At 36.1% G+C, this 57,671-nt stretch carries 59 protein-coding genes, 2 tRNA genes, 1 rRNA gene, 1 pseudogene, 1 riboswitch and 1 other annotated feature (1 of these 65 only partly in view); of the genes and pseudogenes, 39 read left to right on the top strand and 24 right to left on the bottom strand.

Translation table 11 applies throughout. The annotated features are described in order from the left end of the window. Both efeB and BQ6100_RS16965 read left to right on the top strand, forming a co-directional pair. On the top strand, positions 1-39 hold the 3' end of the coding sequence (efeB, locus tag BQ6100_RS16970; protein WP_075982733.1) for an iron uptake transporter deferrochelatase/peroxidase subunit. Its footprint begins 1,254 nt before the window's first position; 39 of the gene's 1,293 nt are visible here — the last part of the coding sequence; its start codon lies beyond the left edge, outside the window; the stop codon is at positions 37-39. Between the two features lie 29 nt (positions 40-68). After that, positions 69-1,820 (top strand): FTR1 family iron permease, encoded by a 1,752-nt coding sequence (locus BQ6100_RS16965; RefSeq protein WP_084780446.1) that lies wholly within the window; start codon positions 69-71, stop codon positions 1,818-1,820. Between the two features lie 76 nt (positions 1,821-1,896). Here BQ6100_RS16965 and BQ6100_RS16960 read toward each other — a convergent pair whose 3' ends face one another. Next, positions 1,897-2,427 (bottom strand): YceI family protein, encoded by a 531-nt coding sequence (locus BQ6100_RS16960; RefSeq protein WP_075982732.1) that lies wholly within the window; start codon positions 2,425-2,427, stop codon positions 1,897-1,899. Between the two features lie 230 nt (positions 2,428-2,657). Here BQ6100_RS16960 and BQ6100_RS16955 point away from each other — a divergent pair, with 230 nt between their 5' ends. Together BQ6100_RS16955 and BQ6100_RS16950 are read left to right on the top strand one after the other, a co-directional pair. Continuing rightward, the gene (locus BQ6100_RS16955) at positions 2,658-3,539 is read left to right on the top strand and encodes an NAD-dependent epimerase/dehydratase family protein (protein WP_075982731.1); all 882 of its coding nucleotides are present in this window, start codon (positions 2,658-2,660) and stop codon (positions 3,537-3,539) included. Between the two features lie 152 nt (positions 3,540-3,691). Next, positions 3,692-4,453 carry an SGNH/GDSL hydrolase family protein gene (locus BQ6100_RS16950; protein ID WP_159433168.1) on the top strand — a complete coding sequence of 254 codons (762 nt, stop codon included), beginning with the start codon at positions 3,692-3,694 and terminating at the stop codon, positions 4,451-4,453. A gap of 64 nt (positions 4,454-4,517) precedes the next feature. Here BQ6100_RS16950 and BQ6100_RS16945 read toward each other — a convergent pair whose 3' ends face one another. Further along, a complete protein-coding gene (locus BQ6100_RS16945; protein ID WP_235816542.1) occupies positions 4,518-4,913 on the bottom strand; it encodes a hypothetical protein in 396 nt (131 codons plus the stop codon). A 108-nt stretch (positions 4,914-5,021) separates the two neighbouring features. Continuing rightward, positions 5,022-5,168, bottom strand: a complete 147-nt coding sequence (locus BQ6100_RS21060; RefSeq protein ID WP_099421393.1) for a hypothetical protein — start codon at positions 5,166-5,168, stop codon at positions 5,022-5,024. 134 nt (positions 5,169-5,302) lie between these two features. Further along, a riboswitch (cyclic di-AMP (ydaO/yuaA leader) is annotated at positions 5,303-5,445 on the top strand. 159 nt (positions 5,446-5,604) lie between these two features. Here BQ6100_RS21060 and BQ6100_RS16940 point away from each other — a divergent pair. Continuing rightward, positions 5,605-7,431: an APC family permease gene (locus tag BQ6100_RS16940; RefSeq protein ID WP_075982729.1), complete on the top strand. Its 1,827-nt coding sequence runs from the start codon at positions 5,605-5,607 to the stop codon at positions 7,429-7,431. Positions 7,432-7,543: 112 nt separating this feature from the next. On the opposite strand, the gene BQ6100_RS16935 is transcribed toward BQ6100_RS16940, so the two are convergent. Beyond that, positions 7,544-8,953: an extracellular solute-binding protein gene (locus tag BQ6100_RS16935; protein WP_235816541.1), complete on the bottom strand. Its 1,410-nt coding sequence runs from the start codon at positions 8,951-8,953 to the stop codon at positions 7,544-7,546. Between the two features lie 315 nt (positions 8,954-9,268). On the opposite strand from BQ6100_RS16935, the gene BQ6100_RS16930 reads away from it, so the two are divergent. Further along, positions 9,269-10,840 carry a sensor domain-containing diguanylate cyclase gene (locus tag BQ6100_RS16930; protein WP_075982728.1) on the top strand — a complete coding sequence of 524 codons (1,572 nt, stop codon included), beginning with the start codon at positions 9,269-9,271 and terminating at the stop codon, positions 10,838-10,840. Between the two features lie 177 nt (positions 10,841-11,017). On the opposite strand, the gene BQ6100_RS16925 is transcribed toward BQ6100_RS16930, so the two are convergent. Beyond that, a complete protein-coding gene (locus BQ6100_RS16925; protein WP_075982727.1) occupies positions 11,018-12,670 on the bottom strand; it encodes an FAD-binding dehydrogenase in 1,653 nt (550 codons plus the stop codon). A gap of 354 nt (positions 12,671-13,024) precedes the next feature. Between BQ6100_RS16925 and BQ6100_RS21500 the strand changes: the two genes are divergently transcribed. Continuing rightward, positions 13,025-13,201 (top strand): hypothetical protein, encoded by a 177-nt coding sequence (locus BQ6100_RS21500; RefSeq protein WP_173719862.1) that lies wholly within the window; start codon positions 13,025-13,027, stop codon positions 13,199-13,201. A 104-nt stretch (positions 13,202-13,305) separates the two neighbouring features. On the opposite strand, the gene BQ6100_RS16920 is transcribed toward BQ6100_RS21500, so the two are convergent. Continuing rightward, on the bottom strand, positions 13,306-13,695 hold the full coding sequence (locus BQ6100_RS16920) for a spore coat protein (protein WP_075982726.1): 390 nt from the start codon (positions 13,693-13,695) through the stop codon (positions 13,306-13,308). Positions 13,696-14,288: 593 nt separating this feature from the next. Between BQ6100_RS16920 and BQ6100_RS16915 the strand changes: the two genes are divergently transcribed. The 3 genes from BQ6100_RS16915 (at position 14,289) to nagE (ending at position 17,387) form a co-directional block, all read left to right on the top strand. Continuing rightward, positions 14,289-14,777: a PTS sugar transporter subunit IIA gene (locus BQ6100_RS16915; protein WP_097677926.1), complete on the top strand. Its 489-nt coding sequence runs from the start codon at positions 14,289-14,291 to the stop codon at positions 14,775-14,777. A gap of 33 nt (positions 14,778-14,810) precedes the next feature. After that, positions 14,811-15,629, top strand: a complete 819-nt coding sequence (locus tag BQ6100_RS16910) for a PRD domain-containing protein (RefSeq protein ID WP_075982724.1) — start codon at positions 14,811-14,813, stop codon at positions 15,627-15,629. A gap of 309 nt (positions 15,630-15,938) precedes the next feature. After that, positions 15,939-17,387, top strand: a complete 1,449-nt coding sequence (nagE, locus tag BQ6100_RS16905) for an N-acetylglucosamine-specific PTS transporter subunit IIBC (protein ID WP_075982723.1) — start codon at positions 15,939-15,941, stop codon at positions 17,385-17,387. 89 nt (positions 17,388-17,476) lie between these two features. Here nagE and BQ6100_RS16900 read toward each other — a convergent pair whose 3' ends face one another. Continuing rightward, entirely contained in the window at positions 17,477-18,355 is an 879-nt protein-coding gene (locus BQ6100_RS16900; protein ID WP_075982722.1) for a sulfite exporter TauE/SafE family protein, read from the bottom strand. Between the two features lie 206 nt (positions 18,356-18,561). Between BQ6100_RS16900 and BQ6100_RS16895 the strand changes: the two genes are divergently transcribed. Next, positions 18,562-18,981 (top strand): RrF2 family transcriptional regulator, encoded by a 420-nt coding sequence (locus BQ6100_RS16895; protein ID WP_075982721.1) that lies wholly within the window; start codon positions 18,562-18,564, stop codon positions 18,979-18,981. Between the two features lie 292 nt (positions 18,982-19,273). On the opposite strand, the gene BQ6100_RS16890 is transcribed toward BQ6100_RS16895, so the two are convergent. Together BQ6100_RS16890 and BQ6100_RS16885 are read right to left on the bottom strand one after the other, a co-directional pair. Further along, positions 19,274-20,644 carry an aldehyde dehydrogenase gene (locus tag BQ6100_RS16890; protein WP_075982720.1) on the bottom strand — a complete coding sequence of 457 codons (1,371 nt, stop codon included), beginning with the start codon at positions 20,642-20,644 and terminating at the stop codon, positions 19,274-19,276. A 61-nt stretch (positions 20,645-20,705) separates the two neighbouring features. Next, positions 20,706-21,803: an SDR family oxidoreductase gene (locus BQ6100_RS16885; RefSeq protein ID WP_075982719.1), complete on the bottom strand. Its 1,098-nt coding sequence runs from the start codon at positions 21,801-21,803 to the stop codon at positions 20,706-20,708. Positions 21,804-21,989: 186 nt separating this feature from the next. On the opposite strand from BQ6100_RS16885, the pseudogene BQ6100_RS16880 reads away from it, so the two are divergent. Together BQ6100_RS16880 and BQ6100_RS16875 are read left to right on the top strand one after the other, a co-directional pair. Then, positions 21,990-22,197 (top strand): annotated as a pseudogene (locus BQ6100_RS16880) (zinc ribbon domain-containing protein). A 635-nt stretch (positions 22,198-22,832) separates the two neighbouring features. Continuing rightward, a complete protein-coding gene (locus BQ6100_RS16875) occupies positions 22,833-24,800 on the top strand; it encodes a methyl-accepting chemotaxis protein (protein WP_075983609.1) in 1,968 nt (655 codons plus the stop codon). 392 nt (positions 24,801-25,192) lie between these two features. Here BQ6100_RS16875 and BQ6100_RS16870 read toward each other — a convergent pair whose 3' ends face one another. Together BQ6100_RS16870 and BQ6100_RS16865 are read right to left on the bottom strand one after the other, a co-directional pair. Further along, a complete protein-coding gene (locus tag BQ6100_RS16870) occupies positions 25,193-25,747 on the bottom strand; it encodes a DUF2812 domain-containing protein (RefSeq protein ID WP_075982718.1) in 555 nt (184 codons plus the stop codon). Further along, entirely contained in the window at positions 25,744-26,073 is a 330-nt protein-coding gene (locus BQ6100_RS16865; protein WP_075982717.1) for a PadR family transcriptional regulator, read from the bottom strand. Before BQ6100_RS16865 ends, BQ6100_RS16870 begins: the two co-directional genes overlap by 4 nt. A 218-nt stretch (positions 26,074-26,291) precedes the next feature. Between BQ6100_RS16865 and BQ6100_RS16860 the strand changes: the two genes are divergently transcribed. Together BQ6100_RS16860 and BQ6100_RS16855 are read left to right on the top strand one after the other, a co-directional pair. Then, complete coding sequence (locus tag BQ6100_RS16860) at positions 26,292-27,011, top strand: M15 family metallopeptidase (protein ID WP_084780442.1); 720 nt, start codon at positions 26,292-26,294, stop codon at positions 27,009-27,011. A 167-nt stretch (positions 27,012-27,178) separates the two neighbouring features. Continuing rightward, positions 27,179-27,940, top strand: a complete 762-nt coding sequence (locus BQ6100_RS16855) for a SagB/ThcOx family dehydrogenase (protein WP_075982716.1) — start codon at positions 27,179-27,181, stop codon at positions 27,938-27,940. A gap of 108 nt (positions 27,941-28,048) precedes the next feature. Here BQ6100_RS16855 and BQ6100_RS16850 read toward each other — a convergent pair whose 3' ends face one another. After that, positions 28,049-28,294 carry a hypothetical protein gene (locus BQ6100_RS16850; RefSeq protein ID WP_141770160.1) on the bottom strand — a complete coding sequence of 82 codons (246 nt, stop codon included), beginning with the start codon at positions 28,292-28,294 and terminating at the stop codon, positions 28,049-28,051. 339 nt (positions 28,295-28,633) lie between these two features. Here BQ6100_RS16850 and BQ6100_RS21315 point away from each other — a divergent pair, with 339 nt between their 5' ends. Next, positions 28,634-28,783, top strand: coding sequence for a hypothetical protein (locus BQ6100_RS21315; protein ID WP_159433167.1), 150 nt, complete (start codon positions 28,634-28,636; stop codon positions 28,781-28,783). A gap of 133 nt (positions 28,784-28,916) precedes the next feature. Here the strand turns inward: BQ6100_RS21315 and BQ6100_RS16845 are convergent, their stop codons facing one another. Continuing rightward, positions 28,917-29,459, bottom strand: a complete 543-nt coding sequence (locus BQ6100_RS16845) for an IseA DL-endopeptidase inhibitor family protein (protein ID WP_075982714.1) — start codon at positions 29,457-29,459, stop codon at positions 28,917-28,919. Positions 29,460-30,352: 893 nt separating this feature from the next. On the opposite strand from BQ6100_RS16845, the gene BQ6100_RS16835 reads away from it, so the two are divergent. From BQ6100_RS16835 to BQ6100_RS16810, 7 genes are all read left to right on the top strand, one after another. Further along, a complete protein-coding gene (locus BQ6100_RS16835) occupies positions 30,353-30,670 on the top strand; it encodes a DUF4406 domain-containing protein (RefSeq protein WP_075982712.1) in 318 nt (105 codons plus the stop codon). Between the two features lie 287 nt (positions 30,671-30,957). Beyond that, on the top strand, positions 30,958-31,584 hold the full coding sequence (locus BQ6100_RS16830; protein ID WP_218921361.1) for a YczE/YyaS/YitT family protein: 627 nt from the start codon (positions 30,958-30,960) through the stop codon (positions 31,582-31,584). Between the two features lie 310 nt (positions 31,585-31,894). Beyond that, positions 31,895-32,455 (top strand): histidine phosphatase family protein, encoded by a 561-nt coding sequence (locus BQ6100_RS16825; RefSeq protein WP_075982711.1) that lies wholly within the window; start codon positions 31,895-31,897, stop codon positions 32,453-32,455. A gap of 263 nt (positions 32,456-32,718) precedes the next feature. Continuing rightward, the gene (locus BQ6100_RS20870; RefSeq protein WP_175578196.1) at positions 32,719-32,874 is read left to right on the top strand and encodes a hypothetical protein; all 156 of its coding nucleotides are present in this window, start codon (positions 32,719-32,721) and stop codon (positions 32,872-32,874) included. A 212-nt stretch (positions 32,875-33,086) separates the two neighbouring features. After that, positions 33,087-33,380, top strand: coding sequence for a DoxX family protein (locus BQ6100_RS16820; RefSeq protein WP_075982710.1), 294 nt, complete (start codon positions 33,087-33,089; stop codon positions 33,378-33,380). A 93-nt stretch (positions 33,381-33,473) separates the two neighbouring features. Beyond that, entirely contained in the window at positions 33,474-34,070 is a 597-nt protein-coding gene (locus BQ6100_RS16815; RefSeq protein ID WP_075982709.1) for an NADPH-dependent FMN reductase, read from the top strand. 247 nt (positions 34,071-34,317) lie between these two features. Beyond that, complete coding sequence (locus BQ6100_RS16810; RefSeq protein WP_075982708.1) at positions 34,318-34,860, top strand: DUF1697 domain-containing protein; 543 nt, start codon at positions 34,318-34,320, stop codon at positions 34,858-34,860. A gap of 14 nt (positions 34,861-34,874) precedes the next feature. On the opposite strand, the gene BQ6100_RS16805 is transcribed toward BQ6100_RS16810, so the two are convergent. The 5 genes from BQ6100_RS16805 to BQ6100_RS16785 all read right to left on the bottom strand — a co-directional run bounded on the left by BQ6100_RS16805 (position 34,875) and on the right by BQ6100_RS16785 (position 38,017). Next, entirely contained in the window at positions 34,875-35,324 is a 450-nt protein-coding gene (locus BQ6100_RS16805) for a CBO0543 family protein (RefSeq protein ID WP_075982707.1), read from the bottom strand. A gap of 163 nt (positions 35,325-35,487) precedes the next feature. After that, positions 35,488-36,237 (bottom strand): ABC transporter permease, encoded by a 750-nt coding sequence (locus tag BQ6100_RS16800; protein WP_075982706.1) that lies wholly within the window; start codon positions 36,235-36,237, stop codon positions 35,488-35,490. Then, positions 36,227-37,000, bottom strand: coding sequence for an ABC transporter ATP-binding protein (locus tag BQ6100_RS16795; RefSeq protein WP_075982705.1), 774 nt, complete (start codon positions 36,998-37,000; stop codon positions 36,227-36,229). Before BQ6100_RS16795 ends, BQ6100_RS16800 begins: the two co-directional genes overlap by 11 nt. Positions 37,001-37,335: 335 nt before the next feature. Continuing rightward, complete coding sequence (locus BQ6100_RS16790; RefSeq protein WP_075982704.1) at positions 37,336-37,677, bottom strand: DUF1048 domain-containing protein; 342 nt, start codon at positions 37,675-37,677, stop codon at positions 37,336-37,338. Further along, positions 37,664-38,017, bottom strand: coding sequence for a PadR family transcriptional regulator (locus BQ6100_RS16785; protein WP_075982703.1), 354 nt, complete (start codon positions 38,015-38,017; stop codon positions 37,664-37,666). The genes BQ6100_RS16790 and BQ6100_RS16785 overlap by 14 nt, the downstream gene beginning before the upstream one ends. Before the next feature lie 399 nt (positions 38,018-38,416). Between BQ6100_RS16785 and BQ6100_RS21730 the strand changes: the two genes are divergently transcribed. Further along, the gene (locus BQ6100_RS21730) at positions 38,417-38,578 is read left to right on the top strand and encodes an EAL domain-containing protein (RefSeq protein WP_084780440.1); all 162 of its coding nucleotides are present in this window, start codon (positions 38,417-38,419) and stop codon (positions 38,576-38,578) included. A gap of 116 nt (positions 38,579-38,694) precedes the next feature. Here BQ6100_RS21730 and BQ6100_RS21555 read toward each other — a convergent pair whose 3' ends face one another. Further along, the gene (locus tag BQ6100_RS21555) at positions 38,695-39,093 is read right to left on the bottom strand and encodes a hypothetical protein (RefSeq protein ID WP_175578195.1); all 399 of its coding nucleotides are present in this window, start codon (positions 39,091-39,093) and stop codon (positions 38,695-38,697) included. A 322-nt stretch (positions 39,094-39,415) separates the two neighbouring features. Here BQ6100_RS21555 and BQ6100_RS21310 point away from each other — a divergent pair, with 322 nt between their 5' ends. Continuing rightward, the gene (locus BQ6100_RS21310) at positions 39,416-39,589 is read left to right on the top strand and encodes a hypothetical protein (protein WP_159433166.1); all 174 of its coding nucleotides are present in this window, start codon (positions 39,416-39,418) and stop codon (positions 39,587-39,589) included. A 167-nt stretch (positions 39,590-39,756) separates the two neighbouring features. Here the strand turns inward: BQ6100_RS21310 and BQ6100_RS16770 are convergent. The 3 genes from BQ6100_RS16770 to BQ6100_RS16760 form a co-directional block, all read right to left on the bottom strand. After that, positions 39,757-39,829 (bottom strand) — tRNA-Ala (locus BQ6100_RS16770). A gap of 146 nt (positions 39,830-39,975) precedes the next feature. Next, a complete protein-coding gene (locus tag BQ6100_RS16765) occupies positions 39,976-41,892 on the bottom strand; it encodes an HD domain-containing phosphohydrolase (RefSeq protein WP_235816540.1) in 1,917 nt (638 codons plus the stop codon). 248 nt (positions 41,893-42,140) lie between these two features. Beyond that, positions 42,141-42,836 carry an MgtC/SapB family protein gene (locus tag BQ6100_RS16760; RefSeq protein ID WP_075983605.1) on the bottom strand — a complete coding sequence of 232 codons (696 nt, stop codon included), beginning with the start codon at positions 42,834-42,836 and terminating at the stop codon, positions 42,141-42,143. A gap of 138 nt (positions 42,837-42,974) precedes the next feature. On the opposite strand from BQ6100_RS16760, the gene BQ6100_RS16755 reads away from it, so the two are divergent. From BQ6100_RS16755 to BQ6100_RS16745, 3 genes are all read left to right on the top strand, one after another. Continuing rightward, on the top strand, positions 42,975-43,886 hold the full coding sequence (locus BQ6100_RS16755; protein ID WP_075982702.1) for a DMT family transporter: 912 nt from the start codon (positions 42,975-42,977) through the stop codon (positions 43,884-43,886). Positions 43,887-43,890: 4 nt separating this feature from the next. After that, on the top strand, positions 43,891-44,310 hold the full coding sequence (locus tag BQ6100_RS16750) for a GNAT family N-acetyltransferase (RefSeq protein WP_084780438.1): 420 nt from the start codon (positions 43,891-43,893) through the stop codon (positions 44,308-44,310). Positions 44,311-44,464: 154 nt separating this feature from the next. Continuing rightward, complete coding sequence (locus BQ6100_RS16745; RefSeq protein WP_084780598.1) at positions 44,465-44,995, top strand: GNAT family N-acetyltransferase; 531 nt, start codon at positions 44,465-44,467, stop codon at positions 44,993-44,995. A 55-nt stretch (positions 44,996-45,050) separates the two neighbouring features. Here BQ6100_RS16745 and BQ6100_RS16740 read toward each other — a convergent pair whose 3' ends face one another. Beyond that, the gene (locus BQ6100_RS16740) at positions 45,051-45,233 is read right to left on the bottom strand and encodes a hypothetical protein (RefSeq protein WP_075982700.1); all 183 of its coding nucleotides are present in this window, start codon (positions 45,231-45,233) and stop codon (positions 45,051-45,053) included. A gap of 351 nt (positions 45,234-45,584) precedes the next feature. Here BQ6100_RS16740 and BQ6100_RS16735 point away from each other — a divergent pair, with 351 nt between their 5' ends. The 6 genes from BQ6100_RS16735 (at position 45,585) to BQ6100_RS16710 (ending at position 51,977) form a co-directional block, all read left to right on the top strand. Beyond that, positions 45,585-46,151 (top strand): membrane-spanning protein, encoded by a 567-nt coding sequence (locus BQ6100_RS16735; protein ID WP_075982699.1) that lies wholly within the window; start codon positions 45,585-45,587, stop codon positions 46,149-46,151. Positions 46,152-46,170: 19 nt separating this feature from the next. Beyond that, positions 46,171-46,740, top strand: coding sequence for a hypothetical protein (locus tag BQ6100_RS16730; RefSeq protein ID WP_075982698.1), 570 nt, complete (start codon positions 46,171-46,173; stop codon positions 46,738-46,740). Positions 46,741-46,979: 239 nt separating this feature from the next. Beyond that, positions 46,980-48,044, top strand: coding sequence for a pyruvate dehydrogenase (acetyl-transferring) E1 component subunit alpha (pdhA, locus tag BQ6100_RS16725; RefSeq protein ID WP_075982697.1), 1,065 nt, complete (start codon positions 46,980-46,982; stop codon positions 48,042-48,044). Further along, positions 48,041-49,021 (top strand): alpha-ketoacid dehydrogenase subunit beta, encoded by a 981-nt coding sequence (locus BQ6100_RS16720; RefSeq protein WP_075982696.1) that lies wholly within the window; start codon positions 48,041-48,043, stop codon positions 49,019-49,021. The genes pdhA and BQ6100_RS16720 overlap by 4 nt, the downstream gene beginning before the upstream one ends. A 26-nt stretch (positions 49,022-49,047) precedes the next feature. After that, positions 49,048-50,325: a dihydrolipoamide acetyltransferase family protein gene (locus tag BQ6100_RS16715; protein ID WP_075982695.1), complete on the top strand. Its 1,278-nt coding sequence runs from the start codon at positions 49,048-49,050 to the stop codon at positions 50,323-50,325. A gap of 290 nt (positions 50,326-50,615) precedes the next feature. After that, a complete protein-coding gene (locus BQ6100_RS16710) occupies positions 50,616-51,977 on the top strand; it encodes an FAD-binding oxidoreductase (protein WP_075982694.1) in 1,362 nt (453 codons plus the stop codon). A gap of 97 nt (positions 51,978-52,074) precedes the next feature. Here BQ6100_RS16710 and BQ6100_RS16705 read toward each other — a convergent pair whose 3' ends face one another. Further along, positions 52,075-52,686 carry a TetR/AcrR family transcriptional regulator gene (locus BQ6100_RS16705; RefSeq protein WP_075982693.1) on the bottom strand — a complete coding sequence of 204 codons (612 nt, stop codon included), beginning with the start codon at positions 52,684-52,686 and terminating at the stop codon, positions 52,075-52,077. A gap of 163 nt (positions 52,687-52,849) precedes the next feature. Here BQ6100_RS16705 and BQ6100_RS16700 point away from each other — a divergent pair, with 163 nt between their 5' ends. The 5 genes from BQ6100_RS16700 (at position 52,850) to BQ6100_RS16680 (ending at position 57,465) form a co-directional block, all read left to right on the top strand. Then, positions 52,850-54,181 carry an APC family permease gene (locus BQ6100_RS16700; protein ID WP_075982692.1) on the top strand — a complete coding sequence of 444 codons (1,332 nt, stop codon included), beginning with the start codon at positions 52,850-52,852 and terminating at the stop codon, positions 54,179-54,181. Between the two features lie 18 nt (positions 54,182-54,199). Then, positions 54,200-55,327: a Glu/Leu/Phe/Val family dehydrogenase gene (locus BQ6100_RS16695; protein ID WP_075982691.1), complete on the top strand. Its 1,128-nt coding sequence runs from the start codon at positions 54,200-54,202 to the stop codon at positions 55,325-55,327. 17 nt (positions 55,328-55,344) lie between these two features. Next, positions 55,345-56,532, top strand: a complete 1,188-nt coding sequence (locus BQ6100_RS16690) for a lactate 2-monooxygenase (protein ID WP_075982690.1) — start codon at positions 55,345-55,347, stop codon at positions 56,530-56,532. Between the two features lie 502 nt (positions 56,533-57,034). Beyond that, positions 57,035-57,133, top strand: a sequence feature (23S ribosomal RNA rRNA prediction is too short). 129 nt (positions 57,134-57,262) lie between these two features. Continuing rightward, a 5S ribosomal RNA gene (rrf, locus tag BQ6100_RS16685) occupies positions 57,263-57,379 on the top strand. Positions 57,380-57,389: 10 nt separating this feature from the next. Continuing rightward, positions 57,390-57,465, top strand: a tRNA-Val gene (locus tag BQ6100_RS16680). Positions 57,466-57,671: the final 206 nt, after the last annotated feature.

Genomic DNA, 57,671 nt, shown 5'->3' with positions numbered 1-57,671 from the left:
AAATCAGATAGTTACATAGGAGAGACGCTTTTTCATTAGTCCGTGTTTTTGATAAGGGGAGAGGTTTTATGAATGCTTTAAAAATGAAATGGTTTTCGATTGTTTTGATCCTTTTTTTGCTTTTAAATGGCTCAGTTGTAACCAAGGTACAAGCAGTTGAGAACCATGATGAGTTATTTATTTATATAGGGGATAGCCTGATGAAGGTAAAAGAAGAGGATTGGAAGGCTATTGAAAACAATCTCTCTCTCTTTGAAAAAGACTGGGCTAAGATTAAAAAGACTGGAAAATTAGCTGAAAAAGTCGAGGAGGAATTAGCTGCAGTAAGAAAATCTCTAGGACATCAAGATGTGGAATCAGTCAATCAGGCATTATCAAAACTATCGAATGCATTTGTTCAATATGATGAGGAGCAAAACCCAGTTGATAAGGAAAGGGAGAAGGAAAAGGTTCAATTACTTTTACCACATTTAAATGATTTGAAATCTACCGTTGAAGAGGGCAATTTTACTAAGGCAAATACACTTTATCGCCAGTTTAATAGTAAGTGGACAGCAGCTGAAAAAATTGTTCGTACGGAAAGTGTTGCTTCCTATGGTGAAATTGAAACTTATATGGCCTTTATTCGAATTGCAATTACAGAGGAACCTCCAAACAATGAAAAGGCATTGAATAGTATTGATCGCCTTAGTACTGCAATCAATCATTTTCTATCAGGTAATGTCTCAAAGAAGATAGGTAAAGATCACTCATTAAGTGATATCACGAATTTATTAGCGAAAAGCAGCATTGCGATGGAAAAGCAATCAGTTAGCGAAGCAACTGAACATTTAAATCAATTGCTCATTATTTGGCCCATGGTAGAGGGGGATGTGCAAACAAGAGACAGCAAGCTATACAATGATATGGAAACAAAGGTGCCAACCGTAATTAGTCTATTAAACTCTCAGAATGGGGATTTAAAAAAGGCAGCAGAAATCGTAAAGGAGTTACATACAAGGCTTAAGCCGCTGCTCAACTTAGACAACTACACCATGTGGGATTCAGCATTAATCCTTTTAAGAGAAGGGTTAGAAGCGATATTAATTGTCGCTACATTAGTAGGCTTTTTAAAGAAGACAGGTAATAGTAATAAGCAAAAGTGGATTTGGTTAGGAGTAGTTTTTGGGCTACTTGCAAGTGCAATTTTAGCGGTTTTCATTAATATCATTTTTTCAAAGATTGGGGCGGCGTCTAGCCGTGAGTACATTGAAGGAATAACAGGTATCGTGGCGGTGGCAATGATGCTCTCGGTTGGAGCTTGGCTTCATAATAAAACAAATGTTCAAAATTGGAGCCGCTATATTAATCGTCAAATGGGTCAGGCATTAGCCACTGGAAGCCTATTTTCATTTGCTCTAATCAGCTTTCTTTCAATTTTTAGAGAAGGAGCAGAAACGATCATTTTCTATGCTGGGATGGCTCCAAAAATTAGCTTGAATGCACTTTTATCGGGTATTGCATTGGCTTTGGTTATCATTGTTATTCTAGGATTCTTAATTATCCATTACAGCGTGAAAATTCCAATTCGCTTATTTTTCTTAACCGCAACCATATTAATCTATATCCTATCATTTAAAATTTTGGGAATCAGTATTCATGCTTTGCAGATTTCAAATGTCTTGCCAACTCATAGTTTATATCCATTTCCTTTTATCGAATGGATTGGACTTTATCCTACGTTGGAGACATTTTTACCTCAGCTGGGGTTATTGGTAGTCATATTTATTATTAGCATTGTAGTAAAAAAGAGGGAAAAAAATAGTCAAATCGCTGCTTAATAGATAACTATAGTCATCTATTTAGAAATAGGGCGGTCCCATTAGTGATATCTTTGGGACCGCCTCTTTTAATTTCTTAAGCCTTTGCGGCTTGAATTTGGATATCAATTTTTACTTTATCGCCGACAAGTACGCCACCTGTTTCAAGAGCTGCATTCCAAGTTAAGTTGTAATCACTGCGTTTAATTGCTCCAACTGCGCTAAAGCCAACCTTTTGATTACCCCATGGATCTAGTCCTTGACCTTCAAAAGTAACAGCAAATGTTTCTTGTTTTGTTACTCCATGAAGATTTAAGTCTCCGGTTACCTCGTATTCATCCTCGTCTTTTCTTGTAATATTTGTTGCGGTAAAGGTCATTTTAGGATTGTTTTCAACATCAAAGAAATCGCCAGAACGTAGATGGTTATCACGGTCTTCATTTCGAGTATCTACGCTTGCAAGGTCCACAGAAAATTGAATAGTAGCTGTTGTTAAGTCTGTTGGATCTGCATCAATGGTTGCATCGAATTGTTTAAAGCTCCCCTTTACGTTTGCAATCATCATATGTTTAATTGAAAAATCCACACTGCTGTGAGCTGGATCAACTGCCCATTTTGTTTTTGTCATTTTTATTTCTCCTCCACTTTGTTTTTTTTTTATTTATAATATCTCAAATTCGAGATAACTTAATTCAAGATAAATTATATGTTAACACTATGTAGATGTCAATAAATAAAATTTTATTGATTAATAATAGTTGGTTTACCTAAAATTTGTAAAAATTATAAGGCTTGTATATCATTAAAATGGCTACAAGGAAAAATATGGGTTAATTTATATTTTTAGAGGTGATTTTGATGAAAGATGTACTAGTATTAGGTGGAACACAATTTTTTGGTAAAAGACTTGTAGAGAAATTGATTGATAGTGGGAAAAATGTAACGATAGCAACAAGGGGGCTTACACCTGATTCTTTTGGGGATAAGGTTAATCGACTAATCCTTGATCGAGAAGATACCTCAACCATTAGAGGGATTTTTGAAAATAGGAGTTGGGATGTTGTTTACGATCAATCGTGTTTTTCTCCTCAGGAGGCTAGTGATATGGCTGATGCATTAAAGGGAAGGGTAAAAAGATATATTTTCACCTCATCACAAGCGGTTTATGATTATGGGGTCAATCATAAAGAAGAAAATTTTGATCCGGGCTCTTTTTCATTTCCATTCAAAGGAAGAAAAGAATATCCAGGCTATGAAGGATATCAGGAAGCAAAAAGGGCATCAGAGGCTGTTCTTTTTCAGAGCAATCAATTTGAAACTGTAGCTGTCCGATTTCCCATAGTTATTGGAAAGGATGATTTTACGAATCGGTTAAAATTTCATGTTGAAAGGGTAATGAATGGAGAACCAATTGGTGTAACAAATCCAGATGTTAGATTTAGCTTTATTATGTCGCATGAAGCGGCTGATTTCTTATATAAAATGGGTGAATCTTCATTTGTCGGTCCAATTAACCCTGGTTCAAAAGGGGATATGTCTTTGAAAGAGCTATTTGAAAAAATAGAAAAACTTGTTGGCAGGAAGGCAATCCTAACGAATGAATTGACAAAAACAAACGCCTCCCCATATGGTCTAGATGGGTCTTGGGGAGTCAATACAGACAAGGCAGCTAGTCTCGGATATCATTTTTCAGACTTAAATCACTCTATCGACGAATTGATAGAATACTATATGGCTTAAAAGGTGCCAGGCACCATCCAATATTTGGATGGTGCCTGGCACCTCCTATGTCGAAAAATTTCGAAAAATAATAGAAGGAAATATTTAGTAGGGTATAGAATTGTAAACAGGTGGAAAAAATGATGGTTTATACCAAAAAAGGGGAGAAAAGAATGAGTAAAAAGAGAAAAACAGCAAGTCTTTTATTGGCGGGAGCCTTATTCTTTGGCCTGCCATTTACCGGTGTTGCAAAAGAAACGAAGAAGGCAGCTCCAAAGAAGCCAGCTCCAAAGGTTGTCCAGTATGTCGCATTAGGTGATTCCCTCGCTGCTGGGCAGACTCCAGATGGATTTATTGATTATGGCTATCCTGATTATATTGCAGATAATTTCACCAAGAACAAGAGTACTTACAAACTATCAGACTATGATAATTTTGGAATACCAGGTTATACCTCCGAACAATTAAAAGTGGATTTATTAAAGAGTAAAAAGATTCAAAAGGAGGTAAAGGAAGCCACTCATATTACCATTGATATTGGCGCAAATGATTTATTAGCAGCTATTAAAGCAAACCCAACAGATCCTACAAAAATTGCAGAATTTATTCCGGGAGTTGCTAAAAATCTAAACGAAATCCTTACTCAAATTGATAAACTAAATTCAAAAGCGAAGGTTTTTGTTATGGGTTATTATAATCCATACCCATATTATCCAGCAGAACAACAAAAAGCCTTGCTTCCATTATTGACTGCCTTTAATGGTCAAATTTCTTTGGCTGCTAAAAATCACAAAGATACTTACGTAGCAACAGAAAAACCGATCGCCAGTAAGTATCAAGACTACTTTACGAATCCTACAAATATTCATCTAAGTATTGCAGGCTATAAAGTCATCGCTAATGAGTTTTGGAAATCAATTGTTAAAGTGAAATAATATTTAAGGGGGATTCCCAATAATGAGGGTGCCAGGCACCAATAACACTATTGGGAAATCCCCCTTATATTTGTTTGACAGAGATAGCATTTGAGGTGGATGTATGAATACAACCATCTAAATCCTGAGCGCTAATTAATCCAAGATTAATAGCAGATTTAATTTTTGCATCATCTGGTTTTTTCACAATTTCAATGAGGTCATTCATTTTTAACTCTTCTAATCTCTTAATTGTTTCTTTATCATTATACTTCTCTATTTTTCTAATTTGTCTCTGCAGCCTGTACCGATTAATAGATATTTCTCCTTTTTGATTAGGGCCAACGTGTTGGTCAAAATAGCGATGGAACAGATCTTTCATTTGATTGATTTCAAATTCAATCTCTTTTTTCTTTTGATTTAGCTCATGAAATTTTATTAACATTTCTTCTGTGATTTGAAGGTCTTCAAAATTACTCAAATATATTCCCCCCACTAACCTTGGATAATTCATCATATTTTGTTCCGAGGGGAAATATACCACTTTTAATAGACTTCTCTTTAGAGAGTAGGTCATACAACATTTTTCTTAGGAAGATGCATTTCTCTTAAGTTTTCTTTTATTCTGCTCTTTCTTATTATTATCTTCCTCCTTTTTACTAAATTCTGTGCTGATTTCTCTAGCAATCTCGGTTAATGCTTCATCTGATAATAATGGTTTTTTCTTTTTATTCATAATAATTCTCCTCGTAAGAAGTTAATAATTGTATTATTGACAAATGAATGATAAATAAAAATGAAACACAAATAAATTTTTAAAAAGAGTATTTACAACTCGAAATGATAGGAGTAAGATTATCATCAGTTTCAAAATTCATATCGCTTAATCCATTGGAACGGGGGACCCAATTTTTGTGTAGGAATGCTACACTTGGGGTGAATCCTTTTAAAAGGTAGGGCTACTCTTTAGTCCGAATCCGACAGCTAACTCCGTAAGCGTTCAAAGAGGAAGGTGAAGCTGTTGCGACAAAGAGATAATTGTCCACAGGCTATTTACTGCGCCTTGTGGGCATTTTTTTGTTTAAAAGCTGCTTATAAATGATTCCAATAATATAGTTTGCTTTTTATCAATCAAGGAAATATTAAAAATAAGAAATTATTGGGGTGCAATCATGTTATCAGCTATAAAAAGATTATTAATCGGTCGCCCATTAAAGTCTGAAGAGTTAGGAGAGCAAAAGCTAAGTAAAACTAAGGCTTTAGCGATTCTATCCTCTGATGCTCTATCTTCAGTTGCTTATGGGCCAGAACAAATTTTACTTGTGTTAATTACAATAAGTGCTGCTGCCTTTTGGTATACCCTTCCAATAGCAGTCGCTGTTTTAATCCTTTTAGTTGCATTAATTTTGTCTTATCGTCAAATCATATTTGCTTACCCACAAGGTGGCGGGGCATATATTGTTTCTAAAGAAAATCTAGGTGTAAATCCAGGTTTGATTGCCGGTGGTTCCTTATTAGTTGATTACATCCTTACTGTTGCGGTTAGTATCTCTGCAGGAACAGATGCCATTACTTCAGCAATTCCAAGCCTTCATGAACATAATGTCATAATATCTATCGTGCTCGTAATTTTTATTACAATATTAAATTTAAGAGGGATAACAGAGTCAGCTTCAGTGTTAGCCTATCCCGTTTATCTATTTGTATTTGCTCTATTTATATTAATAGGCAAAGGCATATTTAATATTTTAACTGGTCAAGTCCCACCTGATCTTCATGCACCAATTGGGACACCAGTAGCGGGAATTTCATTATTTCTACTATTAAGAGCCTTTGCTTCTGGTAGCTCTGCATTAACAGGTGTAGAAGCTATTTCTAATGCTATTCCAAATTTTAAAGAGCCAAGAGCAAGAAATGCAGCAAAAACCTTGATGGCAATGGGTTTATTATTAGCTATATTGTTTGTGGGTATTGTCCTTTTGGCCTTTTATTATGGGATAACTCCTAAGGGAGAAGAAACTGTTGTTTCCCAAATAGCATCATCTGTTTTTGGTAGGAATTTAATGTACTATTTTATTCAAGGAACAACGGCAATGATTCTTGTTCTTGCTGCTAATACAGGGTACTCAGCTTTCCCAATGCTTGCATATAATCTTGCAAAGGATAAATATTTTTCCAGAATATTTACGATAAGAGGGGATCGCTTAGGCTATTCAAACGGTATTATTTTTCTAGGTGCTGCCTCTATTCTTTTAATCATTTTATTTAAGGGGCAAACTGAACAATTAATCCCGCTTTATGCTGTTGGCGTATTTATTCCTTTTACCTTATCTCAAACAGGAATGCTTGTGAAATGGGTTCGTGAAAAGCCTGCAGGTTGGAAGTTCAAGCTTACCATTAATTTTGTCGGTGCAGTAATTAGTTTCTTAGTTTTGATGACCTTCTTTATTACGAAGTTTTTTCAGGTATGGTCTGTATTAATTTTTCTACCAATCCTTATTTTTGTGTTTCATCAAATCAAAAAACATTATGATTCGGTTGGTGAACAGCTTCGAGTTTCAGAAAATGAACAATTATTACCGATTGAGGGAAATGTAATCATCGTTCCTGTTGCTGGTATAACCCACGTTGTTGAAAATTCATTGAATTATGCAAAGTCTTTGCAGGTTGACCAGATTTTTGCTGTCTATGTATCCTTCAATCGAGAAGATGAAAAAAGGTTTGAAGAAAAGTGGAAAAAATGGCAACCAGAAATTCGTTTGGTTACTCTACATTCTTATTATAGAAGCATTGTACAGCCTTTAACAAAGTTTATTGATATTGTTGAGCATAAGGCAAGAGAATCAAATTATCGTGTTACAGTGTTAATCCCTCAGTTCATCCCAAAGAAGAGATGGCATGATATTTTGCATAATCAATCTAGCCTTTTGATTCGTGCTCATCTTTTATATAGAAGGAATGTAGTTGTTTCCACTGTACCATATCATCTTAAAAAATAACTGTATTTTCAACTATAATTATAGGAAGAAAAACGGTATAGTTCGGAGAGAGCACCGCTTTTTAAAGTGGTGCTCTTATTTTTTGGAATTCCCTCTTTTATTGAAGTTGAATCTATTTTATTTTCTCTACTTTGTTTAACCATGCTTTATAATGCTGCTTTTGATTTTCCCTACCATATTGATCGGTGATTTGCTCCCACTCCTTCGCTGTTTTTTCCAAAGCTTCTTCCGGAGAAAGATTACCAATTAAGGCAAGTCCAATGTTGTTGTCAAGACTTTGCATATATTCCCTACATCCTGGCATAATTAAATCAGCATTTGTATTTTCAAGACTTTTTTCTAACGTATTAAGAAGACTTTTATTTTCTTCAATGCTAGAAAAGGGTCCTTTTTCATTTACTATAAAGTGACTTTGACGATAGGGGTCATTCCCTGCATCATAGGACTTTATCGCACGATTGCTAATTTCTTTTGAAGTAATATACTGAATAACCTCCCATACTTTGTCTGGGTTATCGGTTTCCTTAGATATTGCCAGTACACGTGCGAGCCAAGTGCCACCTTGAGGATGAGTTTTTCCATCGCCCGGCACAAGTGTCCAACCTACTTTTCCAGCGACTTTTGAATCCCATGTTTTCTTATCATAGGAAAAACGTGCGGTATCACTCCATTGAACCACCATGGCAACGTTCCCTTGAAGGAAGGCTGAATTTAAGTCAGTCCAATCGTAAGTGGCTCCAGGTGGTACTGCTTTACTATTTGATAAATGAACCATCTCTCTTAATGCTTCGATACCAATATCAGAGTCAATTAACGGTGTCATATCCTCATCAAAATAAGAGCCTCCTTTTGAAAGGAAACGATTTAAATACCAAATATACCTCATTCCAACATCATTTAAAAAAGCGGTTCCATAAATGTCGTATTTCCCATCCCCATTAGTATCTCGAGTTAGGAACTTTGCAATACGATCATGTTCCTCCCATGTTTTTGGGGCAGCCAAGTCAACACCGTACATTTTTTTATATTCTTCATTATACTTTTTAAAGAGATCCTCTCGATAAAATAATAAGTGGGCGCCTCCGTCGTAAATCATGCCATAATCATGATGATTGTATTTCATATACATATTCTTGTAAATTGGTAGGATATCTGAAGTGGTTTCTTCGTTTATATAGTTGTCTAAAGGCAGAATCATATTTTGTTCAACATATAATGGTAGCTTTTCGGAATAAAGAACAAAAATATCATACTTTTCATCCCTTGCAGTAAAAAGAAAATCCTCTACATTTTCAGTAATTCGATCTGGATAATGAAAAACGAGTTTAACACCAAATTTCTTTGCTATTTCCTCTTCTTCTAACTTAAATGCAGTGACAGAATTTGGCCCATCGGCAATTATTTTAATAGTTGTTAAAGGGTGGTTGTCACTGTTATTTTTCTTTACAGGCTTATCTGTTTCGGTAGAACAGCTAATTAAGGATAGGAGGAGTAAGGCAATCATCCAAATAGGAGGTTTCACTTTCTCACCTTCTTGCAGTTAATAGTCGTAATAATTATAACATTAAAAACAATGAAATCTTTATACTACAAAAATAATAAATTTTCAATATTAGATATCCAAGATGGATAAGTTCTTTATGAGCCAGTTATGCAACGTGGATAGACATTTTTCTAATGTATCATTAATATATAATTAAATTTCAGAATCTTTAGTATAATAACTAGAATTTTATTTGACAATATTGTACGATAAAGACATTGTTCGACAAAAACGATCTATTGATTATCTGATAAGCTTGGGGAACTTTGTAAAAAGTAGGAGAGAAAGTATATAATGCAAGAAAAAAAGGGGATTAAATTTCAATACGCAATTAGCTTATTGGTTATCATCACGATCATAAGCATGATTGTTGTCAGTTGGTTTTCCGCTAGAAGTGCGCTTAAAGAGGCGCTGGCAAAGGAGTACATGGAAAGCAATTATCAATATGCCAACAAACTATCCTTAAGTACAACAGATATGCTAGATTATATGCAACAAAATCTAAATGCGATTGGTAGAACCGCAGGATTTCGTGAATTTGAATATGAGGATTTAGATACATGGAGATTTGCCAACAGTTACTATTTCAATTCATTGTTTATTACCGATACTGAAGGTGTGATTAAAGCTATATCTCCTTTAGTTATTGATTTTAATGGAAAAAAGGTAACCTCAGGCATGAAAATTCAATCTGAAACAATGAAAAATGCCCTGAAGTGGAAAAAGCCATTTATCTCCCATCCGTACCGTGCAACTTCTGGTCAGATCATAATGCTCGTCACAACCCCTATTTTTGATGAAAAGGGATATTATAAAGGGGTCCTGGCAGGAACGATATATTTAGAAAGTGACAATATTATTAAAAAAATACTAAACAACCACGAGTATGGAAACGGATCCTACGTATATGTGGTCAATCAAAACGGTCGAATTATCTATCATCCAGATGCAAGCAGAATCAATGACGATGTGTCCGATAATAAAGTCGTTCAACAGGTGATGCAGGGAAAAAGTGGCTCCTCCCAAATTGTAAATTCTGAAGGTAAGAAGTTTTTTGCTGGATATGCATATGAGAAAAAATTAGGTCTGGGGATTGTTACACAAACTCCTGTTCAAGTAATGGAAGAACCGCTTAAAGACCTATTGAAAAAAATGTCTATTCAATCTCTGCCGCTCTTACTATTAATTTTATTTATTGCAGGTCTATTAGCAAATAATCTTTCTAAGCCTTTAAACACTTTAGCAAAGTATTCTGAGGATGCGATTAATCAAAATAAGGTTACTCCTCTTAAAACATTAAAAATAGATTCAAATATTTATGAGGTTCGACAACTTTACCATCAATTTAAAGAACATATTAATCTATTAAATAATCAAATCCAATTAGATGGTTTAACAGGTTTAGCTAATCGAAAAACATTCGATTCTGTTATTAAGGAATGGATGGATGAACAGATTCCGTTTTCTATTATTTTTCTCGATATTGATCACTTTAAAAAAGTTAATGATAATTACGGACATTTATTAGGGGATGAAGTTCTGAAATATTTAGCAACTATGATACAGAGTGTCTCAAGTGAGGAAGACCTATGCTTCCGTTATGGTGGCGAAGAATTCGGTATTTTAGCGAAGGAAAAGGATGAGAAATGCGCCTTTGAAATAGCTGAGAAATTACGTCATAAGGTGGCAGAAACTAAAAGTCCGACAGGCCAACCGATTACCATTTCCCTTGGAATCACCTCCTGTTGTGAGAATGATCAAGATTCAAAGGAAATTATCGAAAGAGCTGATGCGGCACTTTATCAGTCAAAGTCACATGGTAGGAATCAATCAACAATATATAAAAAGGGACGAATTGTACAATAACAATAAGAAAGGCTGAAGGATAGTCATCAATAGGATGATTCACCCTTCAGCCTTATTTTCTATGATTCATGTACCTTTAGAGGACAAATATCATTTTATTATATCTGGTACCAACAGAAGAATAATGCGTTTTTTTAGTTCCTCTTTTCTGAAAAATATTCCTTGGCATGAGAGAAATTATACTTCTTTTGCTATGGCGCGACCTGCTTGTCGACCAGTATAGAGACAGCCACCAACAAAGGTTCCTTCAAGTGAACGGTATCCGTGAACTCCCCCTCCCCCGAAGCCTGACACTTCTCCTGCTGCGTATAGACCCGGTACTGGATTACCTGAAGAGTTAAGAACTCGACCAGATAAATCAGTCTGTAGCCCTCCTAATGTTTTACGACTGACGATATTTAACCGAACAGCAATTAATGGACCGTTCTTCGGATCAAGAAACTTATGAGGCTTTGCAACTCTAATTAGTTTGTCTCCGATATAATTTCGAGCACCCCGTAATGCTGTGATTTGAAGGTCCTTGGTAAAGGTGTTATCCATTTCCCGATCCCTTGCAAGAATTTGTTGTTCGATATCCTCAAGGGTAAGTAGATTATCTCCGGTTAGCCTATTCATTCCTGCAACTAATTCGGATACGGTGTTTGCAATAATAAAATCTTCCCCTTTGTCCATAAAGGCTTGAACAGGTGCCGGGGCTCCCGGAAGAATTCGGGATAATATCTTCTTAATACTTTTGCCTGTAATATCGGGGTTTTGTTCACTACCAGAGAGTGCAAATTCTTTCTCAATTACTTTTTGCGTCAAAATAAACCATGAATAATCATAGCCAGTATCCTGTATTGCTTTAAGAGTACCTAATGTATCAAAACCAGGAAAATTCGGTGCTGGGAAGCGTTTCCCCTTTGCATCTAACCAAAGCGATGATGGACCTGGAAGGATGCGAATGCCATGCATTGGCCAGATTGGATCCCAGTTTTTTATCCCTTCAGTATAATGCCACATGCGGTCGCGATTGACGATTCGACCACCAGCATTTTCTGTTATTGCCAACATTCGACCATCAACATGAGCTGGAACACCGGAAATCATGTTCCTTGGAGCTTTTCCCAGTCGAGAAGGCCAGTTCTGTCTAATCAAGTCATGATTTCCACCAATTCCACCGCTTGATACTAAAACTGTTTGTGCCAGGAATTCAAATTCTCCAATTACCTCGCGAGAACTAGCTTCTCCTCGTGCAACAGAGCTTGGGGTGAGAATGGAGCCCCTTACACCAATAACTGCACCATCCTCAGTAATTAATTCATCTACTTGGTGCCTTGGTCGATAGTCTACTAGTCCCTTTTCTATGGCGTGACGAACTCTATCTTCAAATGGTTTAACAAGCCCAGGGCCTGTACCCCAGACAATATGAAAGCGTGGGACAGAATTTCCATGGCCTTGAGAGAGATATCCCCCTCGTTCGGCCCAACCTACAATAGGAAAAAAGCGGACACCTTGGGCATATAACCAATCTCTTTTCTCACCGGCAGCAAAGTCTACATAGGCTTCAGCCCACTTTTTTCCCCAATAATCCTCATCGTCATCCCTGTCAAAGCCGGCAGCTCCAAGCCAATCTTGCCAGGCAAGCTCACGTGAATCCTTAATTCCCAGTCTTCTTTGCTCGGGTGAGTCGACAAGAAATAGACCACCAAAGGACCACCAAGCTTGTCCACCGAGAGAGCTCTCTGGCTCTTGATCGAGAAGTAGTACCCTTTTACCGGCATCAGCAAGCTCAGCAGTTGCCACTAGTCCTGCAAGTCCGGCTCCAATCACGATACAATCATAATTCATCATTTTTCCTCCTAGGATAATTGTTGTCTTTAAGTAATAAGTGGGCATACATTATAGTTTCTTAAATCTCATATTTTCAGTGATTATGAGAAAGTAATCGAAGAATTGGGTGGATATATAAGTAAATTTATTTAAATTTTGGAATTTTCTTAATTATATATTAACAATTTAAATATTGTAAAGGTTTCTGGTACCACCATTATTAGAATGCTTATGTCGAAGAGGAGTCGGATATGGATTTTGGTTAGTACATTACAAAAATGGTAATGCTGATAGAAAAATCATCAACTGTAACCAATATCACTGCAAATAATGTCCAACTTTTTTATAGTAATAACTAGGAGGTGAATGGGGATGAAGGTTAACTATCCAGTTAAAGAAGTAGCTGATATTAAAGTAATTAAAGAAGCTCTTAAGCCTTTTGGTGGACGATGTGCTAAATTTGTCGATGGCAATTTAGAATATCAAGTAAAAGAAGAAAATGAAAATGCTGCTTATCAGGAATTAAAGGAAAAAGGATATGTAGAATAAAAAGTCAGGAAGAAATTCCTGACTTTTTATTCTTTGAGGTTTTAAAACGGAATTAAGCGACTACCAGGAAGAGGTGGTAGCCGCTATCATTCTAGAAGGATTTATTACCCAATTTTCAATAATAATTGAGCTAATAGGTTGATTGCAGCTTGTACCACGACATCAACTTGGACTTCTGTTTGTAATACAGTAATTTCACCTGAATCTTCAATAACAGTTGTTTGAGACTGGAATTGGTGTACATCAAGAGATTGTGAGATTTTCTGTAATTGTTGTACATCTTTATGGTTGTCATTACCGAATACGAGGATTGCAGCTTCTACTGCAGCCTGTAATGCAGCTTGAATAAGAAGTAATCCTTGTACCTCTGTTTGTGTAACTGAAACAGTATGGGAATTACGGATAAACAAACCTTGGATTTCTTTTTGACTAACATCAGTATCGTTTTTTGTTTCTTGTCTTGGTTTGTCACTGTGTTTGTATTTATCTGACATATCATTCACTCCTTTCCTAATTGGTACAATATAAGATATTCGTCAGGAGGAGATGAGTTTGTACAAATATCCTAAGATAATAGTGGAAATTTGTATATTTACCACTGAAGTTTTGCAGCCTATATCATTAAGGGCTTTATCAGAATTCCATAGGAAAATTAAGTTATCTTAATATATCGATGAATGAAATTCAAGAATGGTTACAAATGATTGATTACATTTAATTAATATCTTTGAAGGTCAAGATAAATTAAAATAAAAAAAATATTCATAAAAATGTTACCGCTTACATATTGTTATTTAAAAGAATTAATGGTATGATATTTCCAATAAGAGTATATGGATCACATGTAACTGATACGATCAGGCATGGTGGTAAAATAGAAGGTTAATTGCAGCCTTTTTATTGTGCCTCCATGCCTTTTTTATTACCATTCCATTGAAAATACTACAATAGATCCTAATAAAAATGGTTATATTAGGTGAAAATTATTTCTTTTGTTGCTGAAATGCAATATTCTGAATAATGAAAAATGGGATAATGTATTTAATTTATAATCTGACAATAATTATCAGAAAAGGGAGTGTTAAAGGTGGCATTTCATTTCTTTAAAAAGCCTAAATTACAAATATTTGCACCAGTAAACGGAGCAGTGATGTCTTTAGAAGAAGTTCCAGATCCCGTTTTTAGTCAAAGGATGATGGGGGAAGGGGTTGCAATGGTTCCAAAGGAAGGGAATATTTTTGCTCCTGTTCAAGGGAAAATCATTCAGATAGCCCCAACTAACCATGCTATTGGTATTCTTGCTGATGATGGCTCAGAGATTCTCATTCACATTGGTTTAGATACAGTGAATCTTAAAGGTAAAGGATTTACAGTTCGGGTAAAAGAAGGAGATCAGGTATCAGTCGGACAGCTTCTCATGGAGGTTGATTGGGAGTATCTTCGTGAAAATGATAAGAGCATCATTACTCCTATCGTGATAACAAATAGCTTGGATAGTAATAAAAGGTACGAAATTGGCGATGAAAAAGAGGGAATAGTTGGTGAGACAGTAATTATGACAGCTTCCGGGAAGTAATCATTGGATAGAAACCAAGGGGGTTGTTGAATAATGAGAATCAGTAAAATCCTTAATAATAATGCTGTAGTTGTAATAGATGATCAACAAGAGAAAATTGCCTATGGCTCTGGAATCGCCTTTCAAAAAAGAAAAAATGATATCGTCAATGTTCATAAAATCGAAAAAATTTTCGTCATGAAGGAGAATGAAAAGCTACAGCAGTTATTAAACAGAATTCCTGAAGAACATTTTATTCTTTCAGAGGAAATCATTTCTTATGCAGAGGAATACCTAGAAACGAAATTAAATGAACATATCCATGTAGTTCTCGCCGATCACCTTTCTTTTGCGATTGAAAGACAAAGAGATGGCCTTACCTTGAAGAATAAGCTATTACAAGAAATAAAAATTTTATATAGGAAAGAATATGAAATTGGTCTATGGGCAATTGAGCATGTAAAGGAAAAATGTGAGGTGGAAATGCCTGTCGATGAGGCTGCTTTTATCGCTTTACATATCCATACAATGAAGCAAAGTGGAAGTGATATGCATGAAACCTTAAGACATACCACGATGGTAAAGGAAATGGTTACAAGGATTATTAAGCTTATGAATCTCACTGTTCAAGAGGATGACCTTTCCTACCAGAGATTAGTGACACATTTAAGATACGCTTTAACCAGAATGAATCACTACGATCCACATATTATGGATGAAGAGATGCTAAGAATGATCAAAAGGAAATTTCCTATTTCCTATATTTGCGCTTCTGACATAGCAAAAGATTTAGCTTCTAATTATGGAGTGGAGATACCTGAAGAGGAATTAGGATATATTACTCTTCACATTGAGAGGTTACGAAAGCATTAGGTTGAACAGGCCTTTGGGCTTTTTCAATAGAATATCATTATTTTATTGAAAGGGGTGATTGATGAATAAAGAAAATTAGTAAGCATATTGAATTCTTTCAGATTGACGGAGCCAGCTTTTTTATAACCCCCAAATTGGTGTGTTAGGAGATCATATGTCCAAGAGTTTTACTGGTCTAATTTATCATTCTGCATTTTTGTCTTGATGTAGTTATTTCCTAACATCGATGAAATTATTCATAAAAATAGCTTGCATTCCAGGGAAACAATGGCTTCCGAAAAGGAAAATCAATTATTAGGAGGTATTAACATGAAGAAATATTTCCAAAGATTAGGCCGTTCGTTAATGTTACCGGTAGCTGTCTTGCCAGCAGCAGCTATTCTACTCGGTCTAGGATATTGGGTTGACCCAACTGGCTGGGGAGCTGATAGTCCGCTTGCAGCCTTCTTAATTAAAGCCGGTGGTTCTTTAATTGATAATATTCCTATCCTATTTGCCGTAGGTGTGGCCTTAGGGATGGCTAAGGAAAAGGATGGTTCTTCGGCACTTAGTGGTCTAGTTGCTTATCTAGTGGTGACCACCTTGCTTTCTTCAGGTACGGTTGCTATGCTTCAAGGTATTGAAGTAGATAAAGTTGATCCAGCCTTCGCAAAAATTGGAAACGCGTTTGTAGGTATTATTTCAGGTTTAGTTGCTTCAACCATGTACAATCGATTTAGCCACGTACAATTACCAGATGCCTTTGCTTTCTTTAGCGGAAAGCGACTTGTTCCAATCATGACAGCAGCTTCCATGTTAGTAGTATCAGCTGTATTATTCTTTGTTTGGCCAGTTGTCTTCTCTGGATTAGTTGCCTTTGGTGAAGGAATTGCTAAATTAGGTGCTGCCGGTGCAGGTCTATATGGATTCTTTAACCGTTTATTAATTCCAACAGGCTTACACCATGCCTTAAACTCCGTGTTCTGGTTTGATGTTGCCGGAATTAATGATATTGGTAATTTCTGGTCAGGTGAAGGTGTAAAAGGGACTACAGGTATGTATCAAGCTGGATTCTTCCCTATTATGATGTTTGGTTTGCCGGCAGCAGGTCTTGCCATGTACCACACTGCTAAAACGAAAAAGAAAAAACAGGTAGCATCCTTAATGCTAGCAGCAGGTTTTGCAGCATTTTTAACTGGGGTAACAGAGCCGATTGAATTCGCTTTCATGTTTGTTGCACCAATGCTTTATGTTGTTCATGCTGCATTAACAGGTATTTCCTTAGCAATTGCTTCGTTGTTCCACTGGACAGCAGGATTTGGATTTAGCGCAGGTCTTATTGACTTTATCTTAAGTTCAAGATTACCTTTAGCAAATATGCCGTATATGCTATTGCTTCAAGGTTTAGTCTTTGCAGTGATCTATTATTTCTTATTCCGTTTCTTAATTACAAAATTTAATTTGATGACTCCAGGCAGAGAAGACGATGATGCTGAAGACGAAACAGGGTCCGTTAACATGAATAAACGTGAAAGATTTGCCCAAATGGCAGCGACAATTTATGAAGGCTTAGGCGGGGATGAAAACGTTATCAGTGTCGATAACTGTATTACACGACTTAGACTAGAAGTAAAAGATATGAATAAAGTAGACCAAGCAAAGATTAAATCTACAGGTGTTCCAGGAATCAATATCATTGGAAAAACAAGTATACAAGTCATTGTCGGAACACAAGTACAATTTGTAGCAGATGAGATTGAGAAGATAAGAAAAAGGTGACAGGCACCATCCACTTTTTGGAAAATGATTATGACGGCTAACCAAAAACACAATGTTCGTCTTGAATGAACATTGTGTTTTTGTTATGTTTACGTAATGCTTTTCACACTATTCTTTTTTAGCTTCCAGGTTACATTCCCTATAGCGAAGAACCAAAGTACTAGTAGCACAAGATAGGTGAAGACCGCGGTAGAAGTGGAAACATCTAATGCACCTAATAAGGTTCTGATATTTGTAATGATAATAATCCCACCAACCAAAGTACCAAGTAGGTTTGTTGGAATAATTTTCACAAGCCATGCGGCAATAGGTGCAGCAATCAGACCACCAATCATGAGAGCAATAACCCATTGGAGATTGATTTGAGACCATCCTAAGGTCAGGAGAAAGCCTAATGTTGAAGAGACTGCTATAGCAAATTCACTGGTATCAACAGAGCCGATAACCTTTCTTGGCTCCATTTCATTGTTCGTCAATAACACCGGGGTAGCAATTGGACCCCAGCCTCCCCCACCAGTAGCATCAAAAAAACCGGCAATAAAACCTAATGGTAGGAAATGTTTTTTAGACATTCTTTTTCCAGACAATTTTTTAGGAGCATTAAATTTAAATAAAAAACGATAAATCACGTAAAATCCTAATAATAATAAAAAAATAGAGACGTAGGGTTTAATAATATCCCCCGGAATACTTCCCACAAAACAAGCACCTAAGAAAGCCCCAATTGAGCCAGGAATGATTAAACGATAGACAACCTGTTTGTCAACATTACCAAATCGAATGTGAGATACACCCGATGCTGCAGTTGTGATTACTTCGGCCATATGCACTGATGCGGATGCAACTGCTGGGGCAATTCCAAAGAGAAGCAATAACGAGGTAGAGGTGACTCCATATGCCATACCTAAGGACCCATCAACTAACTGTGCAGCTAATCCGATCAGGGCGAGAACAATCAACCTTTTCAAAGGAAACACTCCTTTTTTTAAAATTACTGAATAGATTAGATAAAAGGGATCATTCATCTAGAATATGTGTTCGAAGTCTATTTCTGTAATGTTGACTAATCTAATCAAGTTTCTAATTTACAATATGAGCGTTTATCTTGGTGGGTTCTTTTACCAGATGAAAATAGGCAGTAGCCTTTATGTTTTCAATAAGGGAGTGAATAGAAGTGAAAATATCCAGTAGAGGAGAATATGCCTTACGAGCTCTAATTTATTTAGGTTGTCATGACGAAAAGTTAGTATCTATTGAAGAGGTATCTGAAAGGACCCTCGTTCCAATAAACTATTTAGAACAAATTCTCTTACAGCTTAAGAAATTTGGATATGTACAAAGTAAAAGGGGGGTAAAAGGAGGGTATAAATTGAGTAGAAATCCAAAAGAAATCATCATTGGAGAAGTTATTAGGAATTTAGAAGGTCCACTTGCGCCAATGGGATGTGTTAGCATTACCTCATACGAAAGCTGTCCACTAGAGGTAGGATGCCTGCTTAAACCACTTTGGGCACATGTTAGGGAAACAGTGGCAGATTTACTCGATAAAACGACGTTAATGGATTTACTGGAACGAAATATTAATAAGGTATAGCTTTTTGCGGGAAGGGTGCTCGGGATGATTCATACAGCTTTCCCTTTTTGTAGGATGAGGTTGAGGAAGTAGTCAAATGGCAGGTATTATATGATCTCTAGTGAAACTGTCAATAAATAGTGCTATTAAAAATAGGGGATATGGAATTTAATCCATACCCCCTTTCGTATTTTAAAAAGGTTTTTCATATTTTGATATTATTTTGGAACAAGAGAATCGTTTCTTTGTCTTGCAAGAAAGGAAGCACCCATAAGCATAACTTACATTCAGTGGTGCAATTTTAGCCAAATTCCTATTTTAAAAACATTTTTATTTTCTTCAACCCATTCTTCACGTTTGGATATCGAAAAGGTATGTCAAACTTTGTTGTCTGCTTTAATACACTTTTCTTGTGCGAAAAGGTATCAAAGCTCCCTTTCCCATGGTAGGCGCCCATTCCACTTGGCCCCACACCACCAAATGGTAAATAAGGGGAAGCAAAGTGATAAACGGTGTCATTAATACAGCCACCGCCAAATGAAATGCTATTTAACACCTTTTGTTGTATTTCCTCATTTTCAGAAAATAGATAAAGGGAAAGCGGGTGTGGATGATGATTAATACCTTCAAAAGCATCATCAAGGGAATCAAATTCAAGTACAGGTAAAATCGGTCCAAAGATTTCATCCTGCATGATAGGGTCATCCCAAGTAATATCCGTTAAAACAGTTGGCTCAATCATTAAGGAATCTTCTTCTCTTTTCCCACCCCAGAATAGTTTTCCATTACTAATAAAAGATGCAAGTCGATTGAAATGTCTTTTACTGACAATCTTAGTGAAATTCTCATTCTTAAGGGGCTCAGCACCATAGAGTTCCTGAATCGCATCTTTTAATTGTTTTAAAAATTCCTCCTTAATATTCTTGTGAAGATACAGATAATCTGGGGCAATACAAGTCTGACCGGCATTGGTGAATTTCCCCCATGCAATCCTTTTGGCTGCAAGCTTTACATTGGCATCCTCATGAACAATACATGGGCTTTTTCCCCCTAATTCTAGGGTGACAGGTGTCAGATTTTTAGCAGCAGCCTCCATGATCACCTTCCCAACAGGAACACTTCCAGTAAAGAAGATATAATCTACCTTTTCACTAAGTAAGGCTTGGCTCGTTTCCACTCCACCCAAAATAACCGAAATATATTCTTCCGGAAAAATATCTTGGATGAGATCGGCTAACTGCTCCGAGGTTTTTGGAGTAAGCTCCGAAGGCTTAATAATGGCGCAATTACCAGCTGCAATCGCGCCGATTAATGGGGCAATTGCGAGCTGAAACGGATAGTTCCATGGTGAAATAATGAGCGAAACTCCGTATGGTTCTGAATAAATATATCCTGATGAGCCGATATGGGTGATAGGGGTCTTCACCTTTTCTGGTTTCGTCCATGATGATAAATGACTTAAAGTAAACCGAATTTCCTCAAGAACTACACCAATTTCAGTGGTATATGCGTCAAATTCAGATTTATTCAAATCTGCTTTAAGGGCAGCAAGCAGATCCTTTTCCTTCTGCTTAATAGCAGCTCTAAGCTTTTCTAGAGCCTCCCTCCGAAAGTCGAGCTTCTTTGTTTTATTTGTTCGAAAAAAATTATTTTGCTTTGTGATAAGGTTTGAATAGTTCTCCATGTAATCCCTCTTTTAATAATTAAATATTGGGTTGACAACAGTCTCCTTAATTACTGAATGATTAAAGAATGGAGATCTGCTTGTTATCATCATTTTTATGCTTTTTATAAAATTGTACAATCGACGGAATGACATCTTTAAAATCTGGGCAGGTAATTCCTGACCCTACCAAATCCATTTGGGTTTGGGTGCTATCGTATTTTGCCATACAGGTAAAATAATCAAGCGCCTCTTTCTCGACTCTTACCCATCTACGAAAAACAGGGATGGAGAGAAACCATCGAGCAAGCTGAAGAGGAATCATTCCTACAGGCTCCTTTCCAAGACACTCCTTCATGAGCATCCGATAAACCTCGTTGCAGGAATACGGTTTAGGATCTGTTAGCTGATAGGTTTTTCCAATACCGATATCCGCATGTCCTAAATAAATCGTTGCGTCAAAAATATAGTCTATTGGAACAAAGTTGCCTTCCGCTTGGCCCTTCCCTAAGTATGGAATAAGTGGTAAGAATTTAAGTCTATCAAAAAAGTTTAATATAAAGTAGGGCCCATCAAATTTGATTGTTTCTCCAGTTTTTGAGTGTCCGACAACAATACCCGGTCGAATAATCGTAGTAGGGACCTGACTAATCATTTTTCGAACCAATACCTCTGCTTCGAATTTTGTACTTTCATAGTGATTTTTAAATGATTGTTGCTTTTCTAACTCTGATTCAAGAATTCGGCCTTCACGGGTCCCTGCAACATAAGAAGTACTAAAATATACATAACGCTTCACATGCTTTAAAGTCAGTATCCAATCATTCACATTTCTTGTACCTACTACGTTTACTTTATAGGCAATATCCTTTGGAACAGCAAGGTCATAAATCGCAGCAAGATGGAAGACATGTGTTATTTCATCTTCTAATCGGGTACGATCCTCCTCTGAAATAGCTAAATCAGGCTCTGTTATATCCCCCGGAATAATCGTAAATTGATTAATATTTATATCCTCCTCAAGAGCAATCTTTTCAACTTCTTCTTGAGCCTTTTTTAGAAAAGTAGATTGTACAAGTAAATATACATGGTTAATCTCATATTTTTTTCTAATTATTTCTTTTATAAGAGAGGTTGCAATAAATCCTGGAAATCCAGTGAAGAAATAAGTGTTGGACATTAGCGTATAACTCCTTTTATATAATATTTCAAAAAACAACGTTTATATATATGTAATATTCTATGTAAATCGAAAAATTCATTTCTATTATTTAAAATTTTATGAAAATATATATAAAACTTCAAATAAATGGAATCGTTCCTCACTATAATCATATATATACGAGAAAATGCTTGAGTGTTTGATATGGATGATAAAGGATGCTTTAAATGTGGATGCCAGGAAGCGAAAGACGAAGGAAGTAGCATTTACCGGAACTGGTTTATCCAAGATGTTTGATATTCAGCACAATCATTTCACAGTCGTTTATTGCACAAACTGTGGTTATTCGGAGTTTTATCATGATGATTCCAGTGATGCTTCTAACATCATTGACCTGTTCTTTGGTGATTGAGGAGCTGACATGGAGGGAAAGGAAGAAGATCTTTCTCTTCATGTTATTTTTTTTGTTCATTCTTACAGTATCTAGCCTCTTATAATTGTGAGCAGTTTTGTGAATATCAGTAATTTGTAAAAAAATGTAGTAATTTGTAAACTTTTGTTGAAATTAGTATATTATTCAATTATAGTTAATTTGGACCACTGAATTAAAAAATTTGTAGATTATCTTAAATAACTAAGACAATAGCCCACAGTTAATACTAGACAAAACCAATTAATAGGGAAAAATGTTATTTTATGATTAGAATGAAGAGATTTTGATCAAAGTAATATACTCCACAAATAATCATTCTTTTACTCTAATTATTAAAAAATAAACTTCACAGAAATCAAGTCAACTAGATGTTATTTATTATAATAATTTCCAAAAAAACAACCTATTTTTATGAGGGGTTAAATGAAGGGCTATCCTACCTGAGAGTAGAATAGCCTTTTTTTGTTATTTCAAGATAATAAATGAGGTGAGTTGGGGAATTTGAAGAGACAACATTGCGATGAAATGGGGGGAGCAATGTTATTTTCGATGGGGAAAAGTTTTGGTAAACACATCATAATAAGCAAATAAAAGAGGGGAATTTTGTGAAAGCTATAGTGAAATTTTTTAGTAATTTGAAAACCAAATTAATATTAACTTTTTCGTTTATTTTAATCGTTCCTTCAGTTATTATAGGGTCTTTATCCCTTATGAGTGCGGAGAAAGCTGTGGAGGACCAGATCCTATTTGGTTTTACTGAAACAATGACCGTATTGGATTCAACCATAGATCAAACTATTGAATCAAAACTTCATGATATTGATTATTTTTCAGAAAGCATTTCACCAAATCTATATGAAAAAGGGAATAGTCAAAAGCTCCATGAGTTGTTTGATAATTATATTAAGCTGCATCCAGAAGCTGCAAATATTTTACTCGCGACAGAATCAGGTGAATTTTTTCAGGAACCTGCCGTGAAATTAGATTCTGACTTTGATGCAAGGAAACGTGTTTGGTATATTGATGCGATGGAACATAAGGGGGAGGTCGTCATATCTGAACCCTTTAAATCTGCTGCAAATGGCGAGATGATTATCACGATTTCAAAAGTTGTCAAGGACGGTTCAAGTGTTGTTGCCGTTACGATGCCATTGACTAGCATACAGGAACTAACTAAAGATGTGAAAATTGGTCAAAAAGGATATGCCTTCATTTTAGACAAAACAAAAAAATATATTGCTCATCCAACTCAAGAGTTAGGTAGTGAGGCCTCTGACAGCTTTGTTAATAAAATGTTCAGCAAAGAACATGGGAATTTTAAATATAAATTTGAGGGAAAAGAAAAAATTCAAGCATTTACAACAAATCAATTAACCGGTTGGAAATTAGCAGGGTCCATCGAAAAGGCTGAGATTGATGAGGCTGTTTCCTCTATTATGCATAAAACTATTTTAGTCATCTTAATTGCAGTATTTGTTGGGGCAGTTGTTGTTTTCTTAATTATTAAATCGATAATTAAACCCATTAAGGTTCTAAGGGAAAAGGCAATCACAATTAGTAAGGGTGATTTGACAGAAAAAATAGAGATTGAAACAAGTGACGAGATTGGTCAATTAGGACATGCATTTAATGAAATGCAGGAGAGCTTAAAGTTATTAGTAAGAGAGGTCGAGGGTAGCGCAGAGCAGGTGGCAGCTTCATCAGAAGAATTAACAGCAAGTGCAGAACAGACAAGCGCGGCAACGGAACAAGTTGCAACATCCATTCAAGAGGTTGCACATAATGCCGAAGTTCAAACGAATGGAGTAGACAAAAATGCTCAATCTCTCTTTGATGTTTCTAAAGGGGTTGATCAAATTGCAGAAAGCTCTATAAGGGTATCTGAACTCGCCCAACAAACCACCATTCAAGCTGAGGAAGGTGGTAGAGCAGTAACAAATACAGTAAATCAAATGAATTCTATCCACGAGTCAGTGGTAGAGTCTAATAATATGATTAAATCTTTATATGAGAGCTCTAAGGAAGTAAGCTCGATCTTAGATGTCATTACAGAAATATCGGATCAGACGAATCTTCTAGCATTAAATGCAGCTATTGAAGCGGCTAGAGCTGGAGAACATGGAAAAGGATTTGCGGTGGTTGCAGATGAAGTTCGGAAGCTAGCTGAACAGTCTCAGGAGTCGGTGAAGAAAATTTATGAGATTGTTCAAGGAATCCAGGACGATACGGCAAACTCAGTACAAATTATGGCACGTGTGACCGATAATGTTTTTGAGGGTGTTCAGGTTTCGAATGAGGCAATTGAGAAATTCAAGCTAATTTTACAGAGTACAAAAGAAGTCCCTGTGCAAATGGAGGAGGTTTCTGCAACGGCTCAACAAATGTCAGCAGCCATTCAAGAGATAACCTCTACGGCGAATGAAATCACGATTATTGCCCAAGGAAACGCTGCAACATCAGAGGAAGTGGCTGCATCAGCTGAAGAGCAGCTGGCATCCATGGAGGAAATCTCTGCCTCTGCCCAAGCATTGGCCTATAAGGCAGAGGAATTAAAGGGGCTTATTGCTAAGTTTAAATATTAAATTTAAGTCAAAACCAAAAATGAAAGGACCGCAATATACTATCTTTGCAGGTCTTTTCATTTTTTTTATGCATTCCTATGAGCTGTGAGTGAGGATTATTAAGGTGTTGAAACTGTTATAATCATATATGGTATAAAATATAGTAAATATTTTGATTGTCATGGTTAGTTTCATTTAGGTACTGCCACTAGCTGAGGCCTTAAAGAAAGGATATGAAAATTTAGCGGATGCCGTTGAAAACATATGTAGAATATTTAAGGCTAATAGGTGTGAATGAAAAACCCGAACGGGAAGAGAGACTTCTTCTAATTCGGGTAAAGGTTCATAGAGTTATTTCATTAATAAATTTGGCAAGAGGCAACCATCGGAGGGACGATGAACCAGTCTCCTCATCATTTGTCACGAATATCCTTTTCCTTTTTCAAGTCTTCTATTTTCTTGGTTAATGGCAAAATCAAAAATATGAGTAATAATGCAGCTACAGAAAATGATACGATGGAAACATAAGTGTTAATAGGGGTACTTCCCATTGATGTTTCTACATATCCCATATAATAATTGTAAATACCAATCAAAAAATTAAATGCAGCAATAATTAGAAATAACAGTCGAATTCGATGATAATGATTGATTAATGATCCATAATCAGTATATATCTGGAATTCACCATCAACTGCTTTTTTCCTAAAATAAACCCAACGATGATAGTTTGTTACAACCTCAGCGCCCATTTCCTCCATAAATTGTAGGTAATTTCGACTTTCTGGATGATTAATAGGGTGTTCAAGTAATTCAAGCCTGTATATGTATTCACCCCTAGGAGCATCCTCAAATACATACTTACACCAAGAATAATTGGTAAGGGCGAACCCTTTTGCTGCCATGTCATTTAAAAACTTTTCTTCCTTCTCAAAATCAAAATAGGCCTTTCTGACAATATGCATCATTCCGGTAACCCCCCAGCAATGGCCTTGCCATTTTTAATGAGTTCCTTTAACCTTGAAATCTCTGCATCTACAATCTCTTTTCCTAGCTTAGTAATTTGATATTCCTTTTTTCGAGAATTTTCCTCATTTTCTACTGGTTTGATCCATTCCTTTGCAAGTAAGGTATTAATCGCCCCATACAAGGTACCTGCTCCAAGTGAGACCCGTCCATTACTTAGCTCTTTTATATTCTGCATAATTCCGTATCCGTGCATTGGCTTATAGAGGGACAAAAGAATATAATACACCGCTTCAGTCAAAGCACCATATTCCGTTCTTCCAGACATTATCATGACCTCCAATATTATTACGTTTGGCGATATATCGTCTTTAGTTATATTATATCGACTACTGATATAAAATTCAATGAATCTTTTCACTATTTTATAAATATTTTTAATCTCTTTATGACATCCCGTATAATGGTTCTATAAAAGAGTTTTACAGGGTTTTGAAGAGGAATATTCATATTTGAAGAAAATGATCATAGAAAAGGAGTACAAGCATGAAGCGAGTGAGTCGTCTTTTTAATAGAAAAATAGGTGGGTATACACTTTGTACCTTCACCATTATCTTAACTGCCTTCCAACCAATAGCAGCAAATGCAGATAACAAAACGATTGATTCGGATACATATATATATGAAGAAATGAAACAAACAAGCGTGAAAAAGACAGATTTTGTTCGACTGGACAAGCTGGATAAAACCATTGTCCAAGATCTAAAATACGCTACGAAAAATAATTTCACACACAAAGTCCAATACAATTTTAAGCATGCTGTTCTAAGAAGAGGAACAGCAGAAAAATTAGTGAAGGCCAACACTTATTTGAAAAAGAAGTATGGCTATCGAATGAAAGTATGGGATGCCTACCGACCGTACAAGGTCCAAAGGGCCTTTTGGAATTTCCTCCCCAATGCGAATTATGTCGCTCGCCCGAATTACACTTCAGGTCATGTACTTGGTGTAGGAGTAGATGTCACCCTCGTCGATAAAAAAGGGAAGGAGCTAAAGATGCCAACCAAATTCGACGACTTCAGCCTAAGAGCTTGGAGAAAAAGTGAATCAAAGTGGACAAGTGAACAAAGACGCAATGTCAAAATACTTACTGATGCTATGAAAAAGTACGGTTTTGATACGACTAAAACGGAGTGGTGGGATTATAAGGATTCAGAGAGGGGGAAGTATAAGTATGTGAATGTGGATCCGAATAGGGTTAGGTAGATTAAGGTAATAGGAATGTCTTCTATTGGATGAAAAAAGAGAAAGTAATGGATCAAGAAAAATTTTGTTGATTAGGTCAACCCATGTTTCTATCTATGATGTAGCTCACAGAAGTTTTTCCTAAATAAGCTATGATAAATAGGAATGACACTTGTGGAGGAACAATCATGCCTAGATTTGAACAGCAAAGAAATTTCCTGAAATCCAATTTCTCTGAATTTAAGAAGATCAAGACGGATAAGATAAAAGGATTGCCAAAACCGCCAACAGTTAAGTCCTTTGACCCTAATTCAAAGATTATTAATCTACCAAAGGTAAACGATATGGTTGTAACAAATTCCAATATCTATAATTGTATAAAAGAAAGAAGGAGTACAAGGTTTTATGCTCCTGAGTCATTGAGCCTCGAGGAGCTATCCTATCTTTTATGGGCTACTCAAGGAATTTCTGGTACAACAAAGTCCGGACTCTCCTTGCGAACGGTTCCATGTAGCGGTGCAACCCATACGTTTGAAACCTACCTATTTATTATGCGCGTTGATGGATTACAGGAGGGCGTGTACAGATATCTACCCGTAGAACATCAGCTTTTATATATGTTTGATTTAGAAAAAATTGATCAAAAAATTGATGAAATTACTCTGGAGCAGCCTTTTGTACCGAACTTTGCTAAAAGGGCAGCAGTGATGTTTGCCTGGAGCACCATTCCTTATCGTTCGGAGTGGAAGTACGACATTTCCGCTCATAAAAAAATTCTAATTGATATTGGACATGTGAGCCAGAATCTTTATTTAGCTAGTGAATCCATCGAAGCCGGGGCATGTGCTATCGGTATATATGATCAACAGCTAATTGATGACATTCTTCAATTGGATGGGGAAGAGGAATTTGTTATCTTTTTAGGTGCAGTAGGGAAAAAGCGGAAATAAACTATCTCATGCAATATAAATTAAACAATAAATTAAGCAAAAACCCCCTTTATAAGGCTAGACTAGTATGTTTACTTGATCTACCTAGTTATAAGGGGGATCTTACCTTTAGATAAAGTTTTCAAATAAAATTTTGTTTGAAATGGATTTTACCTTTCTCAGTTTGATGCTTTTAATGGATTCATTAAAATGAACCATACCTATATAATAAAAAAGTTCCCCGTTTTTTTCGTATAGGGTAGGTTTTCTTTTTGGATATGCGGATGACAAAACAATTCTTCCTCTTTTTCGAAATCCCATTTCTATTAATGCATGATCCACGTTTTGGTAGCATCTTGATTCATCAACTTTCAATAAACAGATATTCCTCATTTCAAAGCTCCTTATGTAACTAATTATATATGGTTAATTATTCCACCAAAATCCATCATGGTCCAACAGTATTTTTCTACAAATTTCGATTAAATTCTACATGTTTTTACATTTTTAACATATTTATATATTTCGCAGACAAGTAAAATATCTTGATTTTATTAATATAAAAAGGAAATTTTCATGACTCAAAAAGGTAGTATAGTACTAATTTACTATTTTATTACAGCATTTAATTTATTCCTTTGTATAAGTTATTAGATAATTTATAATCTTTAATAGAGATAATTGTAGATTTTGTAAAAGAAAGGGATTTTTGGATTGCTAAAATTAGAAGAAATTGAATTTAAAAAGGTTAAAGAAAAGTGGTTGGAAAAAGGGGTAGTATTATCTGATGAGGAAGTTAGAAGATTATTTGGATTGGGCGAAACTAATGCTAAAGAGTTTAAATTACCAAATCGTGAGAAATAGAACTTGCTTCGCATTTCATTAGATTCCTTTCTTGTGACAGGTCATATCTGTACACGGGGAAGGAATTTTTTCATATCTAAAGAAGAAATATAAAGGCAGAAAGTATATCCTATACTGTTCTGCCTTTTTCATGTTATTTTACTGCATCGAACGCATTAATTTGCCATTTTCCCTTTACCTTCACAAAAGTAACGTTTTGCTTAGAGGTTTCTTTGTTACCATATGGTACTGTGAATTGATATAATTTTACGTCTTTTCTTTGATAAATAAGTTTTACTTTTGCTTTGTTCCATTCCAATAAACTTCCACTATCTGCATTCGGTTGGGCCATTTTCCCTTTGTAGACAACAAAGCGATATTTCTTAAATCCTTTATCGATGGCATTCAATGTGAATACTTCATTTAAGTACTTCACAACCTTTGTTTTTGTATTAAATTCACTGCACAAATAGCGGTAATCAGTACCTTTATAGTTGAAAGAACCTTTTGGACAAGTGGTTTTTTTCACCTTTGGATTGTGACCACTCATAACACTCCAGTATTGATCACGTGCAGTTAAAGCAATCTTTTTCGCCTTAGCACTTGTTAAATCCCCTGAAGTTGTTGCTGCAGAAGCCCCGATACTGAAAGTGAACAATGCAAGACAAGCTAAAATACTTGCAAACCATTTTTTCATTTTTTCTCCTCCTTTTTGTTTTCACATATAAATAAACGATTTACAATCATTGGAAGTTACAGTGGAATGGAAAATTTAATGACCAAAAAATCGACAAATATCTGCTTTGGTTGGAAGAAAATTAAGGGTTTAAATAATTGATCCATTAGGAGGCCGGCTTTTTTATTCCAACTAAGTAATAAAAGGAAATTACTCAATTCACTATTAGATATGACTTTTTAAAGCTATTATTTTATTGAATTATTGGATAACCAAACATGGATCCAGTTACCGAAATAATTAACATTTTAGTCTTAGGGTGCATGATACACATACTTGTACTAATCAAGATTATTGAGAAGGTGAAAATGGTGATTTTATTTGAGTACTTCTGTGATGATTGTAAAGAGAAATTTTATCTTCAATCCTTAAAGTCTATCGAAAATATTATTTGTCCACATTGTGGAGAAAGAGGACAAGTAATCATTTATTGTAAACATTCAACAGACCTTGAGAATATGAAGTATGATCAATTATCAAGGAATCTATTCCCTTTGAGTAAGTAGCCTATGGTTGTATTACCTTGCTGCCAGTAGGATAATTATTGATTTTTTTATATAATTATTGCTATGAAAGACAAAATTGTAGGAAGAGCAAGGAAATGGTCTTTCATTACCGTTATGAAGGACAAAAATTGAAGGAGGAGGAAAAATGTCTTTCATTCTCCTTATGAAAGACTAAAATTGCGGGAAAAGCAGGAATTTGCCTTTTCAAAAAGGGAAAAATTGTATTGATGTAGAAAAAACGAAAGGCATTCACTAATATACCAATATGATTTCTAGCTGGAATATCTAATTATACTTAAAGACATTCAAGAGTATGAACAAAATATAACTGTGGAAAGGTCATTTTCTATGAAAGTCATTACTTTATGCGGGTCAACAAAATTTAAAAAACAATTCGAAGAGGCGAATGCTTATCTTACATTACAAGGGAACATTGTGATCAGTCTAGGTTTCTTTGAACAAAGCGAGGGTATTGAAATAACTCAAGAGCAGGCAAAATTGTTTGAAAAGATTCATTATGAAAAGATTAATATGGCAGATGAGATCTTTGTTATTGATGTAAACGGCTATATTGGTAATAGTACAAGAAATGAAATTGAATATGCCAAACAACGAGGAAAAGCCATTCATTATTATTCAAAGTCTTCATTAAATAATAATATTTAACCGTTATGAAATTTCCTTCTTAATCCTATGATATGGCTAGGATACCTCCATATTTTCACCAAAAAAACAAAGGGAAAATAAGACCACCACCTCTGTAAAACCTGTGTTGTTTTCAACCAAAAAATTGTTCACCTTCACCCATAACCAATTAGATAGGATGAGGTGAAATAGTTGCCATATATTTTAAAAGCTGATAATTTTAAAAAGTCTAATTATTCATATGGTTTCAAGAGTGGTTATGCTACAATATCATGAATGGAAAGGGGGATTCTACAATAAATAACTACGTGAAAAGAACAATTAGGTTGATATTTGGACTTTTTTTATTTGCACTTGGCTCTTTTTTAAGCATACAAGCCAACATAGGCTTAGCACCTTGGGAAGCATTCAGTATGGGATTTTCTTATCTGACCCATCTCTCTTATGGCGATATCGTTGTCATTTCTGGCTTTGTTATCATTGCCATTGATTTTGCCTTTAAAGAAAAAATTGGATTTGGTACAATTCTTAACGCTATACTGATAGGAAAGTTTGTGGATTTAATTCAATATGTCAATATTATTCCCTTGATGTCCAATTTTTGGATGGGTGTACTTATGCTTCTGTTAGGTCAAATTGTTATTTGCGTAGGAAGCTATTTTTATATTGGTGCATCCCTCGGTTGTGGACCCCGTGATGCACTCATGGTTGCACTTGGAAAGCGTATGCCAAAAGTACCCATAGGGGCAATACGAGGTTTAATAGAAGGTACCGTTCTTATTATTGGATGGTTGTTAGGTGCAAAGGTTGGCGTTGGAACAGTAATATCTGTATTTGGTATTGGATTTATTTTGCAATTCACTTTTAAAATACTAAGCTTTGATGTAAAAAATATTAAGCATGAAAGTGTAGCAGATACCGTTAAGGCAATGTAATTGATGAAGGGCATTATCTTACAAATTCGTAATAAATGATAGATTGTTAGATAGATATACCACTTTTAAAAAGATTGATCAATATCATAATAATTAAAAATCCTGTGTTGATGTGCAGGATTTTTTCTTTTCAATAATCGGGCCAGAATGAGGAATAAGACTTCTAAACTAAAATAGTTAAGGAAGGAAAAAATACAAGCTTTGAAGAAATAATTTGGATAAGCGGAGGCTATGATTAGAAATCATTCTTCATCACTGCTTAACAATAATTAATGAATTAATTTGGTATGCATATTGGAGGAATCTTTGTATGAAGAAAAAGATATATATTGTGAGACATTGTGAAGCACAGGGGCAACCTCCAGAGTCACCCCTGACAGAAAAGGGATTTGCACAGGCGAAAAATCTATCTGCCTTTTTATCAAATATTAAATTTGACCGAATCATATCAAGTCCCTTTTTACGTGCAATTCAGTCAATAGAACCATTAAGTAAGGAAACAAACATAAAAATAGATATTGATGAACGTTTATCGGAACGCGTATTAAGTACACTTGATTTACCAGACTGGCCTGAAAAACTTAGAGCAACTTTCCATGATTTTGAATTGAAATTTGAAGGTGGGGAGTCGAGTAAAGAAGCTATGTATCGAATAGTAAGCGTTGTAGAAGAAGCTTTCAAAAGTGAATTTGAAAACACAATTATTGTTACACACGGAAATTTAATGTCTCTTCTTCTAATGAATTATGATAACAGCTTTAATTTTGACTGTTGGAAAAATCTTAGTAATCCGGATGTGTTTGTATTAAATTTTATAAACAATGAAGTAAATATGGAACATATATGGCGTGAGGAACTAATAAAAAAGTAGGATTATTGGAATGTATCTTGTTCAATATCGGGTACAATTCTTTAGAAATTTGAAAGTTGTTATGGGTAATAATTTCCAACAATGAAAAAGGAACTCTGTAGCATAATCCCCGATTATTAAAGAGAGGGTATAAAAGGTTTGGTACACCTTTTATACCCTCATTATATATCCTAATAAATCATGGACTATAACTTTACCCAGTTTTGAGACCATTTTTCAATTTCCTTCATAATCGGTTGCAAGGCTAAACCTTAATAATTGAGATGCTACCATCATTATTCACTGCCCATGGTCCACCATTACTTGCAATTGAAAATAACGAATACACAAAATCCCTAAATCAATTAGGTCAAAAGCTACCTCGTCTAAAAGCAGTTATTTTGTTTTCAGCTCATTGGGAATCAGGGATACAAAGGTAATTCGATTCAATCAATATAGCACGATTTATGATTTTGGGCGGATTTGATCCAGCCTTAAACCTATCATAAATATGTATTGAACTCTAGATTTATATGTCAAAGCAATAGGTGACAAAATGATGAGTAAACATTTATTTTAACTATTTATCTCGAATTAATAATAATTGGACTCGAGATAAATAAACATAAAAAATTTAGAATTGAAATCAATAATGAAATTAAAAAACGAAATTGGAGCATTAATTCTAAGAGTAACTCTTGGGGTGCTATTTTTAATTCACGGGATGACAAAGTTTCAAGGTGGAATAGCATTAATCATTGGCCTGGCTACTCGTTTTGTATCAATTTTGTTTGCCATCCTCATGATTGGGGCAACACTAAAAGTAAAACGATCACTTGGTTTATTAGGAAATGGGCAAATGGCAGGTTATGAGTTGGATTTAGTTTTAATGGTCATCGCCGTTTATCTCAGAATTAATGGAAGTAATTTATTATCCATTAATTAAATGATGTCAAAAGAAGATCAGGCGATTGTTACAAAAGCTGCTTAAAAACCAGAATATAAGATATTAAAAAGGGGAAAAACGGGAGGGTTTTTGATGGGATTTTTATCAAAACTATTTGGAAATTCAAATGAAAAGGAGAATCATGCCATGACAAACGAAAAATTAAAAATTGGAATAATTTTAGGAAGCACACGCCAAGGACGCGTCAGTCCACAAGTTGGTGAATGGGTAAAAGGAATTGCTGACAAACGTGGAGATGCAGAATATGAAATTGTTGATATCGCGGATTACAATCTACCATTCTTAGGAACAACTGATGGCTCAGAAGCTGGTCCATGGAATGAAAAGCTTGCGAGTTTAGATGGTTTTGTCTTCATAGTTCAGGAATACAACCATAGCATTACAGGAGCTTTAAAAAATGCCCTTGATATGGCAAGAGAAAATTGGTACAACAAGGCTGCAGGAATCGTCAGTTACGGTTCAACAGGAGGGGCACGAGCTGCTGAGCATTTACGTGGAATTTGCGCAGAATTGAAAATGGCAGATGTCCGGACACATCCAACCTTATCATTATTTACAGACTTTGAAAACATGAGTGAATTCAAACCAGCTGAACTACATCTTACCAATGTTAACGCCATGCTTGAAGAAGTAGTTGCATGGAGTGGGGCATTAAAGGCCTTGAGATAATAACCTAAAAGAAACCAGAGTGGTAAGCCATTCTGGTTTTTTGTTGCCACTTTTTACTTAGCAAGGCTCGAAGTAATATATTTTGGTATTTAACAATCTGACGGTTTTGATTGAATAACACTTCCAACTAAGAGGGATATATATGTTAAAGTAAAGATGAGATTATGTGAAAATATCGGTAAGTATAAAATATATATTCAAGAAGATATAATGGTCTAATAGGTAAACAATTGTAAGGAGGATGGTTATGGTTTATATCGCCCTGCTTCGCGGAATTAATGTGGGTGGGAAAAATAACATTGAAATGAAGCTGCTTAAGCAAACGTTTGAAAAAGTCGGGATGAAGGATGTGGTGACCTACATTAATACGGGCAATATTATTTTTTCAAATGATAGCCTATCAAAAACTGAATTATCACGTATTTTGGAAGAAGCAATACTTAATGATTTTGGATTACAAATTAGAGTGATCGTTCGTAGTGTCAATGATGTCAGGGGGATCATAAATGCTATCCCTGATACATGGAAAAATGACAAAGACATGAGAAGTGAAGTTATGTTTTTATGGGATGAAATTGATGATGAATCTGTCCTTGAAAATCTGGTTATTAAGCCTAATATTGACACGGTCAAGTATGTCCCGGGCGCAATCCTATGGTCGGTAGATAAGAACCATGTTACCAAAAGTGGAATGTCTAAGATTATTGGAACAAAAATATACAAACAAGTTACGGTCAGAAATGTGAATACAGCTCGTAGGATATATGAATTGATGCAAGCTCAAAATTAAGAGTGCTCTTTTTTCTATTTGTATACTTTTGCTCCCACAAAAACCCCTGCTAAGAAAATGGTGGAAATGACAATTATATGTAACACAATCCAAGCCCATTTACCATATCTAAAGGATTCACTATTTATTGGTTTTCTTAAATGTTCGGGAATAATCTTTCCCCCTAACAGCTCATATAATAAATAGTTAAGCCACCATAATGTGTAACTGTCCCATAAATCCCATTCGGGTTTAAAATCAAAAATTTTCGTGTTTTTTAATATTACTTCTCCCAATACTCCTAAATGAACAATCGCCCAATAAAAAGGGATTTTCCATATCCATTGTTTTGGACTATATCGAATCCCGAATAATGTTATAAAAGGAAAAAGGGTTGAAACCAAACCATATGGTATCAGAGATTGACTATGCAATACATTTTCTGGAAATGTGTAAAATCCAATAAAGGTAAAGAGAACTTTCACTAATTACAACTTGTTTAGCATTCCTTCTCAAGTAAGTACATAGCCTGAGCGTTACCGTGATTTTATCAATGGTTGCACTGATCTTTAAGCAACAGCCCCATGTAATAGATAGTACATTTATTCCAGTGTCTAATATAGATTTGGCCAAATCTCAAAAGGGTGATTATCGTAACTGGCGTTTAAAAACTTTGCTAGCAATGAAGTATGCGATGACCATGATGCCAATGCACCAGGATAGTGCAGTCCAGATACCGCTGCTGACTGTCCCTTCATACAAGAGGGTACGAATCGAATTTACAATTGAAGTCACAGGCTGGTTCTCAGCGAACACACGAACCACTTTTGGCATGGTTTCGGTAGGGACAAATGCCGAACTGATAAACGGCAGGAAAATCAGCGGGTACGAGTATGCAGTTGCCCCTTCCATAGACCCAGCTGTCAATCCAGGTATGACCGCTAGCCATGTCAGTGCCAGAGTAAATAGCCCCAGTATCCCAACAACCGCAAGCCAATCCAAAATATCAGCATTAGGACGAAAGCCCATCAAAAGTGCAACGACCATAACTACCAGGACAGTAAGAGCATTGGAAACAAGTGAGGTTAACACGTGAGCCCACAATATGGACGAACGCTTGATGGGCATAGTAATGAAACGCGCCATCAGCCCACTCTTTACATCATTAAATAACCGTAAGGAAGTATATGCAACACCGGAAGCGATAGTAATCAGCAAGATTCCTGGCAATAAATAATTGACGTAATTGTCAGTGCCTGTTTGAATAGCTCCACCAAACACATAGACAAAGAGTAGCATCATCATAATCGGTGTAATCGCAACTGTGATTATCGTATCGGGGCTACGCATGATATTTCGCATTAAACGCCCTAGTAATACCCCTGTTTTACTTTTCATTTACAATTCCTCCTTCTTGGCCGATGATTGTGAGGAAGATTTCCTCCAATGTCGGCTGTTTCTCAATGTATTCCACTTTCACTGGCGGGAACATCTCCTTGAGCTCAGTAAGTGTACCGGTTGTGATGATTTTCCCATCATGCAGGATGGCAATCCGATCCGCCAGTTTTTCGGCTTCCTCCAGGTACTGGGTCGTCAGCAATAAGGTCGTACCTCCTCCGGCAAGCTCCTTAATGGTATCCCAAACCTCAATTCGTGCCTCGGGGTCAAGTCCTGTTGTCGGTTCGTCAAGAAAAATGACCGCTGGAGCCCCAATCATGCTCATTGCGATGTCAAGTCGACGTTTCATTCCACCAGAATACTGGTCTGCTCTTCGATTGGCTGCATCGGTAAGCCTGAATCTTGCAAGTAGATTGTCGGAAACTTGAGCGGGATGAGAAACTCCCCGCAATTTGGCAATCATCATCAGATTTTCCCGCCCAGTGAGCATACCGTCTAAAGCAGCGAACTGCCCTGTCAGGCTGAGACTCTGCCGAACAAGATCTGGTTGGCGCTGGATATCAAAGCCACAAATCTCTACTTTGCCACCATCGGGCTTCATTAGAGTCGATAGGATGTTGATCGCCGTCGTCTTGCCTGCTCCATTTGAACCAAGAAGTGCGAAAATTTCGCCACGCTGCACCTCAAAATCCACCCCCTTTAAGACTTCCTTACTTTTAAATGACTTTTTTAACCCTTTTACAGAAATCGCTGGATTGCTCATATCTTTTTCCTCCTTATTAATAGAGCAGTATGGCGCAAGATAGCCATTTAACTACTTAGTAAAACTGATATTCTGTGATACTTACTACCTGATGAAAATATAACTGAATAGTGAAGGTGACACATGATACTTGTAACCAGCTATTCAGTAGGAACTACCTTTTGAATTTACTATTTTAATCGCTTCATGTACTCTGATTCCTATCTTCCTAATACTTGTCGAGAGTGTGGTTATAGCGTTTTCCACTAGCTTGTAGGAAAAGGAAGAAATTCTTCCCCTGTGATAGAATAAGTCTATAGTTTGATACAAGCCAATCATCTACCAGGGTTTCACCATTAGCCACGTCCAATCGTATCGTTCAGCTTCTTGCGATACTTATCCTTCCAAGTTTGCTCATCCTTCACTAGGTCATCGCAGAAAGCAGCCACGTCCGCGCCTGTAAGGTCAGTGACTTTCTTGCCTTCAGCCGCTCCTTCTTCGAATAGGTCGAGAATGCCGACAAAGATTCGACTGCTGTCCTTCCAGTCAGTGGGACCACCACCAGCTGTCCACATATATTTTTGGATAGCTTTGTAAGCGTTGCGGTATTCACTAGGAAGTGCCTTCGCACGTTCCTCCATCGCTCTCCATTCCCGCTTGTCTTCCAGACTTCCAATGATTTTTTCAAAAATATTCATTTTCCTTCTCTCCTTTGATTTTATTAGTTTTGAGTTCGTTAATTTTACTTGAGACGAATTCCCATTTTTTCCAAAAAAATTCGAGTTGCTCTTGACCTGCTGCGTTAAGGGTGTAAAATTTTCTCGGTGGCCCCATAGTGGATGGCTTTTTCTCGATGTCCACCAGTTTGTTTTTCTCAAGCCGCATGGTAATCGTATAAACTGTGCCTTCAACTACATCCGTGAAGCCAAGTTTCCGCAGCTGCTGTGTGATTTCATAGCCGTATGTTTCCCCCCGGCTGATGATTTCAAGCACACAACCTTCAAGCACTCCTTTCAACATTTCAGTGATATTTTCCAATTTCGCACCTCCATTTTATTATACTTATATTTTTTTTATTACTATGCTATACGAGTATTTGGTGTTACAGATATTCAGTATTACTATCTACTGGTATATAGTAATACTGAATAGAGGATTTGTCAATGAAATCTTTCATAATAGTATTCCGTATTTATGGATTTAAGAAACGGTTCATGACATATTATTGAATTACCCTTGTGTACTGAATGTGAAGTTTAGTATTTAAGGGAGTTTATTGTCTTTGAGTGTCTGATATTTTGTATAAAATTGAGAAAATCCTTCTGCAAAGACATTAATGAAGGCAGACCTAGTTGAAAAACAAAATAGGAATGTAACAAAGTAATCTATTTCTCACTCTCATTGAAATTGAGATTACTGAAGAATCCTTAATAAAAAATGAAGGGAGTAGGGGTGTCTGCTATTGATCAGTTAAGAGGTATAGGAATCGAAATAGCCTTGGATGATTTTGGAACAGGGAATTCTTCAATAGGGTATTTGAAAAGATTTAAATTGGATTACCTCAAAATTGATTGCTCTTTCATAAAAGGTTATCCATAAGTCTGAAGAAAATCAATTTAAAACTAAGATAGCTTAATTTTCAAGACTAACATTACTATTTCCTCCTTTTAACGGGCCAATAGCTTCTACCTTTTACAAAGTAAACGCAAATAAATTTAATCTCCAATATTAATACCTATAAAAAATATTAAAATTACAATTAATAATAACAAATTTACTGTCCACCATTTAATTTTTACTCTTATAAGTAAACGGTCAATTATAAAAAAGGAAATGGCAGAAGCAAGACTAAGAACTTTTAACACTGAACCGAATAAACAATGGAATAGAAAGGAACTAATTTCTCGAGAGTAAGTGGATGTAAAAATTCTTTTACTCAACCAATCACTAAATAAAGATGTAATAACCCCATATGAAACGACAAACATAAAGTTTAAATAATATAAAATAGCAAATGAATTCATTTCTAATCCACCAGGAATAGAAAAAATGAATGCAAAAAATAAACTACTAATTACGGCTGCCAGTATTTTTCTTCTAAATGTAATAGACATATGCATCTCCCTCATTCAATAATGGACTCTAAAAACAGTTTAATAGCATATCTTATAATATTTACAAGGACCAAGAAATATTAGTTTAAAGTAATTTACTCGGTCGACTCGTTGAGCATTTAAATGAAAACTAATTTTTCCTTATCATAAAGTTAATGTGGTAAGTAAATAAGTTGTACCTGACAGATGGATTAATGCAGAGGGGAATCAATTGCAAAAACCAATGATTGCTCGAGTAGGGGCTTTTTTATTTTGGCAAAAAGTAATATAGTAATTTATGAAAAAAAGACAACTTAGATCTTTCAGAAGGAGAATTTAAGAAATGGTATGGTTAATTATTTTTGGACCTGTTTTGGAGGTTCTTTTTTATGGTGTTTATTCTCGCACCTGGGGAAGTGAGTTCAGTGAAATAAAGCCTATTATTATTTTCTCAATAGTTCTTTACACACTTCTTGTCATTCCGATATTAATATGGAAGGTTGTACTTAATCATTAATAATTATAAGGTTTAGATAAATATGTAAACATTAAAAGCCCCACACTCGATTTAGTGTGGGGCTTTAATGGAAAGTCATCCTCAATAATAGGCTAAATATGGTTTACTAAACTCAGTGATATAATAAGAAAAACGAAAAACCCTTGATATACAAGGGTTTTCCGGTATGGAGCATAGGGGGCTCGAACCCCTGACCTCTACGCTGCCAGCGTAGCGCTCTCCCAGCTGAGCTAATGCCCCGATATTCGGGTACAAGAAAAATTATAACGACATATAGGGACTTGTGCAAGAAAAAAAATTATTGGGAGGCTGTCCAATGAACCTAACCTAAGTTAGCTTCATAGCCCCCTCCACCTTCACCAACCAACCCTCAAACCAAAAATCTACTAATAAACAGAAGTATTCTCCTCTAAACCTTGATGGAATCTAACAAAGTCGTCCCACATTGAGATAAATAAATCCAATAAATCTGGGTCAAAATGGGTTCCTCGTCCCTCTATCATTATTTCTTTTACCTTATCTGTAGGAAGAGGATCTTTATATGCCCTTTTTGATAGCAAAGCATCAAAGACATCGACAATAGCGACAATTCTTCCCTCGATAGGAATTTCCTCGCCCTTTAGTTGATGGGGATAGCCCTCTCCGTTCCATTTTTCATGATGGGTTTCTGCAATACTGGCAGCCATTTGAATAATAGGAAGGTCTAGCTTATTTAAGATTTGATGCCTGATTGTCGGGTGAGTTTTCATAGATTCCCATTCTTCATTTGTTAATTTTCCAGGTTTATTTAATATGAAATCAGGGATTCCTACCTTTCCAACATCATGGAATTTGGCAGCTAGACTAATATCTTCAATAAATTTTTCATCAAAACCAGCCAATTGCGCTAATTTACTTGATAGAAGGCCTATCCTTTCAACATGTTTTCCTGTTATATCATCCCTTAATTCCGCTAATTCAATTAGGCTATCAATCATAGTAAAGATTACATTGGATTCCTCGGTTACATCCTGACTAACGAGGAAGCCGTGACTTAGTTCCCCCATTTTGGACTGTGGAAGCTGCCATGTTTTATAATATTTGGCGTTCTCTCCTTGTCCGTATGTAGTTAAGAAGGCGGCATGGCTATTATTTCGAATAGGGCAACCAGCACATGGAAATACACGATTATAAAATAATTCGAAGCATCTCTTCCCAATTACCTCATGATTATTAATCCCTCTTGTTTCCAATAAATGAAGGGTATTCTCATCTACCCAAGTAATTTTTCCAAAGTCAATCTTATCAATCTCATATGAATAGATTTGTAGGAAGCGATAATGATCCAGGGATTTATATGGAATTAATAGTTCATGCATGATTGCTAAAGTAAATCTTGACAATCGTTCGAAAGAGGTTACAAATGAATAATAGTCCTTTTCGGGAGTGTCAATTTTTGTAAGGAAGAAGTCACGGACAATTTCATTTAATAAATCAATAATCGCTGTTAATTTTTGTTCAGAGATGTTTTTCTTTACTAAAACAACAACCCAATCACGCATAATACGGAAGAAGACAGCTTCATCATAATAGACTTTTTCCTGAAAAAATTGTAAAAAGAATCGCCGCAAATATTGGATTAATTGTTCCGTGTCCCCTCTATCGTATTGAAGTAATTTTGTTCTTTGGAGAAGGGAATCCTTAAAAGTTTTTAAAATTTCATTAAGATGAAAGGTAAATAAACCACTATACCTTGTTAATTTATCTAAATCCTTTTCTGTTAAACCATTCTTTACTCTTAAATGCTTAAATTCGTATCTTAAAGGAAATACAGCTTTATTTACCTCGACTTTGTTGTAGGCAACAACAATAATCTGCATATCAAAATTGATGACAGAGAAGATTCCATTTGACAATGGCAGCGCTTCCGTTGAAGGGAGAATTTGATTAAGGTATCTTGATATTATTAGAAAATATTGCTGTGAAATAGAAATGTACCAATCCAAGCCTAAACCGACACTTGAGTGAACCTCACCAATTCGGTAACGGTTTTGTATGTATTTATCATCAATGACAGGTGAAAAAACTTGTCTTAAATATACTCTTTGAGTCACTTTTAATTTATCTAATGTGGAATATTTCAATATTATCTTTTTCAAATGCTCAACTTTGAAAATGTTTTCATAAAGTTCGTCCACAATAGGATCCACAAGTGGAAGTAATATATCTTTATATCGGTGAATGATTTCTAAAGTAGCTTCAGAAATCCCAGTCAAAAAAATATGGGATTTTACTTCTGGTTTTTCTGTCATAATATAAGTCAAATGGAGACACCACCTATTGTATAAATTAGTATAATATTGGAAAATTCTGTCTATTTAAAGTTTTTATTATAACAATTATATTATAAATAATTAACATGTCATGTAGCTTATAATCCAAAAATATTACAAAATAATGTCACATCGAAAATCCCATTCGCTATTCAAATTGATCATTTTCATAAATAAATTTGGTGATTTTTTATATGGATTAAAAAAAGAAAACCCATATCAAATGATAAAGGTTTTCTCTATTGTAGACTTTCTACTTCGACTGAGGTGACCCCTTCAATTTCTGAAATACTATAATAGACGTCCGTTGTTTTTCTTTTAAAATTAACCGTTATTCTAAGTTTTACTAAATGACTTCCACTTTCTAAGTCCTTTATCCGGATATTTTGGATATTCATTTTTTGTTCATTGACTGCTTTGATTAAGTCATCAATTCGTTTTTTCTCATGTACAATTAAATGTAGCTTAATTTCTTTTTGTCTCAGTTGTTTTGGTCCGATGAAAGCAACTAAAAGAGGAATAAGCTCTACACTAATAATCAATAATGCAACCCCTGCAGAGGCTTCGATGTAAAAGCCAGCGCCTACTGCAATTCCTATACCTGCTGCACCCCAAATTAAAGCGGCTGTAGTTAATCCTGAAATGCTATCATTTCCTCGTCTTAATATCACTCCAGCACCTAAAAAACCTATACCTGAAACAATTTGTGCTGCTAATCGAAGAGGATCCATTGTGACATTGACCTCATCACTATGAGGAAATGTGTAGGCTGATTCGATGGAGACAATCGTCAATAAGCAGCTAACAATGGAAATAACTAGACTGGTTTTTAGTCCAACTGGCTTGCGCTTGATTTCTCTTTCAAGACCGATGATTAAACCAAGTGCTGTAGATATCCCTAACTTAATTAAAATTTCAATATCTAATTGGCTAATAATCTCTCCTTTTAGGGCTGTTGTAATTTGAAGTAATAACAATAAAGAACCCTCCAAATGTTTTTATGTGTAAAAGGTAAATCCATATAGTAAAATGTGGTATAAATGAAAATTATTTTCTAGAAAAGGAGCTATTGAATGGAAGGTCCAAAAGTGAATCCATATGTCGTCTTGGCAATAGGCGTTTTGTCTGTTTCTGCTTCGGCTATTTTAGTAAAGGTTTCTTCATCACCATCGGGAGTTATTGCCTTTTATCGTTTGTTTTTTTCTGTATTATTCATGCTCCCTTTGTTTCTATTAAAATATGTTTCAGAGCTGAAACTAATCACGAAGAAGGATTGGATATTTTCTATCGTATCAGGGGTCTTTTTGGCATTTCACTTTATCCTATGGTTTGAATCCTTAAACTATACCTCGGTGGCAAGCTCTACCGTTCTCGTTACTCTTCAGCCATTATTCGCATTTATTGGAACCTTTCTTTTTTTTAAAGAAAGATTTTCTGGAAAAGCTATTTTAAGTTGTATCGTTGCCATTATTGGAAGTATCATTATCAGCTGGGGAGACTTTAAAATAAGTGGCATGGCTTTATTTGGAGATTTTCTTGCATTAATTGCATGTGCATTGGTTACGGCCTATCTCATGTTTGGTCAGACCGTTCGACAAAGGTTATCCCTAATTACTTACACATTTGTTGTATACAGCTTTAGTGCTATTACTTTATTTGTTTATGTATTAATTGTCCATGAGCCCTTAATCCCTGACGTTCAAAGTGACTGGGTTTATTTCATTCTATTAGCCTTAATTCCTACCTTGATGGGGCACACATTATTTAATTGGTCCCTCAAGTGGATTAGTACATCGACGATTTCAATGGCAATCCTGTTTGAACCGGTTGGAGCAACAATTATGGCTTTCTATTTATTAAACGAGAGTGTCACATGGACACAAATCCTTGGTGGAATCATTGTAGTCGGAGGCATTATGCTTTTTCTGTTAGATGAAAGAAAAGTAGCTATTAAGCAGAAGAAAATATCAACTGAAATGAAGTGATGGAATGGATATACGTCTTGCAATGGAAAAAGATGTAGAAAGGATTGCAAAGGTCCATGTGAAAAGCTGGCAGCAAACCTATAAAGGAATTATCAGTCAAGATTATTTAGATTCTCTAAAAATTGAAGATAAATATGAACTTTGGAAGAGAGTTATTTCCACATCATCTGAGGAAAGCCCTGTTATTGTTGCTGAAAATTCAGGAGGAGAGATTGTTGGATTTGCATCCTTTGGTAGGGAAAGAATGCAGAGGTTTGGTGTGGATGGAGAATTGTATGCTATCTATCTTTTAGAAGAATATAAGAGAAAGAAGCTTGGGACTAAGCTTTATTATCATGGTTTGAAGGAGATAATGAAAACAGGTATAGAATCATTACTTGTATGGGTAATAGAGGATAATCCAAGCAGAAGGTTCTACGATTAGTTTTTCCCGGAACAAATTGGGCAGGAATCGTTTGAAATAAACGGTCGAAAGCATGTTGAAATTGCTTATGCTTGGAGAAATCTACCCTTGCTTATCAATCGCCTAGAAAGTTACGGAAGGGATGATAGGAATAGATATTAATTGGACATCTAATATGTTCCCAGAGCTTGAGACAGATCGCTTCATATTACGTCAGCTGCAAATGGAAGATGCCCCTCAAATGTATCGTTACTTTTCATTAGATGAAGTCACGAAGTTTTATGATATTGAGACCCATACTTCAGAAAAGGAAGCGGCAGATTTAATCAAGCAACTTTCCTACCGTTATTCCAATGGAGAGCAAATCCGTTGGGGGATAACCTTCAAAAATTCAAATGAAATCATAGGTACCTGTGGCCTTCACGAAATTGAAAGGGAACATTTTAAAGCAGAAATTGGTTATGAGCTGCATCCTGATTATTGGGGAAAGGGTATTATGTCAGAGGTGATTACAAAGGTGGTGGAGTATGCCTTTTCTTATATGGGCTTGCACCGGGTTGAAGCATTCTATCATCCATTAAACATTGCATCGAAAAAAGCCCTAGAGAAAAGTGGCTTTCAATACGAAGGGTTATTAAGGAAGAGATTTTTTGTAAAAGGCAGATTTATGGATGTGGAAATATCATCCATCATTAAAGAAGAGTAAAAACGGAGATTCTGTATTGAATGAGATTCTCCGTTTTTTTGCACAAATGGGATTTTTAATATGTATACAGCAAACTTGTCAATCCGGAAAAAATAAAGGCACCAACTACACTAAAAATAAAAGTCCCACCATGGACTTTTTCTTCAGCATTTGCAATTTTTATCCCCTCAATATAGGAGAATACAAATAAATAGAGAGCCATAATTAGTGATAGGTAGAGAGCAATCATTTGCAGCAATGGAATTTCACCTTCCTGTATTTAATAGATTGCTATTAATTTATGCTAGAAATAGGGTAAATATGACAGATGTAATTATCCACAATTAATAGAATTTTTAAGGAAATAAACTTACCTTTTGTGGATATTGTGAGTGAATTTACCCACAAACTGTGCATAACTCTGTTTATAACCGTAAAGTGAGCACTTGGTCTTGTTGATAATAATGTGGATTAGTGTGGATAAAGAGTCGGTTATACTAAAGACAGGGGGAGCTGGTCTGATCCATTCAGTGAAACTATAGTCAGCCTCATTGATTTATCTATCAACCAAATGGTCATAATAGAATTAATGGAATCTTGAGGTGATCGGATGAAACGAAAAATTATACTCGCTCTCAGTACAATTTTTATTATTACTAGTATCGTTTTATTTATAGTATTCCTCATGAAGGGTGACTCGTCTCGTTGGCAGGTTGCTCTAGGGGGAATTGTCGTAAGTGCATTGCCTTATTTGTTATTGAGATTAAAGAAAATCCCTTTTAATATCCCTTTAATTGTCGGCTATTATTTAACCATTCTTTGTACTACTTTTTTAGGTTCTATTGCAAAATTTTATTTAAAACACAAATGGTGGGATTCTACCCTTCACTTATATAAAGGATTTTATGTAGCATTTATTGGTATTACTCTATATAAAATCTGCATTCCTGAAACGGTACGGAAGGATGTATCCCGGTGGATGATTTTCCTCTTTGTTCTCTCTCTTTCTGTCACTTCAAGTGTGTTGTGGGAGATATATGAGTTCTTTGGAGATTTATGGTTTACACATACGATGCAATTAGGTGGAAATAAAGACACCATGTATGATTTATTATCAGGCTTTGCAGGGGGAGTCATTGCTTCCATTTATGCGACCATCAGAAAACCTAACGTCTAACATTCGTGGAGGTTTAATTATGAATCGAAAAGTAACGATTATACTCAGCTTAAGCTACATTATTTTTATGGCGATTCTAGTCTTTTTTTATAAGGCAAATGGGGAATCTTTTAAATCATTAGTTGCGATTGGGGGAATTGCATGTGGAGCTATTCCACTGCTACTTGCCCTTTTTACAAAGCTTCAGTTCAATCTCCCCCTTATTATTTCCTATCTCCTTTTTCTAGTTGCTTCTCAATATTTAGGTTCAATTAGAGGATGGTATGGCCTTGGCTGGTGGGACTCTTTTCTCCATTTTTTAAGCGGTGCCATTCTAGCCTTTGCGGCCATTGCCTTATATGAACGCCTCGTACATAGAGATGCTGGTAGGCAAATCTCTTCATGGTTTATCTTTCTTTTTACCTTCTCATTTGCAACGTTTGGAGGGGTGATTTGGGAAGTATATGAGTTTAGCTCCGACCAACTGTTTGGAATGACCTTACAAGGTGGAGGAAATAGAGATACGATGATTGATTTAATTGCGGATTCTTCAGGGGGATTGGTGATTGCTGCTTGGACAGGAATAAGAACGAGAATGAAAAATAGATAGGAGCTTAATAAATTTGAACAAAAAAAGTAGTAGACCTTTCACATATAAAGGTCTATTTTTATTATTTTTATAATTATCTAAATTTTTACAAAAATGGTTGACTATTAGAAATTGAGAGTTTATACTCAGTTTAAAAAAGAAGTTGACACCATGTCAATTATCTTCGAATCATGGAGGTGTTTTATTAAAAATTTGTCAACTTTTGTTGAGATATAAAAATATTTGTTAGGGGGATGGATATGTGGATTGAACCTAATCAGCTTGAAATGAAAATGATTCAATATTTGAATGAAGAGGGACAGCTTGTAACTTCAGAGCCTGATGTAAGTGATGAGGAACTCATTCATCTTTATAAATGGATGATTCAGGCAAGGGTATTCGATCAAAGAGCATTGAAGCTACAGCGCCAAGGAAGAATTGGAACATACGCCCCAATGATTGGACAAGAGGCTGCACAAATTGGAAGCGCTTACGCGTTAAGGAAGGAAGATTGGATATTTCCTAGCTATCGAGAGGTAGGGGCTTGCTTAGTTCACGGGATGCCAATGTCTAACTTTTTCTTATATACAATGGGCCATTTAAAAGGAACTTCTGCAGGAGATGCCAATGTATTTCCAGTTCAGATTATTATAGGCGCTCAGTGTCTACATGCTGTAGGAAGTGCTTGGGCTGATCAATATTACAAGAATGATAATGTAAGTGTTACCTATATCGGTGACGGTGGGACATCGGAAGGAGATTTCCACGAGGCTTTAAATTTTGCTGGAGTATATAAACTCCCAGTCGTCTTTTTCGTGCAAAATAACCAATGGGCAATAAGTGTGCCAATCTCCAAACAAACAGGAAGCAAAACGATTGCACAAAAAGCAGTGGGTTATGGAATTACAGGGGTTCAAGTCGATGGAAACGATTGTGTAGCAGTCTATCATACGATGAAACAAGCTCTAGAACGGGCAAGGAATGGAAATCCTGTATTAATAGAAGCCATTACATATAGACAAGGACCTCATACCACTGCTGATGATCCAACAAAATATAGGGAAAAAAGTGAATTAGAGCAATGGATGTTAAAAGATCCTTTACCAAGAATGAGGAATTATATCCTATCTAAAGGAATCTGGGATGATGAGATGGACCAAAGGGAATATGAATTAGCTGATCAAAAGGTGTCCGAGGCCTTTGAAATCGCCGTAAATACTCCAGCTAGTAAAATTCAGGAAGTTTTTGATATGGTCTATGAGCAAAAAAGTATCCAGCTCACTGAACAACTGAATTCTATTAAAACCGAGGGGGCTTTAAAATGACAGCAATGACCATGATTGAAGCCATCAACTTTGCAATAAAAAAGGAAATGGAAAGAGATAACCGTGTTATATGTTTAGGAGAGGATATTGGGAAAAACGGTGGAGTATTTCGGGCGACAGATGGATTGCAATCCATTTATGGAGAGAATCGAGTCGTAGATACCCCAATTGCTGAATCGGCTATCATTGGTGCCGCTGTAGGGATGGCTAGTAGAGGACTGCGCCCGATTGCAGAGATTCAATTTTTTGGATTTATCTATGAAGCAATGGACCAGATGGCTGCTCAAGCTGCAAGGTTAAGGTTCCGTTCAGGTGGTAGATTGAATGCTTCTATGGTAATACGCTCTCCATTTGGAGGAGGAGTAAGAACTCCTGAGCTTCATTCTGATAGCTTAGAGGGTTTATTTTTGCATTCTCCAGGAATGAAGGTTGTTATGCCAAGTAATCCATATGATGCAAAGGGTTTATTAACTGCGGCCATTAGGGATAACGACCCTGTATTATTTTTAGAACCATTAAAGCTTTATAGGGCATTTCAACAGGAAGTTCCTGAGGAAGATTATGTAATTGAAATTGGAAAGGCTAATGTAATAAAGGAGGGGGATGACTTAACCGTTATTACATGGGGACCATCAGTACCGTTAGTTAAGAGTGTGATTAATGAGTATGAAAAGGCCCAAAATGTTTCCATTGAATTAATAGATTTAAGAACAATCTCACCTATTGATGAAGAAACGATCCTTACCTCCGTTCAAAAAACTGGGAGAGTATTGATCGTGCATGAAGCTGTTAAGACGGGGGGACCTGGTGCAGAAATCTCTGCCATCATTAATGAAAAAGCCTTATTCCATTTGTCCGCACCAATTATTAGAGTCACCGGCTTTGATACTCCTTATCCCGTGCCATCTGTTGAAAATGAATGGCTTCCAAACGCGAAAAGAATTACCCAAGGGATCACACAAGTATTAGCTCATTAATTACAGAAAGGGGTTGTCAAAGGGCTATGGCTTATCAATTTCAACTTCCTGACATTGGAGAAGGCCTTCATGAAGCAGAAATCCTTACTTGGTTTAAGGAAGTGGGGGATTATATAAAGGAAAATGAAAATATAGTAGAAGTCCAAACAGATAAAGCAGTAGTAGAAATCTCTTCGCCAGTATCTGGAGTCATCCAATCCTTAGAAGCCAATATAGGAGATGTATTAAGAGTAGGAGATGTTCTTTTTACCATTTTAGAAGACAAAAAGCCGGGTATTACAACTAGTAATCAACCCACGATTCACCAAGAGTTACCTCAACAGAACTCATTAAATCAGCAATCATCACTTCAACAGGATTCACCACAAACACCTATTAGCCAACCAACAAAAAAACGAGTCATAGCCCCTCCGTCAGTAAGAAAGCTTGCAAGGGAATTGGGCATTGATATTACTCTCGTTCCACCAACAGGAAGGAATGGGAAGGTAACGGAAGAAGATGTAAGGTCTTATAAAAATAACTCAAAGGAAGAGGTAGCTGTAGCCTTAGCTACGGTTCCTATTGAACCAGCATCCCCTTCGCTTCTCAGTCAAGAAGATTCGGCGGATACGAGGATTCCGATACGTGGTCTTAGAAAAAGAATATATGAAAATATGAAACAATCCAAATCAACAGCCATTCACTGCACAGGTATGGATGAAGTCGTCATGACAAAGCTAGTTGAAATGAAAAATCAATTACTACCATTTGCAGAAAAAGAAGGAATCAAACTAACCTATCTTCCTTTCTTTGTTAAGGCTGTAACAAAGGCGTTAAAACGAAACCCCATTTTCAATGCATCAGTTGACGATGAAAGGATGGAAATCATCTATAAGAAAGAAATTCATATTGGAATTGCTACGGCAACCAATGAAGGATTAGTCGTTCCGGTAATTAAACATGCTGATCAGAAGACGATTATAGAAATTGCAAAAGAGATTCAGGATTTATCTATCCGGGCAAGAGAAAGAAAATTACGACCAGATGAACTCACCAATAGTACTTTTACCATTTCAAATACAGGTGGAAAAGGTGGATGGTATGCTACTCCAATTATTAACTACCCAGAAGTGGCGATATTAGGAGTTCACAGTATAAAGAAAAAACCGATTGTAAAGGATGACCAGATTATTATCGGAGATGTAATGGGGATTTCTCTTACCTTCGATCATAGGGTCATTGACGGTGCACCAGCTAATGCATTTATGGAGGATTTTGGATCAATTATTGAAAATCCAGAATTACTTATTTTAGAGGGGCGCTAACGTGGGTTTTGATGGATTCAGTAATTACCGACTGTGATTTTCAAAAAGGCTGTTTTCGTATAGATTGTTGCTTTTATAACCGCAGCCTGAATACACTCCGCTTTCCGTGGGCGAGCGGTGAGCCTCCTCGTCGCTACGCTCCTCGGGGGTCTCACCTTTCTCGCATTCCCACAGGAGTCTACGTGTATTCAGGCTGCTAAGTCATTGCTCTCTACTTATTTATCATCAAAATAACAACAAACTTTGAGAAAACAGCCTTCAAAAATAATAAATAAAATGGTGAGATAAATATGGAGAATATGTATGAGCAAATTCTAAGCATTATACAAAATGAAGATAGAGTATCGCAAAACAAAACAGTACTAGAGCAGCATAGTAAGGGATTAACTTATCATCTCCCAAATCAGCCGGAAATCGTTGTATTTCCAGAAACGAAGGAAGAAGTGAGTTCGATTCTTTCCTTTGCCAATGAACATAAGATACCAATTACTCCTTTTGGTGCAGGAAGTAGTCTAGAAGGGCATATCATCCCAGTCGAAGGGGGGATTTCATTAAATCTTACTTTAATGAATAAAATTTTGGAGGTTCGCCCTGAGGATTTTTTGGTAAGGGTCCAGCCTGGTGTTACTCGAAATGAGTTAAATAAAGAGCTTAAAAAGCATGGACTATTTTTTCCGGTTGACCCTGGAGCAGATGCTTCTATTGGTGGAATGAGCTCTACGAATGCAAGTGGTACAAACAGTGTTAAATATGGGACGATGAAGGATCAAGTTCTAGGTCTGGAGGTTGTATTAGCTAATGGACAAATCATTAAGACCGGTGGAATGGCCGTCAAATCATCAGCAGGCTATAATTTAACAGGTTTATTTGTTGGTTCAGAAGGGACACTTGGGGTTCTAACAGAAATAACATTGCGGTTACAAGGAATTCCTGAGGCAACCTTTGCTGTAAGAGCCTTGTTTCCTTCTATTGATGAAGCCGGACAAGCAGCAACTGCTATGTTAAAGTCTGGCATCCAGCTTGGAAAAATTGAGCTCGTTGATGATTTAACCATAAAGGCGGTTAATGCTTATAAGGATACCAATTATCAGGAAGTACCGACTTTATTTATAGAAATAAGCGGCAGCGTGCAAACAGTTAAAAATGAAATAGAGTTAGTTAAGGAAGTTGCGATGAGTGAGGGATGTCAATTATTTGAATTTGAGACCGATTCACTTTCAAGAGCCAAGCTTTGGGAAGCAAGACACCACGTAGCATTTGCTATTTTAGCAGGAAATCCGGGAAAAGGCATGCTCTCTACAGATGTTTGTGTTCCAATTTCTGAGCTTCCAAATGCAATTATTGAAACAAGAAGAATAACAAATCAGTTTGGAATCGATGCTGCTATCTTTGGGCATGTAGGGGATGGGAATTTTCATGCGGTCTTGCCAATAGACCAAGATAATAAAGAAAAGGTAGAAAAAATAAATAGCCTGATTGTTCAATATGCGTTAGAAAAAGGCGGAACCTGTACTGGTGAGCATGGTATTGGTTTAGGAAAGAGGGAATTTTTACGGATGGAGCATGGTGAATCCTTAGGTGTAATGAAATCTATCAAAGCTACCTTGGATCCACAAGGAATATTAAACCCGGGTAAAATCTTTTTATATTAATTAAACTTCTTAGGGGGATGGAGAAATAGATAAATAATCAGTTGGATGATTGTTAGTCCTATACCACCCCCCAAAGGAAAATGGAAAACACAATTATTTAATCCGCTTTGTATAAACCAAACATATAAATTTCTACAATCGTTTCTGCGATGGTATCAACGGACAACTCTGTTTTTTCAAATGCAATTTCCCAGAGAAAACGTTCACCCGTATACAATAACATTTTCGCAACAACTTCAGTTGGTATTCTTCTAGCTAGTTCTAAGTTTTGTGAATAGGTGATATCGCTCGTAATTCTATGAACGAATTTTAATAGAATTTCTTCCCACTTATTTTTAAGTAGGGTCGAAAAACCCATTGCTTCATAAAACACTTTTAGAAGTGATTGATATTGATTTCCTAGTTTTAGAAAATGTAAAACTTGATCTTTAATAATCATGTAAGCATCATGTCTAGTTTTTGGTTGAAAATCGATATCCGCTACAGAATAAAACTCTTCCATTACTTCGTCCATAATCGAATATAATATTTGATCTTTACCTTCAGGGAAATGGACATAAACCGTTCCATAACCTGTATTTGCACCTTCATTGATCATTTTAATCGTCGTATTTTCATAACCATGCTCAAGAAAGATATCTTTTGCACAAGTTAATATCCTTTTTCTTGTAGCGATGGATCTTTTTAGTCTTCCATCTAGTTTGTTCATAAATAATCACCATTTTTAGAATATTGACATAATGTCAATATTCATCATAGCATATTTTGGAAATGGCAACAAACGTAATTGCTATTAATGTATACCGACCTTACTGTTAGATGAAGTTATCTAAAGGAAAATATTAAAGGAATTTTACAAAGGAGGGAATTTGGTGGAGCAAAAAGGGAAAATGGGTCTTATTGGGGCAATATCCACCTTAGTAGGAACAATGGTAGGGTCAGCAATTTTTGTATTGCTTGGTCCACTTATAGAAAAGACAGGGGGATCATTATTTATAGCCTTTTTCATTGGAGCAATTCCTGCATTCTTGGGTAGTGTTTACTATATTCAGTTAGGAGCATTGTTTCCTCGAACAGGCGGTTCTTATTTCTACGCAAGCCGTCTACTAAATCCTGCTGCTGGAATATTAAATGGTATGTTTCTTATTTTTGCAGTAATCGGAGCAATTGGAATGCTTGGTTTAGGCTTTAGTGAATATTTAACGTATTACTTTAATGAAGTTCCAATTATTCCATCAGCCATTCTCATTATTTTACTCTTTTATGTAATCAATTTGTTTGGAATTAAAACAGCAAATATCATTCAAATAGGTATGGTTGTTTGGATGTTACTTGCATTGCTTATTTTCATTATTCCTGGTTTGCAGTATGAACCAACAATCAAATTGAGTAACGGACCGTTACTATCGAATGGGGTTTCTGGTCTACTATTTGCGTCTGTACTATCTTTTTATTCCTATGCGGGGTATGGAATCATTACGGAAATTGGAGGAGAAATTAAAAATCCACAAAAAAATACACCAAGAGCCATTATTATAAGTCTCCTCCTTGTCATGATTATTTACATGGGTGTTTCCTATGTTGCTACATCTGTTACCTCTATTGAAAGCTTAATCTCATCAAAGGCATCTATCCCGATGGCTGCAGAATTATTTCTTCCTTCCTGGTTAGTTACTTTTATAGGTGTTGGTGGTCTATTTGCTATTGCAACTACTTTAAATGCCATTCTTCTTGTTGGTCCACAGGAGCTACGGGTAATGGCAAAGGATAACTTGGTTTCAGAAAGATTCATGAAACTTCATTCAAAATCTCAAATACCCTACATTGCATTGTCTGTCCTTGTATTTATCCCAATCCTATTAATTCTTGCTGGGGTTAGCGGTACTATCTTTGCAACAATGACGGTTGTAGGCCTTCTATTAAGCGGTGTAATTACAGGTTTTGCCGCCTTAAAAATACACAAAAGATTCCCACAAGAGGTAAAAAAGGCAAGTATAAAAATTCCAAAGTCTATTCTCTTATTTTGCTGTTGGGCAGGTATAATAACAAGTTTTTTATTTACTATATTAGCAATGCTTGATGCCCCAATCGTAGGCATTTCTCTAGTCATTATTATTCCTTTAACCCTTATATACTACCATTTTAGAAAAAAAGTAATTCATCGCATTTCATTTGATTTATTTGATGAGACAAAAACTTTGTAATGTTGAGGAGGATAAAAAATGGATTCGTACATGGTTACACTTTGGAAAGACCCAGTAACAAAGGTAAATGGATATTTTGTTATTGATAGGTTAATAGATGGGCTTGCTGGAGGCGGAATCCGGATGAGAGAGGGGGTAACACAAGAGGAGGTTCAACGTTTAGCTGCGACAATGACTATCAAAATGGCTGGACTAGGCATGCCTATAGGCGGAGCTAAGGGTGGCATAAACTATTCGCCATCTGCACCTGATGCTCTTGACGTTCTAAAACGGTATTTAGAAGCCCATAAGGCATTTTTACTTCATCACTGGTGTACAAGTGAAGACTTAGGTACAAGGGAAGAAGATATTGTAAGGCTACTTAATGAAATTGGACTTTCATCTAGTGTTGATGCTTACCTACAAAAAAGTGAAAATGGTTCGGAAATCCTTCAAAATTTAATGAAGTCATTGAGATTGTCAGTAGAAGAAATTCCACTAACGGATATTGTAACAGGGTATGGAGTAGCTATTACTGCAATACAGGCTTTAGATTCACTGAACCGGAAGATAAAGGAGGCAAAAGTTTCGATTCAAGGATTTGGTAGTGTTGGCGCAAGTACAGCAAAGTATTTATATGAAGCGGGTGCAAAAGTGGTTGCGGTGTCTGATGTTGAAGGGACGATATTTAATTCTGATGGTTTAGATATTCCTCTCCTTCAAGGTTTGAAGGACAGTAAAGGAACGATTGATCGGTCGAGCCTTCCGGAACATTATGAACTTAAATCCCACAACTTCTGGTTAGAAACTCCAGTTGATGTTTTAATTCCGGCTGCAATTGCTGATGTAATTAACGAAAAGAATGTGAATCAAATCAATACACTTCTCATTGTTGAAGCAGCAAATATTCCGGTAACAGAAGGTGCTGAGAAAAAACTATTTGAAAGAAATATTTATTGTATACCTGACTTTATTGCAAATTCAGGTGGAGCAGGATTATTTGGAGCTATCTTATATAAAAGAATTAAACCAGAAGTGGAAGATATTCTTCAATATTTAAAGGGGCAAATTGGTGAAACAACAAAAAATATCATGTCTATAGCATTAGAAGATAAGATTACACCTCGAGAAGCAGCCAATATTTCATTAAGAAATAAATTTTATTAATATAGGAGGAAATAATCATGTCAAATTTCGGAAATGCTATTCAATTTCAAGTGTATCAAACGATGCCAAACCCTGATCCAAAAAGGTATCCGGTTGTTTGCGAAGAATGGGAACAGTGCGCTCGCGAAATTCTAGCGGATGGCCCTTATTATTATGTTGCAGGTGGTGCAGGCGCAGAAAAAACAATGAAGTCAAATCTTCAAGCGTTTGATCAATGGAAAATCGTACCGAGAATGCTTCGTAATGTAGAGGATCGAGATATTACAGTAAACTTGTTTGGAACTACTTATGAATTTCCAATATTACAGGCACCCATTGGAGTTCAGTCCATCATTCATCCTGAAGGTGAACTTGCAACAGCAAAAGCATGCGCAAAACTTGGAGTTCCGTATATTACAAGTTCTGCATCTACTAGTCCAATGGAAGCAATTGCTGAGGTAATGGGGGATGCTCCTAGGTGGTTCCAGCTTTATTGGAGTAAAGATCCAGATGTGACAGCAAGCTTTCTTCAAAGAGCAGAAGCATCAGGCCACACTGCCATTGTTGTTACTTTAGATACCCCGATGATGGCATGGCGCGAATATGATTTAAAGAATGTATACTTACCATTCCTAATAGGGGAAGGAGTAGGTAACTACTTAACCGATCCAGCCTTTGTTTCCAAGCTTGCAAAATCACCAAAGGAAGATCCAACATCCGCTATAATGTATTGGACTCAAGTGTTTGGAAATGCTGCATTAACTTGGGATGACATTGCCTTTTTAAGAAAGCATACTAAGCTTCCAATCATTCTAAAAGGAATTTTACATCCTGATGATGCTAAATTAGCATTAGAATACGGAGTGGATGGGATAATTGTTTCAAATCACGGCGGACGCCAAGTTGATGGAGCTATAGGAGCTCTCGAAGCATTACCAATAATATGTGATGTTATTCAAGAGAAAATTCCAGTTCTTATGGATAGTGGGATAAGGAGAGGTTCAGATATTATTAAAGCATTAGCTTTAGGGGCAAAAGCAGTTCTTGTTGGAAGACCAACAATGTATGGTTTAGCAGTAGGTGGGGAAAATGGGGTAAAAGAAGTACTAGAAAATATGATTGCAGATATGGATATTACTATGGCATTAGCAGGAGAAAAATCAATAAGTGACATCAATAAGTCCATTTTAATGGAAATAAGTAAAAAAGAAACTGCGAGAGTATAGTCGGCTAGTACTTTATCGGATAAAATGAAGAAACTAAAACTTCATTAATATTCTCTTATATTTAGCAGAATGTAATATAGAAAATGTAAAATTACTAGATAGTATTTTTTTAAAAAGAATGCGTTAGCTTGGAGAGAGGAAATTTTGCTTTCGCTCTCCAGGTTAATAATAAAAAAATAATAAAAATGTATTGCATTCGTTTTATTATCATGATATATTATTTTTTGTCTTCAAAAGAAGAAGAGCCTGAAACAAAAAAATATATCGAAAAAGTTATTGACTGGTATGTCTGAATGTGATATATTTAAAAAGTCGCTTACGAGCGACGAAGTGAAAATTGTTCTTTGAAAACTAAACAAACCATACGTCAACGTTAATTCTATTTTTAAAATTATAAGAGCTAATCTTACTCTTTTTCGGAGAGTTTGATCCTGGCTCAGGACGAACGCTGGCGGCGTGCCTAATACATGCAAGATGAAGCCCCCCTCAAGATGAGATTTCCCATAGCGTAAGCTAGTAAGATCCCTGAAAGATGATCAGGTAGATAGGTTTGAGGTGGAAGCGTGGCGACACGTGGAGCTGACAAATACTAATCGATCGAGGACTTAACCAAAATGATTAGGAAGTAATTCTTTTTTCTTCGACATTATCTAGTTTTGAGAGAATAAATGAAAATTTTCTCTTGAAAAAAATCAAAAAGACATTATAATAAAGAATGTCTTGAAAATAGTCTGGTGGCGATAGCGAGAAGGTCACACCCGTTCCCATACCGAACACGGAAGTTAAGCTTCTCAGCGCCGATGGTAGTTGGGGGCTCTCCCCCTGTGAGAGTAGGACGTTGCCAGGCATATAATAATGGAGGATTAGCTCAGCTGGGAGAGCATCTGCCTTACAAGCAGAGGGTCGGCGGTTCGAGCCCGTCATCCTCCACCATTATATGGAAAAGCTTTGTTATTATTTTGCCGGCCTAGCTCAATTGGTAGAGCACGACCGAAATTGCTTCACTGAAATACTTCAGCGTACTGATCGAACTGCTGCTTGAATTAGCTTTCTGAGATCAGGACGACGTTAACTAACTGCGAGTCTAAAATAAAAATATCTTTTAAAAAATTTGCCGGCCTAGCTCAATTGGTAGAGCA

The sequence above is a fragment of the Bacillus massilinigeriensis genome (genome assembly GCF_900117315.1).
Taxonomy (GTDB): Bacteria; Bacillota; Bacilli; order Bacillales; family Cytobacillaceae; genus Bacillus_BE; species Bacillus_BE massilionigeriensis.
Note: the sequence above shows the minus strand (reverse complement) of the source record. Positions and strands in the feature narration are given on the sequence as shown.

Excerpts from the sequence above, each read along its gene's own strand:
- nagE (WP_075982723.1), top strand. The coding sequence starts at position 15,939 with ATGAAGAAATATTTCCAAAGATTAGGCCGTTCGTTAATGTTACCGGTA.
- BQ6100_RS16910 (WP_075982724.1), top strand. The coding sequence starts at position 14,811 with ATGAGAATCAGTAAAATCCTTAATAATAATGCTGTAGTTGTAATAGAT.
- BQ6100_RS16930 (WP_075982728.1), top strand. The coding sequence starts at position 9,269 with ATGCAAGAAAAAAAGGGGATTAAATTTCAATACGCAATTAGCTTATTG.
- BQ6100_RS16810 (WP_075982708.1), top strand. The coding sequence starts at position 34,318 with ATGGTTTATATCGCCCTGCTTCGCGGAATTAATGTGGGTGGGAAAAAT.
- BQ6100_RS16865 (WP_075982717.1), bottom strand. The coding sequence starts at position 26,073 with ATGTCTGGAAGAACGGAATATGGTGCTTTGACTGAAGCGGTGTATTAT.
- BQ6100_RS21730 (WP_084780440.1), top strand. The coding sequence starts at position 38,417 with ATGAAGGGAGTAGGGGTGTCTGCTATTGATCAGTTAAGAGGTATAGGA.
- BQ6100_RS16755 (WP_075982702.1), top strand. The coding sequence starts at position 42,975 with ATGGAAGGTCCAAAAGTGAATCCATATGTCGTCTTGGCAATAGGCGTT.
- BQ6100_RS21500 (WP_173719862.1), top strand. The coding sequence starts at position 13,025 with ATGAAGGTTAACTATCCAGTTAAAGAAGTAGCTGATATTAAAGTAATT.
- BQ6100_RS16845 (WP_075982714.1), bottom strand. The coding sequence starts at position 29,459 with ATGAAAAAATGGTTTGCAAGTATTTTAGCTTGTCTTGCATTGTTCACT.
- BQ6100_RS16735 (WP_075982699.1), top strand. The coding sequence starts at position 45,585 with ATGAAACGAAAAATTATACTCGCTCTCAGTACAATTTTTATTATTACT.
- BQ6100_RS16870 (WP_075982718.1), bottom strand. The coding sequence starts at position 25,747 with ATGATGCATATTGTCAGAAAGGCCTATTTTGATTTTGAGAAGGAAGAA.
- BQ6100_RS16815 (WP_075982709.1), top strand. The coding sequence starts at position 33,474 with ATGGGATTTTTATCAAAACTATTTGGAAATTCAAATGAAAAGGAGAAT.
- BQ6100_RS16690 (WP_075982690.1), top strand. The coding sequence starts at position 55,345 with ATGTCAAATTTCGGAAATGCTATTCAATTTCAAGTGTATCAAACGATG.
- BQ6100_RS16750 (WP_084780438.1), top strand. The coding sequence starts at position 43,891 with ATGGATATACGTCTTGCAATGGAAAAAGATGTAGAAAGGATTGCAAAG.
- BQ6100_RS16825 (WP_075982711.1), top strand. The coding sequence starts at position 31,895 with ATGAAGAAAAAGATATATATTGTGAGACATTGTGAAGCACAGGGGCAA.
- BQ6100_RS16795 (WP_075982705.1), bottom strand. The coding sequence starts at position 37,000 with ATGAGCAATCCAGCGATTTCTGTAAAAGGGTTAAAAAAGTCATTTAAA.
- BQ6100_RS16720 (WP_075982696.1), top strand. The coding sequence starts at position 48,041 with ATGACAGCAATGACCATGATTGAAGCCATCAACTTTGCAATAAAAAAG.
- BQ6100_RS16730 (WP_075982698.1), top strand. The coding sequence starts at position 46,171 with ATGAATCGAAAAGTAACGATTATACTCAGCTTAAGCTACATTATTTTT.
- BQ6100_RS16960 (WP_075982732.1), bottom strand. The coding sequence starts at position 2,427 with ATGACAAAAACAAAATGGGCAGTTGATCCAGCTCACAGCAGTGTGGAT.
- BQ6100_RS16695 (WP_075982691.1), top strand. The coding sequence starts at position 54,200 with ATGGATTCGTACATGGTTACACTTTGGAAAGACCCAGTAACAAAGGTA.
- BQ6100_RS16955 (WP_075982731.1), top strand. The coding sequence starts at position 2,658 with ATGAAAGATGTACTAGTATTAGGTGGAACACAATTTTTTGGTAAAAGA.
- BQ6100_RS16925 (WP_075982727.1), bottom strand. The coding sequence starts at position 12,670 with ATGAATTATGATTGTATCGTGATTGGAGCCGGACTTGCAGGACTAGTG.
- BQ6100_RS16965 (WP_084780446.1), top strand. The coding sequence starts at position 69 with ATGAATGCTTTAAAAATGAAATGGTTTTCGATTGTTTTGATCCTTTTT.
- BQ6100_RS16855 (WP_075982716.1), top strand. The coding sequence starts at position 27,179 with ATGCCTAGATTTGAACAGCAAAGAAATTTCCTGAAATCCAATTTCTCT.
- BQ6100_RS16940 (WP_075982729.1), top strand. The coding sequence starts at position 5,605 with ATGTTATCAGCTATAAAAAGATTATTAATCGGTCGCCCATTAAAGTCT.
- pdhA (WP_075982697.1), top strand. The coding sequence starts at position 46,980 with ATGTGGATTGAACCTAATCAGCTTGAAATGAAAATGATTCAATATTTG.
- BQ6100_RS21555 (WP_175578195.1), bottom strand. The coding sequence starts at position 39,093 with ATGTCTATTACATTTAGAAGAAAAATACTGGCAGCCGTAATTAGTAGT.
- BQ6100_RS16950 (WP_159433168.1), top strand. The coding sequence starts at position 3,692 with ATGAGTAAAAAGAGAAAAACAGCAAGTCTTTTATTGGCGGGAGCCTTA.
- BQ6100_RS16745 (WP_084780598.1), top strand. The coding sequence starts at position 44,465 with ATGTTCCCAGAGCTTGAGACAGATCGCTTCATATTACGTCAGCTGCAA.
- BQ6100_RS16920 (WP_075982726.1), bottom strand. The coding sequence starts at position 13,695 with ATGTCAGATAAATACAAACACAGTGACAAACCAAGACAAGAAACAAAA.
- BQ6100_RS16705 (WP_075982693.1), bottom strand. The coding sequence starts at position 52,686 with ATGAACAAACTAGATGGAAGACTAAAAAGATCCATCGCTACAAGAAAA.
- BQ6100_RS16715 (WP_075982695.1), top strand. The coding sequence starts at position 49,048 with ATGGCTTATCAATTTCAACTTCCTGACATTGGAGAAGGCCTTCATGAA.
- BQ6100_RS16860 (WP_084780442.1), top strand. The coding sequence starts at position 26,292 with ATGAAGCGAGTGAGTCGTCTTTTTAATAGAAAAATAGGTGGGTATACA.
- BQ6100_RS16710 (WP_075982694.1), top strand. The coding sequence starts at position 50,616 with ATGGAGAATATGTATGAGCAAATTCTAAGCATTATACAAAATGAAGAT.
- BQ6100_RS16790 (WP_075982704.1), bottom strand. The coding sequence starts at position 37,677 with ATGAATATTTTTGAAAAAATCATTGGAAGTCTGGAAGACAAGCGGGAA.
- BQ6100_RS20870 (WP_175578196.1), top strand. The coding sequence starts at position 32,719 with ATGCTACCATCATTATTCACTGCCCATGGTCCACCATTACTTGCAATT.
- BQ6100_RS21310 (WP_159433166.1), top strand. The coding sequence starts at position 39,416 with ATGGTATGGTTAATTATTTTTGGACCTGTTTTGGAGGTTCTTTTTTAT.
- BQ6100_RS16800 (WP_075982706.1), bottom strand. The coding sequence starts at position 36,237 with ATGAAAAGTAAAACAGGGGTATTACTAGGGCGTTTAATGCGAAATATC.
- BQ6100_RS16890 (WP_075982720.1), bottom strand. The coding sequence starts at position 20,644 with ATGGAGAACTATTCAAACCTTATCACAAAGCAAAATAATTTTTTTCGA.
- BQ6100_RS16820 (WP_075982710.1), top strand. The coding sequence starts at position 33,087 with ATGAAATTAAAAAACGAAATTGGAGCATTAATTCTAAGAGTAACTCTT.
- BQ6100_RS16885 (WP_075982719.1), bottom strand. The coding sequence starts at position 21,803 with ATGTCCAACACTTATTTCTTCACTGGATTTCCAGGATTTATTGCAACC.
- BQ6100_RS16835 (WP_075982712.1), top strand. The coding sequence starts at position 30,353 with ATGAAAGTCATTACTTTATGCGGGTCAACAAAATTTAAAAAACAATTC.
- BQ6100_RS21060 (WP_099421393.1), bottom strand. The coding sequence starts at position 5,168 with ATGAATAAAAAGAAAAAACCATTATTATCAGATGAAGCATTAACCGAG.